General features: G+C 69.4%; 54 protein-coding genes and 1 pseudogene (1 of these 55 cut by a window edge). 21 read left to right on the top strand and 34 right to left on the bottom strand.

The genetic code is table 11. From position 1 onward, the window contains the following. The 16 genes and pseudogenes from NIE79_RS32030 to NIE79_RS31955 form a co-directional block, all read right to left on the bottom strand. Positions 1-552: the 5' portion of a Gfo/Idh/MocA family protein gene (locus NIE79_RS32030; protein WP_238682119.1), read on the bottom strand. The gene continues 456 nt to the left of window position 1, outside the view; the window shows 552 of its 1,008 coding nt (coding positions 1-552); its start codon is at positions 550-552; its stop codon lies off the left edge, out of view. A 40-nt stretch (positions 553-592) separates the two neighbouring features. After that, positions 593-1,207, bottom strand: a complete 615-nt coding sequence (locus NIE79_RS32025; RefSeq protein WP_238682118.1) for a 2OG-Fe(II) oxygenase — start codon at positions 1,205-1,207, stop codon at positions 593-595. Between the two features lie 110 nt (positions 1,208-1,317). Further along, complete coding sequence (locus tag NIE79_RS32020; RefSeq protein ID WP_238682117.1) at positions 1,318-2,151, bottom strand: hypothetical protein; 834 nt, start codon at positions 2,149-2,151, stop codon at positions 1,318-1,320. Between the two features lie 7 nt (positions 2,152-2,158). Then, entirely contained in the window at positions 2,159-3,220 is a 1,062-nt protein-coding gene (locus tag NIE79_RS32015) for an LLM class flavin-dependent oxidoreductase (protein ID WP_238682116.1), read from the bottom strand. Between the two features lie 57 nt (positions 3,221-3,277). Next, the gene (locus NIE79_RS32010) at positions 3,278-4,903 is read right to left on the bottom strand and encodes a class I SAM-dependent methyltransferase (RefSeq protein WP_238682115.1); all 1,626 of its coding nucleotides are present in this window, start codon (positions 4,901-4,903) and stop codon (positions 3,278-3,280) included. A gap of 46 nt (positions 4,904-4,949) precedes the next feature. Then, a complete protein-coding gene (locus NIE79_RS32005) occupies positions 4,950-6,173 on the bottom strand; it encodes an aspartate aminotransferase family protein (RefSeq protein WP_238682114.1) in 1,224 nt (407 codons plus the stop codon). A gap of 6 nt (positions 6,174-6,179) precedes the next feature. After that, positions 6,180-7,052 carry a sugar phosphate isomerase/epimerase family protein gene (locus tag NIE79_RS32000; protein ID WP_238682113.1) on the bottom strand — a complete coding sequence of 291 codons (873 nt, stop codon included), beginning with the start codon at positions 7,050-7,052 and terminating at the stop codon, positions 6,180-6,182. Between the two features lie 3 nt (positions 7,053-7,055). Beyond that, positions 7,056-8,060 carry a glycosyltransferase family 2 protein gene (locus NIE79_RS31995; protein WP_238682112.1) on the bottom strand — a complete coding sequence of 335 codons (1,005 nt, stop codon included), beginning with the start codon at positions 8,058-8,060 and terminating at the stop codon, positions 7,056-7,058. Positions 8,061-8,096: 36 nt separating this feature from the next. Continuing rightward, positions 8,097-9,152, bottom strand: coding sequence for a glycosyltransferase (locus NIE79_RS31990; protein ID WP_238682111.1), 1,056 nt, complete (start codon positions 9,150-9,152; stop codon positions 8,097-8,099). Positions 9,153-9,175: 23 nt separating this feature from the next. Continuing rightward, on the bottom strand, positions 9,176-10,402 hold the full coding sequence (locus NIE79_RS31985) for a sedoheptulose 7-phosphate cyclase (protein WP_238682110.1): 1,227 nt from the start codon (positions 10,400-10,402) through the stop codon (positions 9,176-9,178). Between the two features lie 7 nt (positions 10,403-10,409). Beyond that, on the bottom strand, positions 10,410-11,522 hold the full coding sequence (locus tag NIE79_RS31980) for a dehydroquinate synthase/iron-containing alcohol dehydrogenase family protein (RefSeq protein WP_238682109.1): 1,113 nt from the start codon (positions 11,520-11,522) through the stop codon (positions 10,410-10,412). An 84-nt stretch (positions 11,523-11,606) separates the two neighbouring features. After that, positions 11,607-13,076 (bottom strand): aldehyde dehydrogenase family protein, encoded by a 1,470-nt coding sequence (locus NIE79_RS31975; RefSeq protein WP_238682108.1) that lies wholly within the window; start codon positions 13,074-13,076, stop codon positions 11,607-11,609. After that, entirely contained in the window at positions 13,073-13,993 is a 921-nt protein-coding gene (locus NIE79_RS31970) for an alpha/beta hydrolase family protein (RefSeq protein WP_238682107.1), read from the bottom strand. The genes NIE79_RS31975 and NIE79_RS31970 overlap by 4 nt, the downstream gene beginning before the upstream one ends. Positions 13,994-14,116: 123 nt before the next feature. Then, positions 14,117-15,253 carry a LuxE/PaaK family acyltransferase gene (locus tag NIE79_RS31965; protein WP_238682106.1) on the bottom strand — a complete coding sequence of 379 codons (1,137 nt, stop codon included), beginning with the start codon at positions 15,251-15,253 and terminating at the stop codon, positions 14,117-14,119. A 606-nt stretch (positions 15,254-15,859) separates the two neighbouring features. Next, positions 15,860-16,630, bottom strand: a pseudogene (gene erm, locus NIE79_RS31960) (ErmE/ErmH/ErmO/ErmR family 23S rRNA (adenine(2058)-N(6))-methyltransferase); the annotation flags it as partial. A 232-nt stretch (positions 16,631-16,862) separates the two neighbouring features. Continuing rightward, a complete protein-coding gene (locus tag NIE79_RS31955) occupies positions 16,863-17,597 on the bottom strand; it encodes a class I SAM-dependent methyltransferase (RefSeq protein WP_238682105.1) in 735 nt (244 codons plus the stop codon). Positions 17,598-17,937: 340 nt separating this feature from the next. Here NIE79_RS31955 and NIE79_RS31950 point away from each other — a divergent pair, with 340 nt between their 5' ends. Further along, positions 17,938-18,384 (top strand): flavin reductase family protein, encoded by a 447-nt coding sequence (locus NIE79_RS31950; RefSeq protein ID WP_238682104.1) that lies wholly within the window; start codon positions 17,938-17,940, stop codon positions 18,382-18,384. A 42-nt stretch (positions 18,385-18,426) separates the two neighbouring features. Here the strand turns inward: NIE79_RS31950 and NIE79_RS31945 are convergent, their stop codons facing one another. Next, positions 18,427-19,356 carry a thioesterase II family protein gene (locus NIE79_RS31945; protein WP_238682103.1) on the bottom strand — a complete coding sequence of 310 codons (930 nt, stop codon included), beginning with the start codon at positions 19,354-19,356 and terminating at the stop codon, positions 18,427-18,429. A 91-nt stretch (positions 19,357-19,447) separates the two neighbouring features. Further along, positions 19,448-20,404: a DMT family transporter gene (locus NIE79_RS31940; RefSeq protein WP_238682102.1), complete on the bottom strand. Its 957-nt coding sequence runs from the start codon at positions 20,402-20,404 to the stop codon at positions 19,448-19,450. A gap of 107 nt (positions 20,405-20,511) precedes the next feature. On the opposite strand from NIE79_RS31940, the gene NIE79_RS31935 reads away from it, so the two are divergent. Continuing rightward, positions 20,512-21,231 (top strand): HAD family hydrolase, encoded by a 720-nt coding sequence (locus NIE79_RS31935; protein ID WP_238682101.1) that lies wholly within the window; start codon positions 20,512-20,514, stop codon positions 21,229-21,231. An 8-nt stretch (positions 21,232-21,239) separates the two neighbouring features. On the opposite strand, the gene NIE79_RS31930 is transcribed toward NIE79_RS31935, so the two are convergent. Together NIE79_RS31930 and NIE79_RS31925 are read right to left on the bottom strand one after the other, a co-directional pair. Further along, positions 21,240-21,770: a hypothetical protein gene (locus tag NIE79_RS31930; RefSeq protein ID WP_238682100.1), complete on the bottom strand. Its 531-nt coding sequence runs from the start codon at positions 21,768-21,770 to the stop codon at positions 21,240-21,242. A 12-nt stretch (positions 21,771-21,782) separates the two neighbouring features. Then, positions 21,783-22,652 carry a PhzF family phenazine biosynthesis protein gene (locus NIE79_RS31925; RefSeq protein WP_238682099.1) on the bottom strand — a complete coding sequence of 290 codons (870 nt, stop codon included), beginning with the start codon at positions 22,650-22,652 and terminating at the stop codon, positions 21,783-21,785. Positions 22,653-22,685: 33 nt separating this feature from the next. On the opposite strand from NIE79_RS31925, the gene NIE79_RS31920 reads away from it, so the two are divergent. The 3 genes from NIE79_RS31920 to NIE79_RS31910 all read left to right on the top strand — a co-directional run bounded on the left by NIE79_RS31920 (position 22,686) and on the right by NIE79_RS31910 (position 25,840). Next, positions 22,686-23,972, top strand: a complete 1,287-nt coding sequence (locus NIE79_RS31920; RefSeq protein WP_238671210.1) for a magnesium transporter MgtE N-terminal domain-containing protein — start codon at positions 22,686-22,688, stop codon at positions 23,970-23,972. Beyond that, positions 23,965-24,615: a DUF1003 domain-containing protein gene (locus tag NIE79_RS31915; RefSeq protein ID WP_238682098.1), complete on the top strand. Its 651-nt coding sequence runs from the start codon at positions 23,965-23,967 to the stop codon at positions 24,613-24,615. Before NIE79_RS31920 ends, NIE79_RS31915 begins: the two co-directional genes overlap by 8 nt. Positions 24,616-24,691: 76 nt before the next feature. Further along, positions 24,692-25,840 carry an Mrp/NBP35 family ATP-binding protein gene (locus NIE79_RS31910; RefSeq protein WP_238682097.1) on the top strand — a complete coding sequence of 383 codons (1,149 nt, stop codon included), beginning with the start codon at positions 24,692-24,694 and terminating at the stop codon, positions 25,838-25,840. A 326-nt stretch (positions 25,841-26,166) separates the two neighbouring features. On the opposite strand, the gene NIE79_RS31905 is transcribed toward NIE79_RS31910, so the two are convergent. Both NIE79_RS31905 and NIE79_RS31900 read right to left on the bottom strand, forming a co-directional pair. Beyond that, positions 26,167-26,589: a twin-arginine translocase TatA/TatE family subunit gene (locus tag NIE79_RS31905; protein ID WP_238682096.1), complete on the bottom strand. Its 423-nt coding sequence runs from the start codon at positions 26,587-26,589 to the stop codon at positions 26,167-26,169. A gap of 76 nt (positions 26,590-26,665) precedes the next feature. Then, entirely contained in the window at positions 26,666-28,135 is a 1,470-nt protein-coding gene (locus NIE79_RS31900) for a S1C family serine protease (protein ID WP_372471932.1), read from the bottom strand. Between the two features lie 299 nt (positions 28,136-28,434). On the opposite strand from NIE79_RS31900, the gene NIE79_RS31895 reads away from it, so the two are divergent. Then, complete coding sequence (locus NIE79_RS31895) at positions 28,435-29,004, top strand: O-methyltransferase (RefSeq protein ID WP_145786483.1); 570 nt, start codon at positions 28,435-28,437, stop codon at positions 29,002-29,004. Between the two features lie 54 nt (positions 29,005-29,058). Here NIE79_RS31895 and NIE79_RS31890 read toward each other — a convergent pair whose 3' ends face one another. Together NIE79_RS31890 and NIE79_RS31885 are read right to left on the bottom strand one after the other, a co-directional pair. Further along, positions 29,059-30,534 carry a leucyl aminopeptidase family protein gene (locus NIE79_RS31890; protein WP_238682130.1) on the bottom strand — a complete coding sequence of 492 codons (1,476 nt, stop codon included), beginning with the start codon at positions 30,532-30,534 and terminating at the stop codon, positions 29,059-29,061. Between the two features lie 147 nt (positions 30,535-30,681). Continuing rightward, entirely contained in the window at positions 30,682-30,849 is a 168-nt protein-coding gene (locus NIE79_RS31885; RefSeq protein WP_007455245.1) for a DUF3117 domain-containing protein, read from the bottom strand. Between the two features lie 190 nt (positions 30,850-31,039). Here NIE79_RS31885 and NIE79_RS31880 point away from each other — a divergent pair, with 190 nt between their 5' ends. Genes NIE79_RS31880 through NIE79_RS31865 form a run of 4 tightly spaced genes read left to right on the top strand, consistent with a single transcriptional unit; the run spans position 31,040 to position 35,268 of the window. After that, positions 31,040-31,858: a PaaX family transcriptional regulator gene (locus tag NIE79_RS31880; protein ID WP_091394799.1), complete on the top strand. Its 819-nt coding sequence runs from the start codon at positions 31,040-31,042 to the stop codon at positions 31,856-31,858. 4 nt (positions 31,859-31,862) lie between these two features. Next, positions 31,863-32,654 (top strand): enoyl-CoA hydratase-related protein, encoded by a 792-nt coding sequence (locus tag NIE79_RS31875; RefSeq protein WP_238682094.1) that lies wholly within the window; start codon positions 31,863-31,865, stop codon positions 32,652-32,654. A gap of 59 nt (positions 32,655-32,713) precedes the next feature. Beyond that, positions 32,714-34,012 carry a DUF1800 domain-containing protein gene (locus NIE79_RS31870; protein ID WP_238682093.1) on the top strand — a complete coding sequence of 433 codons (1,299 nt, stop codon included), beginning with the start codon at positions 32,714-32,716 and terminating at the stop codon, positions 34,010-34,012. Between the two features lie 14 nt (positions 34,013-34,026). After that, entirely contained in the window at positions 34,027-35,268 is a 1,242-nt protein-coding gene (locus tag NIE79_RS31865; protein ID WP_238682092.1) for a DUF1501 domain-containing protein, read from the top strand. On the opposite strand, the gene NIE79_RS31860 is transcribed toward NIE79_RS31865, so the two are convergent. Both NIE79_RS31860 and NIE79_RS31855 read right to left on the bottom strand, forming a co-directional pair. Next, complete coding sequence (locus NIE79_RS31860; protein ID WP_238682091.1) at positions 35,265-35,888, bottom strand: hypothetical protein; 624 nt, start codon at positions 35,886-35,888, stop codon at positions 35,265-35,267. The genes NIE79_RS31865 and NIE79_RS31860 overlap by 4 nt on opposite strands. 13 nt (positions 35,889-35,901) lie before the next feature. Continuing rightward, on the bottom strand, positions 35,902-36,483 hold the full coding sequence (locus NIE79_RS31855; protein ID WP_308193256.1) for a DNA-3-methyladenine glycosylase I: 582 nt from the start codon (positions 36,481-36,483) through the stop codon (positions 35,902-35,904). Between the two features lie 138 nt (positions 36,484-36,621). Between NIE79_RS31855 and NIE79_RS31850 the strand changes: the two genes are divergently transcribed. After that, positions 36,622-37,518: a sterol desaturase family protein gene (locus tag NIE79_RS31850; RefSeq protein WP_238682090.1), complete on the top strand. Its 897-nt coding sequence runs from the start codon at positions 36,622-36,624 to the stop codon at positions 37,516-37,518. On the opposite strand, the gene NIE79_RS31845 is transcribed toward NIE79_RS31850, so the two are convergent. Together NIE79_RS31845 and NIE79_RS31840 are read right to left on the bottom strand one after the other, a co-directional pair. Next, entirely contained in the window at positions 37,463-37,960 is a 498-nt protein-coding gene (locus NIE79_RS31845; protein WP_238682089.1) for an SRPBCC family protein, read from the bottom strand. The two genes, NIE79_RS31850 and NIE79_RS31845, sit on opposite strands and share 56 nt — an antisense overlap. Then, positions 37,957-38,604 (bottom strand): DivIVA domain-containing protein, encoded by a 648-nt coding sequence (locus NIE79_RS31840; RefSeq protein WP_238682088.1) that lies wholly within the window; start codon positions 38,602-38,604, stop codon positions 37,957-37,959. Before NIE79_RS31840 ends, NIE79_RS31845 begins: the two co-directional genes overlap by 4 nt. 156 nt (positions 38,605-38,760) lie before the next feature. Between NIE79_RS31840 and folP the strand changes: the two genes are divergently transcribed. Then, positions 38,761-39,630 carry a dihydropteroate synthase gene (gene folP / locus NIE79_RS31835; protein WP_238682087.1) on the top strand — a complete coding sequence of 290 codons (870 nt, stop codon included), beginning with the start codon at positions 38,761-38,763 and terminating at the stop codon, positions 39,628-39,630. A gap of 67 nt (positions 39,631-39,697) precedes the next feature. On the opposite strand, the gene ndhC is transcribed toward folP, so the two are convergent. Next, entirely contained in the window at positions 39,698-40,075 is a 378-nt protein-coding gene (gene ndhC, locus NIE79_RS31830; protein WP_088986508.1) for an NADH-quinone oxidoreductase subunit A, read from the bottom strand. Between the two features lie 129 nt (positions 40,076-40,204). On the opposite strand from ndhC, the gene NIE79_RS31825 reads away from it, so the two are divergent. From NIE79_RS31825 to NIE79_RS31815, 3 genes are all read left to right on the top strand, one after another. Then, positions 40,205-41,683: a hypothetical protein gene (locus NIE79_RS31825; RefSeq protein ID WP_238682086.1), complete on the top strand. Its 1,479-nt coding sequence runs from the start codon at positions 40,205-40,207 to the stop codon at positions 41,681-41,683. A gap of 279 nt (positions 41,684-41,962) precedes the next feature. Next, positions 41,963-43,810 carry a 2-oxoacid:acceptor oxidoreductase subunit alpha gene (locus tag NIE79_RS31820; protein WP_238682085.1) on the top strand — a complete coding sequence of 616 codons (1,848 nt, stop codon included), beginning with the start codon at positions 41,963-41,965 and terminating at the stop codon, positions 43,808-43,810. After that, complete coding sequence (locus NIE79_RS31815) at positions 43,803-44,837, top strand: 2-oxoacid:ferredoxin oxidoreductase subunit beta (RefSeq protein WP_238682084.1); 1,035 nt, start codon at positions 43,803-43,805, stop codon at positions 44,835-44,837. The genes NIE79_RS31820 and NIE79_RS31815 overlap by 8 nt, the downstream gene beginning before the upstream one ends. A gap of 72 nt (positions 44,838-44,909) precedes the next feature. Here NIE79_RS31815 and NIE79_RS31810 read toward each other — a convergent pair whose 3' ends face one another. Further along, entirely contained in the window at positions 44,910-46,664 is a 1,755-nt protein-coding gene (locus tag NIE79_RS31810; RefSeq protein WP_238682083.1) for a trypsin-like serine protease, read from the bottom strand. A gap of 469 nt (positions 46,665-47,133) precedes the next feature. Then, positions 47,134-47,778 carry an FMN-dependent NADH-azoreductase gene (locus NIE79_RS31805; protein WP_238682082.1) on the bottom strand — a complete coding sequence of 215 codons (645 nt, stop codon included), beginning with the start codon at positions 47,776-47,778 and terminating at the stop codon, positions 47,134-47,136. Positions 47,779-47,860: 82 nt separating this feature from the next. On the opposite strand from NIE79_RS31805, the gene NIE79_RS31800 reads away from it, so the two are divergent. Then, positions 47,861-48,340, top strand: coding sequence for a MarR family winged helix-turn-helix transcriptional regulator (locus tag NIE79_RS31800; protein ID WP_238682081.1), 480 nt, complete (start codon positions 47,861-47,863; stop codon positions 48,338-48,340). Positions 48,341-48,417: 77 nt separating this feature from the next. Here the strand turns inward: NIE79_RS31800 and NIE79_RS31795 are convergent, their stop codons facing one another. Beyond that, complete coding sequence (locus NIE79_RS31795) at positions 48,418-49,431, bottom strand: potassium channel family protein (protein WP_112603739.1); 1,014 nt, start codon at positions 49,429-49,431, stop codon at positions 48,418-48,420. A 259-nt stretch (positions 49,432-49,690) separates the two neighbouring features. On the opposite strand from NIE79_RS31795, the gene NIE79_RS34140 reads away from it, so the two are divergent. From NIE79_RS34140 to NIE79_RS31770, 5 genes are all read left to right on the top strand, one after another. After that, complete coding sequence (locus NIE79_RS34140) at positions 49,691-50,188, top strand: helix-turn-helix domain-containing protein (protein WP_308193255.1); 498 nt, start codon at positions 49,691-49,693, stop codon at positions 50,186-50,188. A 137-nt stretch (positions 50,189-50,325) separates the two neighbouring features. Beyond that, a complete protein-coding gene (locus NIE79_RS31785; protein ID WP_238682080.1) occupies positions 50,326-50,925 on the top strand; it encodes a ClpP family protease in 600 nt (199 codons plus the stop codon). 84 nt (positions 50,926-51,009) lie between these two features. Continuing rightward, positions 51,010-52,326, top strand: coding sequence for a M23 family metallopeptidase (locus NIE79_RS31780; protein WP_238682079.1), 1,317 nt, complete (start codon positions 51,010-51,012; stop codon positions 52,324-52,326). A 151-nt stretch (positions 52,327-52,477) separates the two neighbouring features. Then, positions 52,478-53,398 (top strand): ABC transporter ATP-binding protein, encoded by a 921-nt coding sequence (locus tag NIE79_RS31775; RefSeq protein ID WP_238682078.1) that lies wholly within the window; start codon positions 52,478-52,480, stop codon positions 53,396-53,398. Continuing rightward, positions 53,395-54,165 (top strand): ABC transporter permease, encoded by a 771-nt coding sequence (locus tag NIE79_RS31770; protein ID WP_238682077.1) that lies wholly within the window; start codon positions 53,395-53,397, stop codon positions 54,163-54,165. The genes NIE79_RS31775 and NIE79_RS31770 overlap by 4 nt, the downstream gene beginning before the upstream one ends. 46 nt (positions 54,166-54,211) lie before the next feature. On the opposite strand, the gene NIE79_RS31765 is transcribed toward NIE79_RS31770, so the two are convergent. Both NIE79_RS31765 and NIE79_RS31760 read right to left on the bottom strand, forming a co-directional pair. Next, positions 54,212-54,904 carry a response regulator gene (locus tag NIE79_RS31765; RefSeq protein WP_238682076.1) on the bottom strand — a complete coding sequence of 231 codons (693 nt, stop codon included), beginning with the start codon at positions 54,902-54,904 and terminating at the stop codon, positions 54,212-54,214. Further along, the gene (locus NIE79_RS31760) at positions 54,901-56,127 is read right to left on the bottom strand and encodes a sensor histidine kinase (RefSeq protein WP_238682128.1); all 1,227 of its coding nucleotides are present in this window, start codon (positions 56,125-56,127) and stop codon (positions 54,901-54,903) included. Before NIE79_RS31760 ends, NIE79_RS31765 begins: the two co-directional genes overlap by 4 nt. Positions 56,128-56,130 lie beyond the last annotated feature (3 nt).

Here is a 56,130-nt window from a genome sequence, read left to right as displayed (position 1 = left end):
CAGCTCACGCAGAGCCCCTCCGCCGAGTTCCGGCCGGAACCGGATGCCGCCGTCCGCCAGCCGGGGGATGAGGAACGACGCCTCGAACAGCCGCGGTTCGCCGATCGCTCCCTCCTCGACCAACCGGCGTACCGCGTTGTGCTGGCTGTGATGGACGAACATGACGTTCTCCATCAACGCCAGGCCGCCGGCCCGCGCGAGCGCGAGCAATTCCTCGGTCCGGCGTCGGCTCGTTGCCATCGGCTTCTCGGCCAGGACGTGTTTGCCTGCCCGCAGCGCGGCCTCGACCCATTCCTCGTGCAGGGCGATCGGCAGGGGAATGTAGACCGCGTCCACATCGTCGCGCTCCAGTAGCTGCCCGTACCCGGTCACCGCCGAACAACCGAAGTCATCGGCGACGGCGACCGCCTTGGCCGGGATGCGGCTGGCGACCGCGGTCAGCGCCACGTCCGCCAGCCGAGCCACGGCGGGCAGGACGCGACGCAGAGCGATGTCGGCGCAGCCCAGGACACCAAGCCGGATCGCCGTCCCGTTCATGGTCGCGATCCGCATGGCATGCGATCCCGGCACTGACCCACTTCGTCGACGACCGTCACTCGTACCAGACGGTGGTGTGGTCCTCCACATAATGCTCCGGCGCCTCGACGCTGAAGAAGTACGCGGCGAAGCTGCGCCGCGGACGCGGGCCCGGTAGCGGGGTCGGGTGCCCGTGGAACGATTTGTCCGACGTCTCGAACACCAACGTACGGTTGAACTGAGGCAGCACCTCGGCCACCGGACCGGAATCCCCGAACAGCTCGAGCTTTCCGCCGTCCTCTTCGGTCCAATCCGGATTCAGATAGCAGATGACGTTGAGCCGTCGGTACAGCCCTTCATCGCTGCGGTTGAAGTCGGCGTGCACGGCCAGCTTGCCACCCGGCTCGATGTAGTGGTAACCGCCGCCCTCGGTGCGCAGCGTCAGTTCCGGCATACCGAACGCCTGGGCGAACTCCGGCCCCCGAGCGGCAATCGCCTCGACGAACTTGAACGTGTTCGGACCCCAGAGGTGGTCCGGACCTTCGAGCTTCACCTCGTGCTGCGGGTCGCCGTAGCGGATCCACCCGTCGGCTTCCGGCTCCGGGAATTCCGCAAGAACCGACCGAAGAAGTTCGTCATCCCACATTCCATCGACAATGGCATGCGGAAACGGATGATCGGAAATGTTCATGTTGTCCCCCATATCGACTGTGGCGACAGTCCGCCGCCATCAAGGACGGCTCAGGCTACATCGCGAGCATAGTCATGCCCACCGATCGGCGCGAGACCTTTTTGCGCTGATCAGGACTCCAGTGGCAACTGCTGGTTGTTCTCACTGACGAAGGCGTTGTAGTGACGGTGTTCGAAGTCATGCAAGGTATAGATCTGGTGGTACCACTGCTGCGGAACATCGCGTGTAATCAGGTGGTAGGCCGGCGAGAACTTCTTGGTCTTGTTGCGCTCGTTGAACTCGGCGATCGCCAGCCGCTCACCGGTGAAGTCGTTGTAGAGCTCCACCTCGTCGCCGATGATGTCGTCGAAGTAGCAGTAGATCCGCGGCAGCCGGTACTTTTCGTCCACCTCGAGCATGGTCAGGGCGACCTCGGTCGACGAGTAGAAGTCGAAGTCGTGCATGACTGCTGCCAGCGGTGCCGGTTCGTACTGGTCGAAGAATGTCTCGGCCGTTTCCCGGATGTCGCCGATCACCAGCTTGGCGTTCTTCAGCCGCTCCCGCAGCCGGGCTTCGTCCATCGCGAAGAAACCCGGCTTCCAGTGGTACGGAAGGTCGCGGTAGTCCACCGGCGCGGGCAGCCCGGCACCGGTGTCGAAGCCGTACACCTGAATCCCGATACCGATTTCTTTCGACACTTCCTCGGCATACTGCTCAAGCAGCACGAGGCCGTTACCACCGGCTACGCCGTACTCGGCCATACTGATTTCCCGGTAACCGAGTTTCTTAGCCAGATCGGCCGAATGATAAACACAGTACGCGTAATACGGTCGCTCGAAAGCGCCGACTTCCAGCCGCTCCCGAAAAGTGCCCAGGCGAAGCTTCCCGGTGATCGCCGTGGCCAGCGGACGGGCCGGATTCCACTGCGCGAAGAGAGGGTTTCGGGAACTGAAGTTTCCAAGCATGCCCGGACTACGCCTTCACCAGGGGGAACACTTCGGTCGCAAACCGTTCCATGTTCTTCTTGGTGACCTCGACGTCACCGGAACCCTCCATCGCCAGCACGACATGCTTGGCACCGGACGCCTCGATGATCTCGTTCAGCCGCTCCGCGCACTGCTCGGCGGTGCCGACCGGGTTGTTGTCCAGCCAGTCCGAGATCCAGCTCTCCGCATCGTCGCGGCCCTCCAGCGCGGCCTGCTCGATGCGACGCAGGTGGTATCGGTAGTTCGGCAACTGGCGCAGATCCTCGATGCCGAAGCCGTCCCGCTGGCCCTCCTCGCCCCACCACTTGACGAGGCCAAAAATCTCCTTCTTGGCTTCCTCGCGGGTGGCGCCGACATGACCCACGCAGACCAGGACGTGCTCGACCGCATCCGGGTCGCGCCCGGCCAACTCGGCGTACTGGTTGTAGAGCTCGACCCGCGAGCGGGTCTCCTCATCCTGTTGGCCCAGCTGCAGGAGCAGCGGGAAACCATTCTGTGCAGCCCATTCCACGGTGGATGGTGACTCGCCCGCGACGTACACCGGCGGGTGCGGCCGGGTGTGCGGTTTCGGGTAGACCGGCACCGGCGCGAACGAGTACTCCTCGCCCTCCGCGCCCACGCGCTCCTCGGTCCAGGCCTTCATCATCAGGTCGACGCCTTGGCGCATCGAGTCCTGGGTACGGGTCGGATCGACCTTGAACACCTCGAAGTCGGCCGGGAAGCTACCTCGGCCTAGGCCGAGGTGGAAACGCCCGTCGCTCAGCTGGTCGAGCAGCGCGGTGCTCTCGGCCAGACGGATCGGGTGCATCAGCGGAGCGATGGTGACCGCGGTGCCGATGTTCAGGGTCTCCGTCTGGCCGAGCAGGTAGCCGGCGAGCGCGATGGTGTCCGGGCAGATGCCGTAGCGGGTGAAGTGGTGCTCCAGCACCCATCCGCTGCTGTAGCCAAGACGTTCGGCCACCTGCGCGTATTCGACGGTCGCCTTCAGCACCTCCCGTTCGGTCTGATGATCTGGCTTCGCCGTGGTGAGAAGGATTCCCCAGTTCATTGCTTAAGCCCTTGCTTTCTCTGATTGATCAACGCAATGGATCAGCGGATGATGGCGTCAGTCGTTGCGCTGGGCGGTGACCCAACCCTTCACGGTGGGGTCATCGCTCCAGACCACGCTGGTGGTGAAGCCGGCTTCGTCGAGGCGCTGGATGAGCGCGTCCGCGAGACCGTCCTCCTCTGGGTGCAGCTCGACGTGCATGTGGCGGATCACCCGCAGCACGTTGAGCGGTGCCTTGCCCAGGACGTCGTACTCAGCGCCCTCGATGTTCATTTTCATGTAGTCGATTTCGGCGATGCCGTGCTCCGTGAGCCACTCCTCGAGGGCCTGGCAGGCGACCTCTTCGTAGCCGTCCTCGGAGTGCGTCTCCATGTTGCGGGGCTCCACCGGCACGTCCGCCCAGAGCGGGTTCAGGAACAGGCTGTGCCCGACACTACCGGGACCGTGCCAGAGACGTACCGTCTCCGTTTTCGCACCGAGCGCAAGCTTGTGCGCGGTCACGTTGTCGGCCTCGTTTTCCGCAAGGTTTCGCTGCATGATCTCGAAGTTCTCGAAACCCGGTTCCAGGGCAAAGACCTTCCCCTTCGGAACCTGACGGGCAGCGAGCACAGCGAACGCTCCAATGTGGGCGCCGACGTCGACGATCGTGTCGTCCTCGCGCGGCGTGTACTCCGCCGCGAAGTACCGGGGCGAGCCGTAGTGGCTGTCCAGGACGATCTCGTCGGTGGTGCCGATCCGGTAGAAGAACCGGGCGTTGTCGAGCTCCCGGACGCCGATCGAACCAGGGGCTCCGGCGGTGTCGGCGGACGCGTCTGTCGTCATGGTGGGCTCCTCTGCTGTACCGGCTCGCTGAGCCGGATCCTTGATGGGGTGGGGAAGGTGTTCAGTGCTGGCCGGAATGGCGCCGAGCGCCCAGGCCCGCTGTTCCGATCCGCGCAGATGGGACATCGCCTTTGCCTCGGCGACGACCACCTGGCGTGCTTCGTCGTGCCCGGCGAAGGCGGTGAGCAGTCGGGACAGCGCCGCATCGGGCTCGCGTACCAGAATCCCGATGCCGGTGGTGGTCGCGTGCAGCAGCGCCGCATGCCAGCCGGATTCCTCGATGATCTGCTCGTAGCCGGCGGTCAGGTTCACGAATGCCACGTCGTGCAGGAGAACGACGGCATCCGGTGTCAAGAACGGGCGGACCGCACGCCAGTCCGCGACGATCTGCTCGGACGAGTGGAAGCCGTCGATGAAGACCAGGTCCACCTCACCGAGGTGTTCGGTGACCACCGCCGGGACGTCCTGCGGTGACACCGCCAGCACCGCGGTCACGTTCAGGCCGAGGTTCGCGGCGAGCCGGTTCGTGACCTCGATGCCGGCCACCGAGTTGATGTCGTACCCGGCGTCGATGGCGAGCACCTGGGCACCGGGGTTGGCCAGCGCGAGGGCGAGGGTGCTCCAGCCGTAGGCGTTCCCGATGACCAGGATCTTCTGCCCACGTCGAGCCTGTGCCAGGCACTCCAGGAAATAGATCTCCTGCACCGAGATGCCCAGCCCGTCGGTGACGCTGGCGCCGTCCTTGACGAGCCAGGTGAAGGGTGCGAGATAGAAGTCGTCGTGCAGGGTGGGGCTCAGCCCGGACGCCACCGCCACGTTTTCCGATGCGTAAGCCTCTACGAGGGATTCGAATACAGCCATAGCGACACCTCAATCCAGGTACTGGCGACGGCCGGGATGCTGCACCTCACCCATTGCTGATCAGGTCGAAGGCGCTGCGGCAGGCGTCGAGGGAAATCTGTACGTCTTCCTCGGTGTGTGCTGCGGAAAGGAACCACTGGTGGTTGGGGTGCAGGAGCACACCCCGCCGGACGACTTCGGTGAAGAACCGGACCTTCCGGTCACACCCGGCGGTGTCCGACTCGTCGAAGATCAGGAACGGCGAGACCGGCAAACCCACCACTTCAGCAGGGATTTCGTACGCGCGGACCAGCTCCGTGAGGCCGTCGACGAACGTCTCGCCGAGCCGTCGGATCCGCGCCAGCGCGTCGGTCTCCCGCAGGATGCCGATGGTGGTGATTGCCGCAGCCATCTCGGCCGGGTTTCCGTAGAACGTTGAGGACATGTGGGTACGGCCGAGGTGGGCCAGCACGTCCGCACGGCCGACCACAGCCGAGATCGGATACCCGTTCGCCATCGCCTTGCTGAACGTCGAGAGGTCGCCCACCACGCCGAAGTGCTCCTGGGCGCCGCCGAGCGCGATCCGGAACCCCGACCGCATCTCGTCCAGGATGAACAACGCACCGTGGGCGTTGGCGATCTCCTTGACCTGGTTGAGAAAGCCGGGTGCCGGAGCGTCGTATTCGTACGACATCATGATCACGCAGGCAATCTCGTCCGGGTGTGCCGCGAAGGCGCTCCGGACCGATTCGATGTCGTTGTAGGTGAACTTCAGCGTGTTCGACAGCGTGGGGTCAGGCACGCCCTCGGGACGCGGCGCGCACCAGTCGTGCCAACCGTTATAACCCCACCGCAGCACCTTGTCGCGCCCCGTGTGGATCCGGGCGAGGCGTACGGCCGCCGTCGTGGCGTCCGAGCCGGTCCGGAGTAGATACGCCTGTTCCGCACCCGGGATGACCTCAGTCATCAGTTCGGCCAGTTCCACCTGGCGCGGATGCCACAACGGGGACGCACACGTGCCCTGCGCCATCTGCCGGACGACCGCGTCGAGAACCCTCGGCTCCGCGTGGCCCAGGACAACCGGTCCGTACCCGAGATTGAAGTCGATGAACCTGTTTCCGTCCACGTCCCATACGTGAGCGCCGGAGGCCCGTTCGAAATACACCGGGTAGCCGAGGTTGGCAGCGTCAACCTCCAGGATCTGGTCCCGGGTGGCGGCCCAGGCGTCCACCGTGCGAGCCCGCCTGGACCACTTCTCCGACGAGGGGAACATGACTTCGGGACGAGACATCAGGGCTTACCTTTCCGTCCGGGTTTCGTAACCGTCGGCGATGCCGCGCGACGCCCGGTCCAGGCATGCGACCAGGTGCCGCTGGACGTCGCGGAAGAGTTCGGCGGGCTCACGTTCGGCATGGCGCCGACCGAAGAGCTCAGCGGACCAGTAACCCGCATATCCGGTACGGAGGATCGCGTCGATCCCCTCAGCCAGCGGCACCAGTCCACGGCCGGGCAGTTCGTCGCGGTCGTCGTCCGCCCAGGCGTCACCCTTGCGGGGCCCAGAGTCCGCGATCTGGACGGTGACGATGTCTCGCGCGTCGAGCGCGGCCACCTCCGGCCAGCTGGTCTCACCGACCCACAGGTGCCAGGTGTCCAGAACGATTCCGGCACGCTCGCGGCCGACCAGATCGATCACCTCCAGCGCCTGGTCGAGCGACGAGAACTGGCTGAAGCAGACCGGCTCGATGCCTAACCGCACGCCGTGCGGGAAAGTGCGGTCCGCCAGTCGTCGCAGCGACGCGACGATGATGTCGCGCTGCTCCCGCCACGTCGTCACGTCGAACTCGTTGAGCACGACGACCTGCAATGCGGGACAACCCACCCGCTGTGCGAGCCGAGCCCAGCGGTCGCCCGCGTCGAGCAGCTCGTGGTGGTGCCCGCGGGCGATCCGCTCCACCGGCATGAGCACGTCGACCATCGACACGGCGAGGTCACCCAGGCTGTCCGGCAGCCGGTCCGCAGCCTGCGGGTCCTGCTCGAAGTACCGCTCCAGTTTCGGAATGCTCAGCTCGGTGGCATCGAAGCCGGCCGCTCGTGCGTTGCGAATGTCGGTCTCTACATCGGCGGCGGGAGCGCATCCGACATGGATCGAGGTTTTCATCGCGCGACTCATCCGTTACGGCCGGATCGGATCGTCGGGCGTCACCCAGATGGTCTTCCACCAGGTCTTGTACATGACGTCCCAGTCCGACTTGGCCTGCTGCTGAGTGACCAGCTCCCAGACCTTCTGACCGGGATCGACCCCGACCTTGGTAGCCGCATGCATACCGGCGATCGCAGCGAGACGCCACAACGCGTTAGCCCCGACCATGGCGTTGACCGCCACCTGCTTCGGCTGCGAGTAGTGCTTCGTGTAATAGCGGCGCAGGCTCTGGTAGAGCAGGATGGTCCGCTTGCCGTCGGTGGAGCTGAACGAGCCGCCGAGCAGGTGGATGACCACCGCACTCGGGGTGAACCGCACGGTCCAACCGGCCTTCCAGATCCGGTAGCACCAGTCAAGTTCCTCGGCGTAGATGAAGAAATACTCATCCAGACCGCCGACCTGATCAATGACCTCCCGGCGCACCATCATGCAGGCGCCGTTCACCCATCCCACCTCGCGCTCCTCGGTGTGATCCGTGAAGGCGGGATAGGTGCGCTTCAGCCAGCCCTGCAGGAACGGCAACCGGTACAGGTCGGTGTACCGCAGCGTGTCGTTGACCAGCGACGGGAAGTCGTCCATCGACCACTGCAGCGAACCGTCGGCGTTCAGGTGCCGGGCACCGACACACCCGGCCTCCGGGTGCGCCTCCATGCACTCCACCAGGCCGCTCACAGTGGTGGGCAGCGAGATCGTATCCACGTTGAGCAGCAGGATGTACTCGCCCTTGCAGGACTTGAAGCCGATGTTGTTGGCGCCCGCGAAGCCATGGTTACGGTCGAGCGAGATCACCACCACGTCGGGCCAGTTCTCCTGCAGATAGCTCACCGAGTCGTCGTGAGAGCCGTTGTCGACCACGATGGTCTCGAACCGCACGTTCTTGGTGGTGTCATACAGGGTCGTCAAAGCCTGGGCGAGCAGCTCGCGGGAGTTCCAGTTGACTATCACAACCGAGACCTGCGGATTCTTCGGCGCGGTCATCACGCCTCCTTCGCTACGGTGGAAAGCGGCCGCGTGCTACGCAAGGACCGACCGATAGAACCTGATGTGCTCGTCCACCATGCGTTCGGTGGAGAAGTGCTCCTCGGCGACCGTCCGGCACGCCAGGCGGTCGTACGTGCGGTACTTACGGAGGCCCTCCACGACCTCCTCGAAGCTGTCGCACACCGCACCCGTGACGCCGTGCCGGACCACCTCGTCGACCGCACCGCTGCGCCGCGCGACGATCGGTGTACCGGTGGCCAGGGACTCGACCATCGCCAGACCGAACGGCTCGGGCCAGGCGATCGGGTTGACCATCGCCACCGCGTCCTTGAGCAGATGAAGGCCGGCGATCCGGTCCACCTCGCCGAGGAACTGGACGTCGTCTCCGTCGATCAGTGGTTCCACCTGGTCCTCGAAGTAGGCCCGCTCGTGATCTTCGGCGACTCGTGAGGCGAGTTTGAGCCGCAGACCGGCGGCCCGCGCGGCGAGAATCGCCTCCCGGACGCCCTTCTCCGGCGCCATCCGCCCGAAGAAGGCCACGTACGGACCCTTTTCGTCCCCCGCGCCGTCACCGAACGGCGTGTTCTTGACGTCGATCCCGAGGTGGATCATGTGCGGCGTGAACCCGGACGCACCCGCAGCCTGCGCGTGCGAGATGGCCAGCACCGGAACCCGGCGGGAGGCCGTCTGGTAGATGAGCCCCAGATCGGGTGAGCTGTGACCCGGAAGCGGAGGCGTGAACGGCAGGTAGTTGGTGGTGACGACCGGAACGTCGACCACACTCGGGCCGATGAGAGGACCGGCATACGTAATATCGTGAATGATGTCGACGCCCTGGTCGGACAACCACCGGTAACCGGACAGCACATGGAACAGTTCGGTGGGAGCGGTGTGCCAGCCCTTGGTGTGGTCCAGTTCTTCAATCACGCCCGACGTCGGAACCGGACAGGTGGACGACCGCGCCGCCCACAGCCGGACCTCATGTCCACGGCTGACCAGTCCTCTGCACAGCTCATCAGCGGCACGCTCCACGCCGCCGTACGCCCTGGGCGGGATCTGCCACGGCGGAGCCAGGAATCCAACGGTCATCTTCTCGGTCAAGGCGTTCCTATCTACTTTCGCGGCCGAGCTGCCAGGACGCGGTTCAGTGCGGCTTCGATCTCCGCGCTACTGAGATCGTCAACAAATTCGCAGTAGCCTATTTCCGTCGGGATCGGGGTCCGCTGGCGCTCACTGCGATGCTGCATACGCTCCAACAAGGACGCCCACATCGCCTCGAGGTCGATGATGGGTGGCGCCAACGGAAGCCCCAGGTCGGCGGTGAGGGCCACCAAGCGGTCGAACTCCCCGACGGGCATCATGCTGCGGCCGACCGAAATCGCCGAGGAGATCAGCAGGTCGACGACGACCGCGTGGCCGTGCCCTATCGCCGAGTCACCCATCTCGAACGCCTGGGAGAACGTGTGGCCGAGGTCCACCGTCCTGGTCAGGTCGCCCTCGTAGATGTTTCCGCTGAGCTCGCGCAGCATCACATCGATCGAGCGGTACAGGAGCGCCTGGCCCTCATCGTCGCTCATCCGGGTCCGCACAAACGACGGTGCACCCCGTTCGAGCATCTCAAAGATGGTCTTGTCGCAACCGAGTCCCAGCTTCAGGATCTCGCCGAACCCGCCCGTCCAGGAATAACCGGTCAGAGAGCTGAAGAATCCCCGATCCAACAGCACCGAGTGCGGCGGGGTGAACGTACCGAGCAGATTCTTTCCGCCGGTGAAGTTCACGCCGGTCTTGATACCGACGGAGGCGTCCACGTAGCCCAGCAGCGTGGTCGGAACCCGGACGACCGGGATCCCGCCCCGGAAGATGCTGCCGGCAAACCCCACCACGTCCAGCAGCGCACCGCCACCGATGGCGACGATCGACTCGCGGCCGGGGTCCAGTCCCCGCTGGTGGAACGCGGAGACCAACCTCGTCGAGGTCTCCAGTGTCTTGCAGGATTCTCCGCCCTCAATCGCGATGAAGTCGGCCGTCACGCCGTGGTGCGTGAAGTAGGCACGGACGGCGTCGTGCCAGGCGGGCGGCACGTTGGAGTCCCAGACGATCAACCGGCGATCGGAGGAGACGCCGCTGCGCAGCAACGCCAGATTGCCCGGGTCGCAGAACGGCTCGGCCACCTCGATCGTGTACGTGGCACCGTCATGGAAGGGCACCTGCCAGGTGAGGCCGGATCCCGGCAGATCAGCGATGCCGCTGCGGAAGATGTCGGCGCGACCGGGCACCGTACGGAGCCGGCCCCCTGCCTCGTTCACCGAATTCAACGGCGACATGCGCTGTCCGTCCAATCGTCGATCATCGTCGTCCCGCGCCCTCGGCGTCGGCCGTAGCTGAGTCGACAGTCCAACCAGCACCGCTGTGGTCCTGCCGCATGGCATCCAGTGCCAGGGCAACCTCGGCCATCGTGACGTCGCGGACAAACTGACCGGCACCAACGCAGCGCGGCAACAGCACACCTGACCGGCCCAGCGCGTCATGCAGCACCCGCGCCGAAATGTCGGGAACGATGGCAGGCAGCCCCAGTCGCCGGCCGAGCCTCTCAACGCGGATCAACTCGTCCGGGGGAAGCATCCCCCGGTGCGCCGAGATCGTCGCCGACAACCGCGCACTCAGCGCAGTGGCCTCACCGTGCCGGACGGTGGCGCCGTCGGCGAACCCAGCGAAGGCTGCGGCGAACGACGGATCGGTGCCCGCGTACGGCTGCCGCAGTTGCAGGTCGATCGCCCGGCCCAAGACCACCCGACCGGCGTCATCCTGCAGTTTCCGGGTCACGTGGGTCTCCGCGCCGGATTCCAGGGCGGTGAAAAGCTCGGCGTCGTGCAGCAGCCCGAGTTCCAGCAGTTTGCCCAGCCCACCGGCGATCTCTCGAGACGGCAGCGAGGACAGGAAACTCCGGTCGAGCAACACCAGCTTGGGGGCATAGCTCGATGCGATCAGATTCGCGGCCCCACCGGCGTTCACCCCGCACCGGACGGCAGCCGACAGCGCGACGTAGCCGAACAGGGTCGTCGGCACCCGCAACCACGGCACCCCGCGCCGATACACGCTTGCGGCGAAACCGCCCAGGTCGAGAACCGCCCCGCCGCCCACCACGATGATCGGTTCGGTCCGCCGGTCCAGGCCGAATCGGCGCAGCTCACCAAGAACCGCGCCGACCGTCTCCATGTTCTTCGCCTGCTCGCCACCCGGCACGACGAAGAAGCCAGCGTCGATACCACGAGCTGCCAGGTAATTCTGCAGCGGCGCCTGCCAGTGCTCGGCCACCCCGGCGTCGAGGATGAAGAAGCGCCGGCCGGACGTCCGGCCAGCACCAAGAAGGCCGTCGTTGCCGGGCTCCAGAAGAAAATCCGACACGCGAATCTCGTACGACCGGTCGCACACGGCAGGAATCCGCCACCGCATGGTCATCCCACGGTCTCCCGTCCACTGGTGTCGTGAGTCGCGTCATCGCCGCAGCCCGCACGGCGCGCTGTCGTCCTCGAGCAACTGCCGTCAGAAGACGACATCTTGGAAGCTCTTGTTCTCGAGAATCTTCGTCTGGTCCAGCGGCAGGACCATTCCCTTGGGGAACTCGCGCGCAGGCGCCTCGTGCGAGACGTACCGGACGAGACGCTGGAGCGGCCGCATCCCGTCATGCGTTCCACCGATCCGGAACACGTTGTTGAGACCCAGCTCAACGATCCGGGAGACGCGGCGCTTCGCCAGTTCGTCACGGTGCTCCGCGATCACGTCCCACGGGGCCACTGCGACGGTCTGTACCCCTTCATCCACATGTGCAAGCGCCTCGACCAGGTCTTTGACTGGGCGAACGATCACCGTGCGCTGCAACGGCGCCTCCAACGGTGGGTCGAGCTGCGCATCGGCCGGGGCGACGAAGATGGCCGCACGGGAGGCGGTGGCGTAAAGCTTGCCGCCGGCGAACTCCTGGTCGAGACGCCGCCCATTGAGGTAGGCGAGTTCGTCCGTGCTCAGCTTGCGCGGGGGCAGCAGGGACTCGTAGCGGCGCAGGCCGGCGTCCAACTCGGTCAGGAACGGCTCCAGGTCGCCTTCGACGAAGACCTCCTGCACGGAGAAGCAGGCGGCTTGGTCGTAGAGACTGGCGTCATGCGCGACGCCGAGGGCCGCCTTGTGCGGGTCGGCGCCACGGCCGACAAGGGCAAGACTCCGTTTCGGCCCGAACGGTGTGAAGGACGCCTCGGCACCGCAACGCTCCTTCGCACGCTGGACCGCAATGGCCGAGCCCCAGGCGACGACCCCGTCCGACGACCGGATCAACTCGGCGCCCAGTTCGTTGTCCTCCGGCCAGTAAGCCACTGTCACGGCCCTGGTCACGGGGTGGCTGGCATCCAGCTCGATCAGGCTGAGCGCGAGCGAGAGGGCGGTCACCGGGTCGCCGGAGGCCACCTTCAGCACCGAGATGTTCTTGGTCAGCAGGGCACGCAGAAGCGAGATGACCGTGGACGATGGCACGTTGCCCGGCAGCACGTGCGTGACACGGCCGACCGGGTACGCATGCACCATGGCCTCGTCGGACCGCACCCACTCATCCAGGATGAACCGGCTGCCCAGCTCGATGTCCAGCAGATCGAGCATGCGCGCGTGCGAAGTGAACAGGACGCCGATCCAGTCCGCCTCGTGCTCGGCCGCCTCCTCCGAGTACCCGAGGACCATCTGCAGCTGCGCGATGAAAAGCCGGCGACGGCTGTACTCGCTGCTGCGCCAGTTCCGGCCAACCCGGTTGAGGAAAGCGATGATGTCCTGGATCGGCACGTCCCGCAGCAGGTTGCGGTCCAGGCCGTCGATCTTCGACTTCACGTCGGCAGTGAATGCCGGCAGGATCACCTCGCACCGATCTTCGGTACGCAGGACCTGCTGCTCACCCGGTGCGACGTAGCGCTTACCCCCGACGATGAACGGCAGTTTCAGGCGAGGAGCAGGTTTTCCCTCTTCAGACTGGTTCATACCGCCGGGCTCCCCTCGGTCTTCGCTGCCCGCTGCTCGCTGAAGTCCTGCTGCCGCTCGGCGATCCGCGCCTCGAGGACCGCGTCGAAGGTCGGCATCAACACGGCCTGCGGGTCTGCGTCGTGCATCGGCCCATTGCCGATGGCGAGGCTCGCCATCCGCTCCAGGATGGTCATCACGGCGACCGGATTCCGGCCCAGATCGTGTCCGGAGTATGGCAACTTGATGACCAGCCGCTCGCCGCCGTCGCCATCGGTGTAGGCGGTCGTGCACTCACCTACATCGACCCAAGGATCGCCTTCGGCAACGCAGTTCGCCACCGGAGCGGAGATCGCCTTGAGGGATCTGATGGTGCGCTCGTACGACAGGCAGCGCGTTTCGCGCGAGTCGGTCCACAACGGCACCGGGTCCACGTCGTGCCCCATGACCGGAAGGATCGCCGGGAGTTCCTCCCGGGCCATCGACAGGTAGTCGCGACCGGTGACCTCAGTGATGGTCCGGTGACCGTCGACGACGCCGGAGAGCGCCATGATCCGCTCGATGTCCTTGTCTTCGGCGGCGACCTGGTAGGCGGCAAGATTGGCGAGACTCATGGCCACCAGCCGGACTCCGCGTCGGTTCTCGGTCGCGCGCGCCAGCTCGATAGCCGCGATCATGCTCTGCCGCATACCCGTGAGTGTGAAGTTCCTGATGTCGCCATCGCTCAGGCCGATGTGGTCGATGGAGTCGAACCGGTAGACGATCGCACCGTTGCCGACGAGGCACAGCGCGATACTTCCGACGTCGCGCATCCTCCGGGCGAACCCAGGGCTCATCACGACGATAGGGGCATCCGGAGCGAAATCCTCCGGGGCACTGCGCCAGACCGCGACGCGTCGCCCCTCAGACGTCCAGGCGTCGAGGCGTTCCGTTTTCATGGCTGCAGGGCACCTTGCTCTCGCTGGTACAGGAAGAATGGTGGAAGACCGCCAGCCATCCGTTCCTAAGCGGCGGCGGTAGCCCGGCGCGTATCCGCGCCCCAGGGCTGATTCGGCATCTCGTCAGTCGGCTTGCACTGTGGATCTGATGGTTTCGGCACAACCTGCATGCGAAGACCCCCGAAGGCGGCGCACTAGTTCCATCGTGACGCCCGGCCGACCACAGTCACAGACGCCGGACAGCACGCGGGCGACGTCGTCGCCCACCAGGAAGCAGGGATAGCTCTTAGCTGTGGCGTCGGAGAAACACAGGACGCCGGCCTCCCCGTCGGGCAGCGGCTCGAATGTCACCGGGTCGCGGGTGAACGCATGCACCCACGGCGGCACGTGCTTCCGGTGATGCTCACACTCGACGAGCAGTGTGTTGAGCTCGACCTGGTTGAACACATCGCGGATCTGCAGGGGGTCAGCCAGGCTCAGCGCCTCGCCGACCACCTTGTTGAACTCGTGCCGGTCCATCCGCTCCGACTCGCGGTTCTTCCATCCACCGCCGGTGAACACGAACAGGGAGTCGCCACCCTCAAGTGGTGCGCCCGCGCCGATGACCTCTTGGCAGAAGTCGGACACCAGGAACGGTGGACCGACCACGAACACCTTGTCCATCTCGACAAGTGACCGGCGGACGTCGTCCACGGCTTCTTTGAGAAGTAGGTCGGAACCCACGACATAGCTCTGCATCGGCGCCATCTGCTCCAGCAGACTCATCACATAGCTGAACCAGACGTTCCCAGAATCGCTACGGGACGGGCCGAGGTTGATGATCGTGCTGTTCGTCTCGTCCATGCCGTCGAGATAATTGCCGAATAGCGGACTGTCCGACCGCATCATGCCGCAGAGTCGGTGCAGCGTGACTCCGTCACGATGAATGACACTTTTGGTCCCTGAGGTCCCACTGCTCGTGAAGTTCATCACGATTTCATCGGGCGGGACACTTAGTACACGCTGCCTTTTGAAAACCGAAGTCGGCAACTGCGGAATGCGGACCAGATCGTCGACGGTCTGAATGTGCTCGGCCGTCACGCCTTTACGGTCGGCGAAAGACGCGTATTGGGGACAGGACGCCAAGTGGTGCGCGAACGCCTCACGGACGAGCTCCAACCGCAGGTCAGCCTGCCACTCGACGCTGTTCTCGAGCCAGTCATGGTCACCGAAAACGACGGAATCAATCAGCGAAACAGGCGCGAGATTCTGGGTGAACACGGACCCGGATCCAGCTGCCCCGGCGGTAGCAACAGCACGGCCCGCTTGCTCCAAAGCAGACAGACCGTCATCAGCCGGAACTTTAAGTACCACATTGACCCCCGCGGTCGTCCAAACTCGACTCGGTCAGGACCGTACACGACGGTACACGCCACACGGAAGTGCTACGACTATCGACGACGATGCACAGTGTCTCACCTGTGGACGGTTGACGGACCGTATCTTGTTAGGTATCCGGTTGACCGAGGTGCGGTTACGCGGTACCGGGCATCCATGGGGTCGCCCTCGGCGAGCATGGCGAGGGCTTCGAAGAGGTGGATGCCGTGGTTCGCGGCGGTGGATAGATATCTGTTGATCGTGCAGAACTGGTTCGGCGCCGGTGGGGGCGCAGCGGCACCCGGATTTCTGCCGGATTTCCGACCACAGGGATTCCGGACCGCGCCGCGCCCGCTGCCGATCAGCGCGAGCGAGACCGAACGTCAGCAGATCGTGCCGACGCGGCGTTCGCGCTACCTAGGACCGCCGACGCCGCGTGGACCCCGATCGGCCACCCTGCTGACGGCGCGAGCTCCCATCGCGATGATCCCGTCGCGAGCCTCGGCCGCGGCTCTCCAGCGCGTTGTGCAGATCGATCCATTGGTCCGGGTGCACGAACGCCACCACGACGGAGCGGTCGATCCGCGCCGCGGAGAACGCAGCATCCAGCACGGGCGTGGAGTACAGACGCCGCAACGAAGCATGCACCGAACCACCGACCCCGCCGAAGGCCAGCTCGACCATGCGCAGGTAGCGGGGATAGCTACCCGGCGAGATGAGCAGCTCGGGCCGGCGTTCGATGTGCAGGACCCCGGCGTCGACCCGGGGAACCGGCCGGAACTGGGTCCGCGAGATCACACCGCGCAGTTCCCATCGGAAGGTTGGCCAGCTGCTGACGGTGACCAGACTCCACCGCCCGTAGGCGCCGGTCCGCTTCTTCGCGTACTCAAGCTGGGTGATGATGGTCGTCGCCATCATCTGCTCCGCGTTCAGACCCCAATCGACGATGGCGCTGGTGATCGAGAACGGCACATTGCCGACCAGTTGGAACGGTACGGTCGGCGGCCACGCGTCGAGGAAGTCGCCGACCAGGATGTGCACGTTGGGAGCGTTGCGCAGCCGATCCTTCAGCCGCTCGGCCAGACGATCATCCAGCTCATAGGCAACCACCTCGCCACACATCCGGGCGAGCGGTTCGGTGATCACTCCGTCGCCGGCGCCCACCTCGACGCAGAGATCGTCCGGCCCGAGGTCCACCCGGTCCAGGAACTCCTCGGCGGCCGCGCGGCCCCGCAGAAGGTTCTGCGAGAGCTCACGCTGCCGGACGTCACGTTCACTCAGCTCGTGGTAGCGGTCAGGAGCGCCGGGGCCGGGCCTCATCCCGCCACCCCGCCTCATCCCGCCACCCCGTGGATCAGCCACGTGGCCAGTATAAACGGAGTGCCCGCCGGGCCGCCCGGTCGCGTGCGGCAGCGGCCGGCGAGACCCGCCCACACCGCCCAGAAGGGCATCAACGACCGAGCGCTCTCGGCGATCATCCGGCTGGCCTCGATCCCGGCCACTCCGGCGAGCGCTACAGCGCGATGGTGAAACCGCGCGTACGCATGTGGTCGGCCAGCCGGAAGGAGCCATCCGTCGGAAGTGAATGATCTCCACGCCAGACCACGGCGAAGTTCCGGTCGACCTCGATGCTGCGGATGACGTCAGTCATGTGGGCGACAATCAGCATCAGCTCGCTCAGCAGCGGCGACATCAGCGGCAGCTCGGCCATCAGCTCTTCCGGCCAGTCGTGGGTGTGACCCCACGCCCAGTCCTCGATGATGTACGCACCGCCGGGCCGGAGAAATGGGAACACCGACTCGAACGTCGCGCGCGTCTCGCCGTAGAAATGCGACGCGTCGTCGATAACCGCATCGATCGGCTCGCCGTCGAAGTCCTCGGCGATGATGGCGGAGAGCGCCGCGTGGTCGTCCTGGGAAACACCGCTATGCAGACGAATCCGGTCTTCCAGGGAATTCCGCTTGATGTAGTCCGCCAGTGACGGCGTCTTCTCGATGTCGATCGCACAGAGACGTTCGAGCTGGTGACGCTCGGTCCAGTAGATCGCGTCGCCGCCGTGCAGCAGGCCGATCTCGACCATCCGTCGCGTGTGCGCCCGGTCGAGCACCGCGTTTTCGCGCTCGATGAAGTCCGCATCCTTGTGGATGTAGATGACGCCGTCTTCCAGGTTCTCCGGGGTAGACAGCCCACCGTGCGCACGCACTTCGATGTCGTTGATGCGGATCGCACCATCAAGGAGGGAATCCATGGGGCCGTACAGTACACGCTGGACTGATCTTGCGCGGGTCGTCGGCGGCTGCCCTCATCGGCCGACAGCGACGCCCATGAACGCTTGAAGCGCGTGTCGACAGCGGCGAGTCCCGATGCCATCGAGGGCGTAAGCGCCCGTAAATCACGCTCGCCGGAGGCGAGACGATACGGATCCACGGCTCGACACGATGGCTGTCGCATGTGGACCTACGGCTTCGTCGGGGCCCTCGAGAGCATGCTGCCGTGAGCTACGATCTGCCTCTATGAAAACGACCCCGATGACATCGGATCCGTCGTCCGGGACAGCGGTCGACCTCGGCCAACGATTCCGTGAAGCCATGGCGAGATATCCGAGCGGCGTCACGATCGTCACGACCCGGGACCACTCGGGCGAGTGGTGGGGCTTCACCGCCACGTCCTTCTGCTCGGCCTCGGCCACCCCGCCGCTCGTCCTGGTGTGCCTGGCGAAAACGGCCGAATGCCACCCCGCCTTCCTCACGGCGGAATCTTGGACCATCCACGTGCTGCACGCCGAGCAGGAGGAACTCGCCAGGCGGTTCGGCACCCGCGGCGCCGACAAGTTCGCCGGTGGGCACTTCGTGCCCAACGCTGACGGCTCCCCCGCGCTGTCCGACTCCTGCACCACGATCGACTGCGACGCGTCGGTGCGGTACGACGCAGGCGACCACACCATCCTGGTCGGCGAGGTGACCGACGCACGGATGAACGAGAGTCTTCCCGCCGTCTACTTCCAGCGTCGCTTCCGCAGCCTGCAGATTCCCTGACAGCGGCCGCTGCCCGTCCACCCCCGGCTGGTGACGCCCCTCTTACGTGCGGGCCACCGCACGCAAGGCCTCGCGCATCCGGCGGGTCATGTCGACCTGGTGGCTCGACAGGAAGAAGTGTCCGCCCCGGTACAGGTGCAGAGCGAACTCGCCGCTCGTGTGCCGGTTCCAGTCGGCCACCTCGGACACCAGCACGCGTGGGTCCTGCTCGCCGGCGAAAGCAGTCACCGGGGCCTGCACCCGGGCGTCCGGGTCGGGCCGGTGCGTCTCCAAGGCGCGATAGTCGTTGCGGATCACCGGCAGGAACATCCGGGCGACCTCGGCGTCGCTCATCAACGCCGCGCCGGGACCGTCGAGTGTCTGCAGTTCGGTGAGGATGGCCGCGTCGGACCGGAGGTGCACACCGTCGGAACGGTGGCGCGACGGTGCACGCTGGCCGGAGACGAACAGCACGGACACGTCTCGACCGGCTGCTTCCAGGCGGGTCGTCACCTCGAAGGCGATACTCGCGCCCATGCTGTGCCCGAAGATGGCCAGGTCCCGGCCGTCCGGCTCGACGAGCAGCGCAGCGATCCGGTCTGCGAGGGCCGGGATGCCCGACATGAACGGTTCCCGCCACCGGTCCTGCCGGCCGGGGTACTGCACCGCCAGCACTTCCACATCCGGCCCGATGGACCGGGCCAGGGGAAGGAAGAAACTCGCCGATCCGCCGGCGTACGGCAGGCACAGCAGTGTGGTGCGGGCCTCGCTGGTCGGGTGGAACCGCTTGAACCAGCTTTCGCGTCCGTCATCGACCATGCCGGTGATGTTAGTACGGCAGCCACCGACCGTGAGCTGACCTCGGACGACAGACCGACCTCGACACCACCGAGCCCGATCGCCACTCAGCAGGTATGCGAACCGGGTCAGCCCAGCGGTTTCGGCCCGGACGAAGTCGGCAAAGCCGTCCCGGGTGCGGTCCTCAGTCGTCAACGGATCGCCCTCCTCACCCGAACAGACACCGGGCGGACCCGCTGCGGAGGGAACCAGCGTCCACTTCCTCACGTCGGGCCACGGCCTGCGATCAGTCGTTCAGCGGCGTCGGGTCGGCCGGCAGCGCGACGGGTGCGGGCCGGCGAGCGGCCCGGCCGCCGCCGAGCACCACCACCGCCACCCCGACCAGCAGCAGCGCCATCCCGAGCAGCGCGTACGGGCGGGGCACCTGACCCAGCCAGGCCCAACCGAGCAGAGCCGCGCCCGGCGCCTCCAGCAGGATCAGCACGCTCACGGTGGTCGCCGGGATCTTCTGCAGGGCGTAGTTGAACATCGAGTGCCCGAGCAGCTGGGCACCCGCCACCAGGGCCAGGATGGCCAGCCAGGTACGCCCGTCGAAGCCGGTCAGCCGTACGCCGCCGACCAGGCACAGGGCCAGCAGGATCAGCGCGCAGATCCCGTAGCAGATGGTGGTGTAGGTGGTGGTGCTGATGCTGACCCGGGCCCGTTCCCCGAAGGCGGTGTAGACGGCGGCGAACATGGCGCCGATCAGCGCCAGGACGTCACCGAGGACGGCGCGGCCGGAGACTCCCACGTCGACCCCGGTGGCGACCGCCGCGCCGCCGACCGCCACCGCGATGCCGATCCACACCACCCGGGGCAGCGGACGCCCCTGGGCGCGGGCGATCAGCCCCTGCCAGACCGGTTGGGTGGCGACCAGGGCGGTGGACGTGGCGACCGAGGTGAGTTGGGCACTCGGCACCCAGGTCGCGAAGTGCCCGGCCAGGGCGACCCCGGACAGGACGCAGAACAGCCCCTCCCGCCGACCCACGCCCACTGTCAGCCGGCGGAACTCTGCGCGGCGTCGGGCCAGCGCGAAAGGGCTCAGCACTGCCACCGCGAGCAGGTTGCGCCAGAACGCGATGGCCAGGGCGGGGGCGGCGGCGTACGCGATCAGCGGCGCGGACGACGACACGGCGACCACCGCCAACCCGACCGCACCGGTGGTCAGCGGGTCCAGAGACGGCCGGGGCGAAGGTGGGGGCACGGGACGTAATCCTCACACGTATGACGGTCAGCACGGAGGGTCATCACTCCGTTACGATCACGCGGGTTCGCGCCGGCGACCCTCGACCGCCCGGAGGCGCTCCCCTCATGCCCAGCTACCAGGCGGTGCTGTTCGACTTCTTCGGCACCCTGACCCGGTCGGTACAACGCGGTGTCGCGCACGTCGGCACCGCCGAACTGCTCGGGTGTCCCACCGAGATCTTGACCGAGGTGCTGAACCGCACCTACTACGAGCGGGCCAGCGGCCGGCTCGGCGACGCGGAGGCGACCCTGCGCTGGGTCTGCGCCCAGGTCGGCGTACACCCGAGTGACCATGCGGTGCGGGCGGCGGTGGCGTCCCGGCACCGGGCGGTCCGCGCCGACACGTGGCTACGGGCCGACGCGGTGCCGGTGCTGGCGGCCCTGCGCCAGCGCGGCCTGCGCACCGGCGTGATCAGCGACTGTACGCACGAACTGCCGGCCTTCCTGCCGCAGCTCGCGGTCGCCCCCCTGCTCGACGTACGGGTCTTCTCGGTGCAGGTCGGGCGGTGCAAACCGGATCCGACGCTCTACCTGACGGCCTGCCACCGGCTCGGGCTCGCGCCGGGCGACTGCCTGTACGTCGGCGACGGCGGCAGCCAGGAGTTGACCGGCGCCGAGCGGGCCGGGATGACCGCCGTCCGGCTCGCCGCACCGGATCTGGTCACGCACATGGTGTTCAACGCCGACCGGGACTGGCGCGGCCCCACGCTCGGCACACTGGTCGAGGTGCTCGCCCTCGTCGACGCCGACGCCGCGGTGGCAGGCGTCGGCGGGCGAGCCGGCTGATCAACCGATCAGCGTCGGCGGACCCGGTGCAGCCGGAACGGCTTGCGGGTGGCCCGGACCGCGGGAGTCGCCCGGGGCGGCTCGGCCTGCGCATCGGCCGGCAACTCCGCCCCGGCCAGCGGCGTACCGGCCGGGGCGAGCCGGTTCACAGCGCATCCGTCAGCCGCCCACCGGGCCACCAGGTCGGCGGTCGGACCGGGCGCGTTGAGCCGTTTCGCCGCCACCAGCGGCGCTGTGACGTCCCACGCCTCGGTGCCCGGCTGCAACCGGCTCACCCGGGCCGGCCAGGTGACGATCCGACCGCCGTGGTCGCCGCGCAGGGTGACCTGGGCTTCGGTCGCGTCGGCCAGACCCGGTGCTGCCTGCTCGCCCGGCCCGCTGACCACCAGCAGCGCGCCCTCCAGCGGGGCGCACCAGAGCGCGAGCGCCGGCCCTCCGGCAACGCTGACCCAGGCCACGGCGGCCTTCTTCATCGCCTCGTCGACCAGTGGGGTGCCCTCGGGGGCGTCCTCGTCCGTCACACCCGCATCCTCCCGCATCCGCGCCTCCGCTCAGCCCACGAACGGCGGCACGGCGATCTCGCCGCGGGCCACCGGCACCACCTGGCCGGCGACCGTCGCGCCGACCGCCACCCCGTTCGCCGCGGTGACCGTGCAGGCCAACGCGGACGGGCGGTTCATCTCCACGCCCTGACGGACCGCGTACTCCGACCGCCCCTCGCCGGGCAGCAGACCACTCGCCACCAGCCAGACACCAAGGCCGAGCGCCGCCGAACCGGTCGCCGGGTCCTCCGGAACGCCGATCCCCGGCACGAAGACCCGGGCGTGCGCGGTTTGCGCGGCCTCGTCCCAGGAGAAGACGCTGACGTGCGACACCCCGTACCGCTGCGCCGCCGCCGGGTCCACCCGGGCGCGGGCCACCGACTCCGGCCGCACCGGCAGGTACGGGAACTCCAGCCCGCAGCCGGCGACCCGTGGCGCGGGCCCGACGTGGTCGTCGGCGACCAACCCGGCGATCTCCAGCAACGGCTCCGGGTCCAGCTCCGGCCCGAGGGTCGGGGCGCCACCCGTCAGCGTCGCCCCGGACGCGGTCACCTCGATCGGCAGCACACCGGCCCGGCACTCCTGGGTGACCTGCCCCACACCGAACATCCCCCGCCGGCAGGCGGTGACCGCCGCGCCGACGCTGGGGTGCCCGGCGAACGGCAACTCCTCCACCGGAGTGAAGATCCTGGCCCGGTAGGTGACGCCGGCCTGGGTTGGAGGCAGCACGAACACCGTCTCGGACAGGTTGAACTCCAACGCGAGCGCCTGCATCTGCTCGGTGGCCAGCGCCTCCGCGCCGAACACCACTGCCAGCGGGTTGCCGGCGAAGGGGCGATCGGTGAAGACGTCCACGATCTCGTAGGCCAAGGTCGACATGTTGATAAACACTAGGCGCTTAGGCTGGTGCCCGTGAGTACGCCGACCCGGGTCTACATCGCCCGTCTCGCCGGAGTCGCCGTCTTCGACCCGAACGGCGATCAGGTGGGGCGGGTTCGTGACGCCGTGGCACGGCTGCGGGCGACGAAGCGTCCGCCGGAGGTGGTGGGCCTCGTCGCCGAGATGCCGATGCGTCGTCGGATCTTCCTGTCCATCAACCGGATCACCTCCATCGACGCGGACGCCGTCGTGCTCGGCTCCGGCACCCTCAACCTGCGCAGGTTCGAGAAGCGCCCGAACGAGCTGCTGGTGCTCCAGGAACTGCTCGACCGACGGGTGCAACTCGACCCGGGCGGCCAGCCCGGCGCTGTCGTTGACGTCGCGATGGAGTGCACCCGGGGTGGCGAGTGGTCGCTGACCCGTGTCGCCGTACGCGAGCAGACCGGTCGGCTCAGCCGCCGCGGCCACCTGCACCAGGTCGAGTGGGACCGGGTGCGCGGGCTCAGCGGCATCGCCGACAACCGGGGTACGGCGAACCTGCTCGCCGTCCTGGAGGACATGCGCCCCGCCGACCTGGCCAACGCGTTGCAGGATCTGCCCGACGCGCGGCGCAACGAGGTAGCGGCCGCGCTGGACGACGAGCGACTGGCCGACGTGCTCAGCGAGTTGCCGGAGCACGACCAGGTGGAGATCCTCGCCGCCCTCGACCGGGAGCGGGCGGCCGACGTCCTGGAGGAGATGGACCCGGACGACGCCGCGGACCTGCTCAACGAACTGCCCCCACCCGAGCAGGACGTGCTGCTGGACCTGATGGAGCCGGACGAGGCCGACCCGGTACGCCAGCTGCTGAAGTACACCCCCGGCACGGCGGGCAGTGTGATGACCTCGGAGCCGGTCATCCTGCCGCCGGACGCCACAGTCGCCGAGGCGCTGGCCCGGATCCGGGAGCCGCAGCTGTCCCCCGCCGTCGCCGCGCAGGTCTTCGTGACCCGGGCACCGCAGAACACGCCGACCGGCCGCTACCTGGGCATGGTGCACTTCCAGGCGCTGCTGCGCGAACCCCCTGCCGACCTGCTGGGCAAGGTGGTGGTCAACGACATCGACCCGCTGCGCCCCACCACGCCACTGCCGGAGATCACCCGCCGGATGGCCACCTACGACCTGGTCGCCATGCCGGTGATCGACCGCAACAACCGGCTGGTCGGCGCCGTGACGGTGGACGACGTGCTGGACCACTCGCTGCCCCGGGACTGGCGGGACCGCGACGCCCTGGCCGCCCCGGGCACCACCGACCCTGCGCTGGACGGCGCAGATGGCTGACCAGCGTCGGACGGAGCGTCTCGACCAGCCACGCGAGCCCCGGGGCGTCAAGCTGCCCCGGTTCGACGCGGAGGCGTTCGGTAGGTGGTCCGAGGGCATCGCCCGGGGCATGGGCACCGCGAACTTCATCGTCGTCATGACTGTGGTGATCGCGATCTGGTTCGTCTGGAACACCCTGGCCCCGACGGACCTGCGCTTCGACCCGTACACCTTTACGTTCCTGACCCTGGTGCTGTCGTTGCAGGCCAGCTACGCGGCCCCGCTGATCCTGCTGGCCCAGAACCGGCAGGCCGACCGGGACCGGGTGGCCCTGGAGGAGGACCGGCGGCGGGCCACCGCGCAGAAGGCGGACACCGAGTACCTGGCCCGGGAGATCGCCGCCCTGCGGATCGCGCTGGGTGAGGTCGCCACCCGCGACTTCCTCCGCTCCGAGCTGGCCCGGCTGGCCGAGGAGCTGGACGAGGTGGGGCAACGCCGGCAGCGGCTGGAGCGCCGCCAGCAGGAGAAGGACAGCCGGCAGGAGCGGCGTGGCCAGCGGCCGACCGACGGAGTCGGCCTGGAAGAACCCCGCGACGACTTGGACGGCGACTTCACCCGGGACGCCCGGCCGGACGGCACCGGCCCGCGCCGGTCAGAGAGCTGACCGACGGGTCATCGATTGGCTCACACCGCCCCGGGCAGCGGCGGCAACGGATGCCCCGCGACGTAGCATTGCGGGCATGTCAGCACCCGTGAGCACCGTCGAGGACGCGATCCAGGCCGCCCTGGCCACCGTCAACGACCCGGAGATCCGCCGGCCCATCACCGAGCTGGGCATGGTCCGCTCCGCCACGATCGGTGCCAGCGGTGTCGTCCGCGTCGAGCTGCTGCTCACCGTCGCCGGCTGCCCACTGAAGGACAAGCTGCGTAACGACATCACCGCTGCGGTCGCCGCAGTGCCCGGCGTCACCGGCGTGGAGATCGACTTCGGTGTGATGACCCCCGAGCAGCGGCAGGGGTTGCAGTCGCAGCTGCGCGGCGGCGGCGCGACCGAGGAGCCCGTCATCCCGTTCGCCCAGCCCGGCTCGCGCACCCGCGTGTACGCGGTGGCCAGCGGCAAGGGTGGCGTCGGCAAGTCCAGCGTCACTGTCAACCTGGCGGCGGCGCTCGCCGCCCGTGGGCTCTCCGTCGGGGTGGTCGACGCGGACATCTACGGCCACTCGGTGCCCCGGATGCTCGGCACCGAGGCCCGGCCCACCCGGGTCGAAGACATGATCATGCCGCCGCAGTCGCACGGCGTGAAGGTGATCTCCATCGGCATGTTCACGTCCGGCAACGCCGCAGTCGTGTGGCGTGGCCCGATGCTGCACCGGGCGTTGCAGCAGTTCCTGGCCGACGTCTACTGGGGCGACCTGGACGTGCTCCTGCTCGACTTGCCGCCGGGCACTGGTGACGTGGCCATCTCGCTGGCCCAGTTGCTGCCCAACTCGGAGATCCTGATCGTCACCACCCCGCAGACCGCCGCCGCCGAGGTCGCGGAGCGGGCCGGGTCGATCGCCCTGCAGACCCACCAGCGGGTGGTCGGCGTCATCGAGAACATGTCCTGGCTGGAACTGCCGGACGGCTCCCGGATGGAAATCTTCGGCGCCGGCGGTGGTGAGGCCGTTGCCGCGTCGCTGAGCCGGACCATCGGCGCGCAGGTGCCGCTGCTCGGTCAGATCCCACTGGACACCCGGATCCGCGAGGCCGGCGACGCCGGCAACCCGATCGTGCTGGCCGAGCCGGACTCCCCGGCCGCGCAGGCGCTCGGCACGATCGCCGACCGACTCGCCCTGCGCCGTGAGTCGCTGCTCGGCAAGCCACTCGGTCTCAAGCCCGCTGGCCGCTGACCACAGCGAACACCGTCAGCCCGTCGGCCACTGTTGGCCGGCGGGCTGAGTCGCGTCGGTGGGCGGTCCAGCCGGGCCGCCGGGACGTGGGCTGGCGGCCGGTGTGGACTGGCAGGCCTGGCGGGCCTGGCGGGCCTGGTCGGCCTGGTCGGCCTGGTCAACTCGGGTTTCAGGAAATCGGCCGCTCAAACGGCGTGGGATACCGCGACTTCCGGGAACCCGAGTCGATCAAGCCCGCGCCGGGCCCAGGCGGACACGATCCGGCCGAGTCCGGGCAGGGCCGGACTAGCCCTGTCGAGGGCACTAGCCGGTCGGGGCGCGGTCGGTCAGGTGGCGTCGTCGTAGCTGGCGCGGGGCGCCGGCGCCGAGGGGCTGCTGGTGGCAGTGCCGGGCCGGGCCTCCTTCGACCGCAGGTCGGCGGCGTTTGCCACGTCCTTCAGGTCGTTGTGCACGCCGCTGACGTCCGCGCGCAGGTTGTCGTAGACACCCTGCAACGGCTTGCGGATCGCCGCCTCGTCCTCCTCGCTGAGGAGGTGCTTGCGGATGAACGCCTTCGGGTGCAGGTCTTCCAGCTGGATGTCGGTGCCCAGCTCGCGGCTCAGGTCGCCGGTGGCGTTGCGGGCCATGTTGCGCAGGTTGCGCACCAACCGCAGGCCGTCGGTGATCACGGCGGGGAGCCGGTCGCCGAAGATCAGCAGCGCCAGGAGCAGCAGCGCACCGATCTCCCACCAGTTCAGGTTGTCGAGCATCCCGCGGGCCTCCTCTCGGCGTCAGCAGCAAGACTACGCACGCCGGACGGCTTTCGGGCAAGGGGTGCGCCGCTGTTCACTTCGCGTCCGCGGCGAGAGTTACCGAGGTGTTCTGCCGGGTGGAGCCCCGCCGATACTCGACTGTCACCACCGAGCCCGGCGCGTACTTGCGGACCAACGCGGTCAGGTCCGTCGGCTCGGTCATCGGCCGACCGTTGATCTTGAGGATCACGTCGCCGACCTTCAGCCCGGCGCCGTCCGCGGGGCCGGACGGTTCCACCTCGGCCAGCCGCAGGCCACCCCCGACGACGCCGGTCGGGCCGTCCGCCCGGGCGCCGATCACCGTACGCCGGGCCTTGCCGGTGCCGATGATGTCCTGGGTCACCCGCTTGGCCTGGTTGATCGGGATGGCGAAGGCGAGCCCGATGTTGCCCGCCTCCTGCCCCTCGGTGACAAGCGACTTGATGGTGGAGTTCACTCCGACCACCCGGCCGGCGCCGTCGACAAGTGGGCCGCCCGAGTTGCCGTGATTGACCGCGGCGTCGGTCTGGATGGCGGCGTAGTAACGCACCGGGCCGCCCGGCTCGCCGGCCTGCATCGTCCGGTCCAGCGCACTCACGATGCCGGCGGTGACCGTGTTGGCCAGCGACAACGGCGAGCCGATGGCGAGCACCGGGTCGCCGACCGCCAGCGCGTCGGAGTCGCCGAACTCCACAGGTCGCAGCCCGGGGCGACTCACCTTGATCACCGCGATGTCCGACTCCGCGTCCTGACCGACGATGGTCGCCGGCGCGGTGCTGCCGTCGTTGAAGACCACCGATGCCTTGCCGGTGCCGCCGGCCACCACATGGTCGTTGGTGATCACATGACCGTCGGCGGTGGCGATGAACCCGGAGCCCTCACTGGTCCCGCCGAGGCTGCTCACCCGGACGGTGACCACGCTGGGCAGGACCCGTTCGGCGACCCCGGCCAGCGACTCCGGTTTGCGCTGCGCCAGCGCCGGCACCTCCGCGGGCGCACCACCGAGGACCGCCGCACCAGCGCCGCCGCGCACCGCGAACGCGTAGCCCAGCGCACCGCCGAGGGTGCCGGCCAGCAGCGCGGTGATCACGGGAATGAGCAACAGGTGGCGCAGTGTCGGCCGGCCTGGCGCATCGGGGTCGGTGACCGGCTCGGGCTCGGTGCCGGGGGCCACCACCCCGGGCACCACCACCGCGGTCGGGGCCGCCGGGTCGCGCCAGGGGTCGGCGAGCGCGTCCGACCACCAGGCCGACGCGTCGGCCGAGTTGGGCCCGCCCGCAGCCGGCGCCGGCCAACTCGGTGTGGGTCCGCCAGAAGACGCCGGCCAACTCGGTGCCGGCCCGCCGGAAGGCGCCGGCCAGCCCGGTGTCGGTCCACTGCGAGGCGAGGCGAGGGGCGCGGGGTCGGACCCCGGCATGGTCGGCGGCCCCACCGACGGGGCTCCTGCCCCGGGCGGTCGCGCCGGAGCCGGAGTCTCACCGCCCCGGCGCCAGTCCCAGCCGTCGGTCACGTCGGTGCCTCCCAGTCCGTCCCCGGATCCCGCGCCGCGTCGCCCGGCCACTGGCCGGTCTGGTCGCGGCTGACGGGATACCGCCTCCAGGATTGCACGGATGGACGCGGTGCAGTCAGCGGTTGCCCCGGTGATCGCTTCCAGCGGAGGCGCGGCTGCGCCCCACGACGGTCGCCTCTACGCTCACAGTGCCAACCCGCCCCCGCACCACGCACCGCCCCCGGAGGTGCCCCATCGCCACGGTCGCCGGTTCCGGCAGTTCGACGACACAGGCCCAGCATTTCGCCGAGTCGTACGTCACCGAGGATCTCGTTCTGCGTACCGCCCGCAGCCTGGCCCGCGAGGTGGGCCTCGACGCGGTCACCCCCGGCGCGGGGGCGGCGCTGCGGCTGCTGGCCGCCGCCGGCAATGCCCGTGCGGTGGTGGAGATCGGCACGGGCACCGGGGTCAGCGGCGTCTGGTTGCTGCGCGGCATGCGCGCCGACGGCGTGCTCACCACCATCGACGTGGAGGTCGAGCACCAGCGGATCGCCCGACGAATCTTCGCTGAGGCGGGTTTCGCGGCCGGGCGCACCCGGATCATCACCGGTCGGGCGCTCGACGTGCTGCCCCGGCTCGCCGACGGTGCGTACGACCTGGTCTTCGTGGACGCGGAGGCGACCGGCTTCCATGCCTGTGTGGAGGCGGCACTGCGGCTGTTGCGCCCGGGGGGTGTGCTGGCGCTCAACGGCGTGCTGGCCAGCGGCCGGATCGGCGACCCGGCCGCCCGGGACGCGGAGACGGTGACGGTTCGCGAGACGATCAAGGCGGTCCGGGAGTCGGAGCACTGGATTCCCGCGCTGCTTCCGGTCGGGCACGGGCTGCTCGCCGCGGTGAAGTGCTGATCCGAGCCCAGGACGGGTCAGAGCCTCGGTCGCCCCGAGGCTCTGACCCGCGCCCTAGTTGACGTCGGCGAGCCAGCGCAGCAACGAACGGACGCCCCACCCGGTGGCCCCGCGGCTGACCTCGGCCTGGTCGCCGTCGGCCCAGGACGGGGCGGACATGTCCAGGTGCAGCCAGCGGTCCCGTAGGTCGCCGGTGAACTCGCGCAGGTAGAGCGCCGCCAGCACCGAGCCGGCACCCTGCGTCGGTGCGCTGTAGAGGTCGGCGATCTCGCTGCCGAGGTACTCGACGTAGTCGGTGTGCAGCGGCATCCGCCACGCCGACTCGCCGGCCGCCTCGGCCGCCGCCAGCACGCCGGCGGCCAGTTCGTCGTTCTCGCTGTACAGGGCGGCGGTGCGCTTGCCCAGCGCCACCGAGTTGGCGCCGGTGAGCGTGGCCAGGTCGAGCAGCAGGTCCGGCTTGAGCTGCTGCACCGCGTACGCCAGCGCGTCGGCGAGGACCAGCCGACCCTCGGCGTCGGAGTTGGTCGTCTCGCTGGTCGTACCGCCGTAGTGCCGGATGACGTCGCCGGGGCGGAACGCCGAGCCGCTGACCATGTTCTCGGCCAGCGGGGCCAACGTGGTGATCCGGACCGGCAGCCGCAGCGCGGCGGCGCCCAGTGTGGCGGCGACGACGGCGGCCGCGCCGGCCATGTCCTTGCGCATCAGCTTCATCGACGCCACCGGCTTGATCGAGATGCCGCCGGTGTCGAAGGTGATGCCCTTGCCGATCAGCACCACGTGGGTGCGCGCGTTGGAGGGGTGCCAGTCGAGTTCGACGAGCCGGGGTCCGCTGGCGGAGCCACCGCCCACGGCGAGGATCCCGCCGAAGCCCTCGGTGGCGAGTTCGGCCGGGCCACGGACCCGCAACCGCAGGTCCGGAAGGTCGGCTGCGGCGGAGGCTACCTGATCGGCGAACCACTGCGGGGTCTTCACCGAGGAGGGGGTGTTGGTCAGGTCCCGGGCGAGGTGGGTCATCGCGGCAGTGGTCCGGGCCGTGGCGACGATGTCCTCGTACCCGGTCGGGTCGTCGAGCAGCAGGTCGACGTCGGTGAGCGACGGTCGGTCGCCGGCCTCGGTGAGTCGGAACCGGTACGGGGCGAGCAGCAGCCCCTCGGTCAGTCCGCGAACGGCGGCCGGGGTGACCTCGGCCGGCAGCGCGATGGTGATATGCGTCTCAGCCGAAGCTGAGCGGGCCAGGGCCGCGCCGGCCGTCCGCCAGGCCGCCTCGCCGCCGTCGCCGATGCCGAGCAGCAGCAACCGGCCAGGGGTACGCCCGGGGCGCACCTGGGTGTGGATCTCGCCGGCTCGGCCCGTCAGTCGGGCCGCTGACGCCAGCGCTGCCGCATCGTCGGCCGTGCCGTCCGGGCCCGCCACCGCGGTCGACACGGGCTCGGCCGAGGTGTCACCTTCCGCCGTCGAATCGGCGGGGCGGACGGGCAGGACGAGGACGTCGAGCCGGTCGGGCTCGGCGATCAGACGGATGGCGAGCACGCGGAACCGCACCTCCAGGAAAGTGTCGCGGGCCGGCGGCGAAGCCACCTGCCCACAGCGTTGAAGACCCTGAGCCACCGGTGATTCCGGTGGCTCAGGGCCTGAAGAACGTTCCGGGCGGCGTGAGCCGCCCGGAGCACTCCTTACTCAGCCGGCCGCTGCCTTCAGTGCGTCACCGAGCGCGTTGGCCTCGTCGGGAGTCATCTCGACGACGAGCCGGCCACCGCCCTCCAGCGGGACCCGCATGACGATGCCCCGCCCCTCCTTGGTGACTTCCAGCGGACCGTCGCCCGTCCGCGGCTTCATCGCCGCCATGTTGTCTCCCCTCAGACCTACACCAGGGTCGGTGGGTTGCCCCACAGCCACTTCGTCACGACCACCCGCAACGGTCACGGGGGTGTCGACCAACGATTTTCCCTGATGAACACCGCCGGACCCAAACCGGAGCAGCATTGATGTAACAGCATCTAGCTTATCTTGAGAAGGCCTGTCACAATGTGCGGTCATGCAGGCACGGTCGGCACTCTTCGACCTGTACGGCGACCACCTCCGTCCGAGGGGTGGCCGGGCACCGGTTGCTGCCCTGGTCAAGCTACTGGCGCCGCTGGGAATCGCACCGCCGGCAGTTCGCACCGCCGTCTCCCGGATGGTGCGTCAGGGCTGGCTCGAACCCCTCCGGTTGGTCTCCGGACCGGGATATTCGATCACACCGAAAGCTGCCCGCCGACTCGACGAGGCAGCGGCTCGGATCTACCGGACCGGCCGGGTCACCTGGGACGGTCGGTTCGATCTGCTGGTGTTGGAGGCTCCGGGCTCCCGACGGGACCGCCAGCGGCTCGCCGCCAACCTGAGCTTCCTCGGCTACGGGACGCTCGACGAGCAGACCTGGGTCGCCACCCGCCCCGCCGAGGACGTCGACCTGCTCCTCGCCGAGACCGGCATCCGGTTCGAGCGGTTCACCGCCTCGCACTTCTCCGGCACCCCCGGCGCAATGGGCGTGGTCCGACGCGCCTGGAACCTGGCCGAGATCGGCCGCGCCTACGAGCGGTTCGTCGCGGACCAGCGTCCGCTGCTCGCCGCGGTCACCGTGCGCAGCAGCGACGAGGAGGCGTACGCGACGCGGTTCCGCCTCGTGCACGCGTGGCGTACGTTCCTCTTCCAAGATCCGCAGCTGCCCCCGGCACTGCTGCCCGAGCGGTGGCCCGGCACCGCCGCGGCCAGCTTCTTCGACCGGCACGCAGCCCGCCTGCGTCCGGCCGCCGACCGGTACGTCGAACAGTGCCTCGACGCCGGCAACCGCATCGTCCGACAGAAGGGTCGTTAGACACGTGACCGAGCCGCTGCTGGTCGACCGGACCGATGCCGTCGTCACCCTCACGCTGAACCGGCCGAACGCGATGAACGCGCTCGACGTGGCGCTCAAGGAGGCGCTGCGGGACGCCCTCGCGGAGCTGGAGACCGACCGGTCCTGCCGCGCTGTCGTCCTGGCCGGAGCCGGCGGGTCGTTCAGCGCCGGGCAGGACCTACGCGAGCACGTGGCCACCCTGGAAAACTCCGCCAGTGACCCGCTGGGCACCGTGCGGGCGCACTACAACCCGATCGCCGCCCGGCTCGCCAACCTGCCCAAGCCGGTGATCGCCGCGGTCCGCGGGATGGCCGCCGGGGCGGGCGCGTCGCTGGCGTTCCTGGCCGACATCCGCATCGGCGGCCCGACCACCAGTTTCCTGATGGCCTTCGCCAAGGTCGGTCTCGCCGCCGACACCGGCGCCTCCTGGACGCTGCCCCGACTGGTCGGCCACGCCAAGGCGGTGGAGCTGCTGCTGCTGGCCGAGCCGGTCCGCGCCGAGGAGGCCTGCCGGCTGGGGCTGCTCAACCGGATGACGGACGACGACGAGCAGGTGTTGCCCGTCGCCCAGGAGTTGGCCGCCCGGCTCGCCGCCGGCCCGACCGTCGCGTACGGGGCGATCAAGCGACAGCTCTCCATCGCCGACGCCGGCACCCTCGCCGACGCCCTCGCCGCCGAGGCGCAGGCCCAGTCGATCTGCGGCGCCACCGCCGACCACCGGGCGGCCACCCTCGCCTTCGTCGGCAAGCAGAAACCGGTCTTCGAGGGACGCTGAACGCGATCCGGACGCCGCCCTTACCGTCCTCGAACACGGGCCGCCTAGCGTCGCCCGGTATGAGCGATCGTGAAGCGGTGGCACACCTGCTGCGCCGGGCCACCTTCGGGCCCACCGCCGACGAGGTGGACGCGGCCGAGCGGGCCGGGCCGGCGGCAACAGTGGACCGGCTGCTCAAGCCGCCGGCCACGGACCGGGGTGCGGCGGCCACACCCGTCCCGACGCTGCCCCCAGACCCGTACGCAGGGCTGACCAAGGACTCCACCCGCGAGCAACGGCAGCAGGCCAACGCCGAGCGCCGCAAGCAACTCCAGCAGGTCACCGAATGGTGGCTGGACCGGATGGTGGCCGCCGAGGACGGGCTGACCGAGAAGTTGCTCTTCTTCTGGCACGGGCACTGGGCCACCAGCGCGCAGAAGGTCAAGTCGGCGCGGCTGATGGTGGGCCAGCTGGAGACCCTGCGCCGGCACGGCCGTGGGCCGCTGGGCCCCCTGGTCGCCTCGATGGTGCGCGACCCCGCCCTGATCGTCTGGCTGGACGGGCAGAAGAACACCCGCAAGGCGCCGAACGAAAATCTGGCCCGCGAGCTGATGGAGTTGTTCACCCTCGGCATCGGCGCCTACAGCGAGGCCGACGTGAAGGCCGGCGCGCGGGCCCTGACCGGCTGGGTGGTCGACCGGCGTACCGGTGCGGTCCGCTTCGAGACCAAGCGGCACGACCCTGGCGAGAAGAGCATCCTCGGGCAGAGCGGCCGGTTCGACGCCGAGGCGTACGCCGGTCTGCTCGCGGCCCAACCGGCGGCGGCGACCTTCGTGGCCGGCCGGCTCTGGTTCCGCTACGCCGGCACCGAGATCCCGGCGCCGGACGGCCTGGCCGGGGCGGACACCACAGCGACACTGCGCGCGCTCTTCTCCGCACCGGCCTTCGCGCAGACCCGGGGCACGCTGGTGAAGCAGCCGGTGGAGTGGCTCGTCGGTGCGCTGCGGCAGCTCGGCATCCGACCGTCCGCGCTGCCCGAGCAGCAACGCAGACAACTGCTGGCCGGTCTGAACGCGCTCGACCAGGTGCCGTTGCGCCCACCGAGTGTGGGCGGTTGGCCAGCCGGGGCCGCCTGGCTGACCACCTCGTCGTTGCAGGCCCGGCTGCGGACGGCCGGGGTGCTCGCCGCCGCCACGGCACCGGCGGTGCTGGCCCGGCTGACCGCCGCGCCCACCGCCGGCCGACCAGACGCGCTGGCCCGACTGCTGGTGGTCGACGGCTGGGGCGCACGCACCCGGGCGGCTCTCACCCCGCTGGCCGGTGAGCCCCGCAAGCTGCTGGCCGCCGGCCTGGTCAGCCCCGAATACACAGTCAGCTGAGCGGAGGAGTCGACATGGACACAGTGACCCGACGCAGGTTCCTGCTCACCAGTGGGGTGGTCGGCGCTGGCGCGCTGGCCGCCGGGGCCGGCGCGTACAGCCTGCGGGACCTGTTGGACACCGGCGGAGACCGCGACCCGCAGTCGCGCACGTTGGTGCTGGTGACGCTCTACGGCGGTAATGACGGGCTCAACACGGTCATCCCGTACGGCGACCCGGCCTACCGGGCGGCGCGCCCGGAGCTGGCGTACCCGGACGGGGAGGTGCTGCGGCTGGACGACGACTTCGGCCTCAACCCGGCGCTGGCCGGCCTGCACCAGCGCTGGTCCGGCGGTGGGCTGGCGATCGTGCGCGGGGTCGGCTACCCGAAGCCGGACCGCAGCCACTTCCGGTCGATGGACATCTGGCACACCGCACAACCGGACCGGCCCGGCAACACCGGCTGGCTCGGACGGTGGCTGGACCGCGCCGGTGGCGACCCCCGGCTGGCGGTCTCCTTCGAGCCTGCCCTGCCGCCGCTGCTGGCCGGGGCGCAGAGCGCCGGCGCTGCAGTCCCGGTGACCGACCGGAAGGCCGCCAAGGGCCTGCCAGCGGCGACGCTCACCGCGTTCGCCGCCGCCGAGGCGGGCGAGTCGTCGGCCCGGGGTCGCGCCGCCGCCTGCTTCGCCGACCTACGGTCGGTGGACGAGATGATCCGCCAGGTACGCGACTCCGCCGACCCGGACACGGCGGACCCGGACGGCGAGCAGGCCCCCGCGACGGCCACCGGCGGGGCCCGCACCCCGCTGGACGCGCAGCTCGACCTCGTCGCGCAGTGCGTCGAGGCGGGAGTGTCCACCCGGGTCTTCTCGGTGTCGCTGGGCGGCTTCGACACGCATGCCGACGAGAAGCAGTTGCAGGCAGTGCTCCTGGGTCAGCTGGACCGGGCGTTGACCGGGTTCGCCGACCGGATGAGTCGCACCGAGGCGGGCCGGAAGGTGGTGGTGGCGGTCTACTCCGAGTTCGGCCGTCGGGTGCGGGCCAACGCCTCGGACGGCACCGACCACGGCACCGCCTCGGACGTGCTGCTGCTCGGCGCGGGCGTGCGGGGCGGCTGGCACGGGGCACCACCGAGCCTCACCGACCTCGACGACGGCGACCTGAAATACACCACCGACTTCCGGGACGTCTACGCCACGCTGCTGGAGCGGGTGCTGGACACCGACCCGGGCCCGGTCCTCGCCGACTGGCGGGGACGAGTGGACAAGCTCTTCTAGTCGTCCTCTTCCGGGTCCTGGTTGGCCTGCTCGCCCAGCACGAACGCCTGCATGGCCAGCTCGTCGCCGGCCGGCGAGACGAAGGCGGGCAGCTCACGCGGGCCCAACTCCTGCACGTAGGACCAGAACAGCCGAACCGCCTCGGCCGGCGTGGCGGCCTCGATGGGCAGGTCGAGGCTGACCAGCCAGGTGCGCCGCGCCGGGGGTGGGCCGAGCTGGTCGGCCAGCGCCCGGAAGGCCGCCGGCTCCACCGCGGTGACCGGCCCGTCGAGTGTCAGCAGGTCGGCCGGCACCGGCTCGTCGAACGCCCGCCGGGTGTACGCGACGACGAGCGTGCCCGGCTCGACCGGGGACTGGGGGTCGTCCGGGTCTTCGCGGTGGCGTCGACCCGGCGCGGTGACCCGGCCGAGGGCCACCAGCCGTGGCGGCGCGTCGGCCAGCACGGCCACCTGGTCGCCCGGCCCTGGCCGGGAGACGTCGGTCAGCCCAGTCAGCTCCAGCGTGTCGTGGTGCACGAGCCGCTCGGCTTCGTACCGTTCGGCGGGCAGTAGCACCGCCCAGGTGCCCACCCCGTCGGCGTTGCCGGCCGCACCGGCCCGGTGCGCGGTCTCGGTCGTCATGCCTGACATCTCATCACGCCGCCGGGGGGAGGGTGACGTGACAGCCGACGATGTGATCGTCGACCATCCCGGTGGCCTGCATCAACGCGTACGCGGTGGTCGGGCCGACGAACCGGAAGCCGCGCTTCTTGAGTGCCTTGGCCATCGCCGTCGACTCCGGTGTGATCGGCGCCAGCTCGGCGAACGAGGCGGGGCGAGTTGGCCGGGGCTCCGGCGCGAAGGACCAGAGCAGCGTGGACAGGCCCTCCGGCAGCTCCAGTGCGGCGCGGGCGTTGGCGATCGCCGCATCGATCTTGGCCCGGTTGCGGACGATGCCGGCGTCGGCGAGCAGCCGGGTCACGTCGGCGTCGTCGTAGCGGGCGACGGTCGGGATGTGGAACTCGTCGAAGGCCAGCCGGAACGCCGGACGCTTGCGCAGGATGGTCAGCCAGGACAACCCGGACTGGAACGCCTCCAGCGTCATCCGCTCGTAGAGCGCGTCGTCGCCGCGCAGCGGCCGCCCCCACTCGGTGTCGTGGTAGATGGCGTAGTCGGGGGTGCTCGACCCCCAGGCGCAGCGGGCCAGCCCATCCGTGCCGATCACCAGGTCAGTCACCTCGTACACGCTAGGGCATCCGTCCGACACCCCATTGCCACCGGCCGCCCGGCTGCCTATGGTGCTTGTTACCGACCGGTAGGCCGAGGTCACCCCAACGGTGTGCCGCGACTAATGACGGCGAGCGGAGGCCGCGCGGTGAAGGAATTCCCGGACGTCATCGCCTGGTCGATCCCGGCCTTCGTGCTGCTCATCGTGCTGGAGCGGGTCTCCTACCTGCTGCACCGCGACGACGACGAGGTCGGCTACGGCGGCGCCGACACCGCGACCAGCATGACGATGGGGCTGGGGAGCATCTTCGCCGACCTGCTCTGGAAGGTGCCGATCGCCGCCGCGTACGCGCTGCTCTACGCGCTCACCCCGCTGCGGGTCGCCGAGCTGTGGTGGACCTGGCCGCTGATTCTGCTCGCGCAGGACTTCTGCTACTACTGGTCACACCGGGGCCACCACGTGATCCGCATCCTCTGGGCCTCGCACGTGGTGCACCACTCGTCGCAGCGGTTCAACCTCTCCACAGCGCTGCGTCAGCCGTGGACCGGCCTGACCAGTTGGGTGTTCTACATCCCGCTGATCCTGGCCGGCGTCCACCCGGCCGTTGTCGCGTTCTGCGGCTCGGTCAACCTGCTCTACCAGTTCTGGATCCACACCGAGCGGATCGGCAAGATGCCGCGCTGGTACGAGGCGGTGTTCAACACCCCGTCGCACCACCGGGTGCACCACGCGTCGCAGGGCAGCTACCTGGACCGCAACTTCGGCGGCATCCTGATCGTCTGGGACCGGCTCTTCAGGTCGTTCGCGCCGGAACGGGAGCGTTGCGTGTACGGCCTGACCACTAACGTCGGCAGCTACAACCCGGTCCGGGTGGCCTTCCACGAGTACGCCTCGATCGCCCGGGACCTGCGCGCCGCGGTGACCTGGCGGCACCGGGTCGGGCATCTCTTCCGTGCGCCCGGCTGGCAGCCTGCACCCGGCTCCCCGGTCAGGGCAGTCGGCCCTGCTCGACCAGACGGGCAAAGCTCTTCAGCGCCTGGGTGAGGCCGAGCTTGGAGCCGGGCCAGAGCACCGGCCACGCCAGTCGACCGGCCCGACCGCCCGGCAGGTGGAACCACTCGTGCCAGACGACCTGGGTGCGGTCCCGGCCCAGCTGGGTGCAGCGCAGCACCCCCGGGCCGCGCAGCAGTTGGCCGTGGTGCACGACGCCGATCTCGTACGGCTCGTCGACCCGGACCACCAGCATCTCGTCGCGCAGCGTCGCCCGACCGAGCGCGGTCACCGCCTCGATCCGGCTGCCCTCGCGCCCGTCGCCCTCGACCACCCGCACGCGGGTGAACGGGATCCAGTCGGACTGACGTTCCCAGGCGAGCAACGCGGCGAACACCCGCTCCGCCGGGGCGTTGACGATCACCGTGGCGGTCACCTCACCGGCACCGGGTCGGGCCGCCTCCCGAAGATCGTCAGCGCCCTCCGGCTCGGTCACGCCGACTCCGACCGAACCACCGCGTCGCGCTGCTCGGTGCCGTCGGCGGAAGCGCCACCGGTCTGCTCACGATCGGCCGACTCGTCGTCGACGGGTGCGGCGGCAGGCGCCACCCCATCGGAGTCGGCCGGGGACGAGGTCGCGGTGGGCACCGGGCCGAGGGTCGTCGAGCCGACCGGGGCCGAGCCCGCCTCGCCGGTCAGCGGCACGTCTTTGCCCGGCTCCACTGCCTTGCCCGGCTCCACTGCCTCGGCCGGCTCCGCCGCGTCGGCGGTGGTCACCTTGCTGGCAGACTGCTCGCGGGCCTGCCGCAGCACGTCCGCATCGTCGGTGCGCCCCTCACGCAAGGCGATGACCTCCGACTCCAGTACGCCGATCAGCTCGGACTTGTAACCGATGTCGTAGGCGGCACGGCGCAACGCCTGATCGACCTGGTCCATCCGGTACCCGCGCAACGCGGTGTCGAAACGGACCGCCCCCACGTCGGATTCGCGCAACGGGCGGGTGCCCGGCAACGCCACGGCCTGCGAATCCGGCTCGGCCGGCACCAGGCCGGGATCACGGCCGCTGACCAGCACCGTCACGCCGAATATCACCGCCGCGACGGTCAACGCCACGACCAGGAGGAGCAGAAGCTGACCCATGTACTGATCGTGGCATGGCGGCCGGCCGGGAGCGACCCCGCCACCCGCCTCGATCACATTCGGTGCCGACGCCCGCCCGGAATGGTGGACGGGCGACCGACTAGCGTCGGGACCGGCCGACGCGGCGGCGACGGCGCGAACTTCCAGGAGGCGGGCATGGCCGGGGCGCTTCGGCTGGGTGGGCACACGTTCGCCCCCGGCGAGCTGGTGGTGATGGCGATCGTCAACCGCACGCCGGACTCGTTCTTCGACCGGGGGGCCACCTACGCCGCCGACAGCGCTCTGCGCGCCGTGGAACGGGCGGTGGACGAGGGCGCGGCCATCATCGACATCGGCGGGGTCAAGGCCGGGCCCGGTGCGGAGGTGGACGTCGCCGAGGAGATCCGGCGCACGGTGGACACGATCGCCGCCGTCCGAGCCGCGTTTCCGGAGGTGGTGATCTCCATCGACACCTGGCGTGCCGAGGTGGCGACGGAGGCCGTGGCGGCCGGCGCCGACCTCCTCAACGACACCTGGTCGGGCGCCGACCCGGCGTTGGTCCGGGTGGCCGCGCGGACCGGCGCCGGCCTGGTCTGTTCGCACGCCGGCGGGCTGACACCGCGGACCAGGCCCCACCGGGCCGCCTTCACCGACGTGGTCGCCGACGTGGTCGCGACGGTGACCGGGCTCGCCGAACGCGCGGTGACGGCAGGGGTACGCCCCGACGGCATCCTCATCGACCCGGCCCACGACTTCGGCAAGAACACCCGGCACTCGCTGGAGATCACCCGCCGACTGGACGAGCTGACCGGAACCGGCTGGCCGGTGCTGGTGGCGCTCTCCAACAAGGACTTCATCGGTGAGACGTTGGGCCTGCCGGTGGCCGAACGGCTGGAGGGGACGCTCGCCGCGACGGCCGTCTCGGCCTGGTTGGGCGCCCGGGTCTTCCGGGCCCACCAGGTCGGCCCGACCCGCCGGGTGCTGGACATGGTGGCCTCGATCCGAGGCGACCGCCCGCCGACGGCGACCCGTCGGGGACTCGCCTGACCAGTCGTCGCCATAAACGACCGCGAACGGCCGGACGGACCGACACGATTGCCGGAGGCCGTGGCCCTCAGGTCCAGCGGAGGATGTTCCTACGCCAGGCGTAGAGGATGCCGAGCGCGAGCACCGCCACGAACACCGCCATCTCCACCACCGTCACCAGGCCGAAGCCCGGCCGGTCGAAGACCACCGCCCAGGGGAAGAGGAACACCGCCTCGACCGCGAACAGCACGTACAGGTAGGCGTACACGTAGTAGCGGATCTGCATCTGTGCCCAGTCGGCACCGACCGGGTCGAGCCCGCACTCGTAGCTGGCCCGCTTGCCCGGCGGGTCGGCCGGGCGCGCCGGGCGTAACACCCGGTTGGCCGAGAACGCCGTAACGAAGAAGAGAACGCTGGCGAGCAGCAGGAGCCCGAGCGTCGCGTACGAGCCCAGGTATCCGGTCACAGTCGGCAGCCTACCGTCCGCCCGGACGGGCCGCCCCAAACACGTTACGGATTTGTTTCCAGATGGGACTAGTGCTCCGGGGCAACTGTTACCGAATATTGGACACCCACCCATGTCACCGGAGGACAGATGGCCCGCGTGAAGGCATCGCCCGGTAACCGGGCGGAGGGGCGGCGTTCCACGCCCCTGCTGGCGACCGCGCTCGCGCTCGGCCTGCTCACGGCGCTCGCCGTGGGGCCGGCCTGGGCCAGCGCGGCCGCACCGGACGCGGACCCGGTCGCGACCTCGGCCGAGCCGATCAACGAGCCGGGAGGCGAGGAGCCCCCGACCACACCGGCGGAGGAGCCCACCCCGACCGAAGACCCGGGCGGTGAACCGGAGCCGACCGACCCGGCACCGGAGACCAGCGCGCCACCACCGGAGACAACGCCACCGGCGCCGGTGACCACCGCTCCGGAGGTCCCGCCGGCGCCGACCACCAGCGCGCCCGCGCCGGGCGGCACCACCCGACCGCCCACGCCGGCTGCCCCGGTGCCACCGACGGCACCCCCGGCCCCGCCGACACCCCCGGCGCCGACGGTCCGCCCGCCCGCGCCGGGTTCGGCGCCGCCGCCGCAGAGCCCGCTGGGCGTGCAGGTCACCACCGGCGACGTCACGCTCACCGAGGCGTACTGGAACACGCCGAGCACGGCCGCCACCCTCCAGGTCACTGTGCACAACACCGGTACCACAACGGAACAGATCCGACTCTCGTACACGCTGCCCGCCGGGCTGACCGACGCCGGCACGAAGGGCTGCGCCGCCGCCGGTGGTGGGACGTACCGCTGTGGGGCCTGGACGGCCGGAGCGGGCGTCCGGTTCAGCACCGCGCTGCGGCTACGGGTGGCCGGCACGGCGTGGGAGCAGATGCCGCTCAGCGGCTCCGTCCAGGTCATCGCGGACGCCCCGGGCGTAACCGGGGAGGCGACCGACGACCAGGGCTTCGCGGTGCTCTTCCCGCCCGGCCCACCGGTGCCCGGGATCGCGCTGGCCGCCGACGAGGTGGCCTTCGACATCAGCGGCGGCCCCAGCACCCTCACGCTGCGGCTGGGCAACACCGGCGCGGTGGACGCCGCCGGCCGGGTCGAGGTCGTCCTGCCGGCCGGGGTGGCCGTGCCGACCCCACCGCTGGGCTGCGTGGCGGTCGACCCGACGCGTACCCGCTGCGACGCCGGCCTGGTGCTGGCGGGTACGACCGCCGAGGTGCAGCTGCCGGTGGAGGCGACGCCGCAGGCGCAGCGGGAGGCGCCGCTGTCCGGGGCCGTGATCGGTCAACTCGATCCACGCAGCGGCCCTACCCGTCGGGTGCAGATGAGCTTCCGGATCACCGCGGCGGCCGCCCTGGCCACTCCGGTGGTCTCTCCGCCCGCGCCGACCGGCTCGCAGGGCGTACTGCCCGCCGGTGCCGCGACCGACGACAGCGGGTTGACCTCGGCGCAGCGCACAGCGGTCATCCTGATCGCGGTCTCCACGCTGCTGGTGGTGCTGGCTCTCACGCTGGCGACGACCTCGCTGCGTCGCCGGTTCGGCGGTCCGCCGCCCGAGCCCACGCCCAACCCGGCCGACTGATCGACGGACGACCCCGGCAGCGCGCGGCCGGGGTCGTCGGCGCAACCGGTGGTGATCTGAATTACGGCGGGCGGGGCGTAACACCGCAAATGCGGGCGTTTCGCGCCCACATCGGGTCCCAGTCGGCGGACCTCCGGGGATGGTTAGGGCTCCCTTAGACGTAGGCTCTCAGGTGAGGAACGACAGCGGCCGGACCAGCCTGGGGCGGTGCGGTGAAGCGTTGCGTCAAGGAGGTTCCGTGGCCGGGCAAGCCCCGCAGTCGCGAACGAAGGTGGCACAGTGACCAAGCAGATCCGTCAACTCGACCGGGTCGTCATCCGGTTCGCCGGTGATTCCGGCGACGGCATGCAGCTGACCGGCGACCGGTTCACCTCGGAGACGGCGCAGCTCGGCAACGACATCTCCACGCTGCCAAACTTTCCCGCCGAGATCCGGGCTCCCGCCGGCACCCTGCCCGGCGTGTCGAGCTTCCAGGTGCACTTCGCCGACTACGACATCCTCACGCCGGGCGACGCGCCCAACGTGCTGGTGGCGATGAACCCGGCGGCACTCAAGGCCAACCTGGCCGACCTGCCGCGCGGCGCGGACATCATCGTCAACACCGACGAGTTCACCAAGCGCAACCTCGCCAAGGTCGGTTACCAGACCAGCCCACTGGACGACGACTCGCTGGCCGGCTACGTCGTGCACCCGGTGGCGCTGACGTCGATGACGGTCGGCGCGCTCGCCACCCACCAGGTGTCCAAGAAGGACGCCGAGCGGTCGAAGAACATGTTCGCCCTCGGCCTGCTCTCCTGGATGTACTCCCGGCCCTACGAGTCGACACTGCGCTTCCTGGAGCGCAAGTTCGCGGCCCGTCCGGAGCTGGTCGCCGCGAACGTCGCCGCCTTCAAGGCCGGTTGGAACTTCGGCGAGACCACCGAGGACTTCGCGGTCCGCTACGAGGTCAAGCCGGCCAAGATGAAGCCGGGCACGTACCGCAACATCACCGGCAACGCGGCGCTCTCGCTGGGGCTGGTCGCCGCCGGGGTCCGCTCCGGGCTGCCGGTCTTCCTCGGCGCGTACCCGATCACGCCCGCGTCGGACATCCTGCACGAGCTGAGCAAGCACAAGCGCTTCGGCGTTCTCACAGTGCAGGCCGAGGACGAGATCGCCGCCGTCGGCGCCGCGCTCGGTGCCTCCTACGGCGGGTCGCTCGGCGTGACCACCACCAGCGGCCCCGGCGTGGCACTCAAGAGCGAGACCATCTCGCTCGCGGTGGCGCTGGAGCTGCCGCTGGTGATCGTGGACGTGCAGCGCGCCGGCCCGTCGACCGGCATGCCGACCAAGACCGAGCAGGCCGACCTCAACATGGCGCTGTACGGTCGGCACGGTGAGGCGCCGGTCGCGGTGATCGCGCCCCGGTCACCGTCGGACTGCTTCTTCGCGGCGCTGGAGGCGGCCCGGATCGCGCTGACCTACCGCACCCCGGTGATCCTGCTGTCCGACAACTACGTCGCCAACGGCTCCGAGCCGTGGCTGCTGCCGGACGTGGAGTCGCTGCCCGACCTGCGGGTCGAGTTCGCCACCAAGCCCAACGGCGAGGACGGCACCACCTTCCTGCCCTACCTGCGCGACCCGGAGACCCTGGCCCGGCCGTGGGCGATCCCCGGCACCGCGGGTCTGGAGCACCGGATCGGCGGTCTGGAGAAGGCCGACAAGACCGGAGACATCTCCTACGACCCGGCCAACCACGACTTCATGGTGCGCACCCGGGCCGCCCGCATCGAGACCATCCCGGTGCCGGACATCGAGGTGGAGGACCCGGACGGCGACGCCCGGGTGCTGGTCCTCGGCTGGGGCTCGACGTACGGGCCGATCGGCGCGGCGTGCCGCGGGGTCCGCCAGCGCGGCCTCTCCATCGCCCAGGCGCACCTGCGGCACCTGGCACCGATGCCGGCCAACCTCGGTGAGGTGCTCCGCTCGTACGACAAGGTGGTCATCCCGGAGATGAACCTGGGCCAGCTGGCCCACGTCATCCGGGCCCGCTACCTGGTCGACGCGATCAGCTACAACCAGGTCCGCGGCCTTCCGTTCACGGCCGCCGAGCTGGAGACGACGCTGGAAGAGGTGCTGAAGAATGTCTGAGCCCGTCGCCGTCAAGCTCACCGCGAAGGACTTCAAGTCCGACCAGGAGGTGCGCTGGTGCCCCGGCTGCGGTGACTACGCGATCCTGGCGGCCATCCAGCAGTTCATGCCGGAGCTGAACATCCCCCGGGAACGCACCGTCTTCGTCTCCGGGATCGGCTGCTCGTCCCGCTTCCCGTACTACATGAACACGTACGGGATGCACTCGATCCACGGTCGGGCCCCGGCGATCGCGACCGGCCTGTCGGTGTCCCGGCCGGACCTGTCGGTCTGGGTGGTCACCGGCGACGGCGACGCGCTCTCCATCGGTGGCAACCACCTGATCCACGCGCTGCGGCGCAACGTCAACCTCAAGATCCTGCTGTTCAACAACCGGATCTACGGTCTGACCAAGGGTCAGTATTCTCCGACGTCCGAGGTCGGCAAGATCACCAAGTCGACACCGTCCGGCTCGGCGGACGCCCCGTTCAACCCGCTCTCGCTCGCCCTCGGCGCGGAGGCCAGCTTCGTCGGCCGCACCATCGACTCCGACCGCAAGCACCTCCAGTCGGTGCTGCGGGCCGCCGCGGAGCACGAGGGCTCGGCCTTCGTGGAGATCTACCAGAACTGCAACATCTTCAACGATGGGGCGTTCGAGCAGCTCAAGGACCCGTCCACCAGGGACGACTACCTGATCCGTCTGGAGCACGGCCAGCCGATCACCTTCGGGGCCGACGGGCAGTTCTGCGTGGTGCACCCGCCGGGCGGCTTCGGCCTGGAGGTCCGGGAGACCAGCGCGGTGCGCCCGGAGGAGATCGTCGTGCACGACGCGACGGTGGCCGACCCGGCGTACGCCTTCGCGCTGTCCCGGCTGCCCGGCCTGGACCTGCGCAACACTCCGATCGGGGTGTTCCGCTCGGTGGACCGGCCGTCCTACGACAGCGTGGTGCAGGCTCAGCTCGCGGCCGCCAAGGCGACTGTCACCGAGACCCCCGAGCAGCAGCTCGCTGGCCTGCTGGGCAGCGGCGACACCTGGACGATCGTCTGACGCTCGACAATGGGACAGGGCCCGCAACCGTTCGGTTGCGGGCCCTTCCCGTTACTGCTGCGGACAGCCTGATCAGAAGACCAGGTTGAAGACTCCCCAGCCGGTGCCGATGACCCCGCCGCTCGAGTCGATCCACTGGCCGTAGCCGTTGGTCGTGTAGAGCCGCATCCGGCCATTGCCGTCGACGCCGAGCATGTCCATCATGTTGTCGCCGCTCCAGTCGCCCGGAACCATGATGTTCTTGAAGCCGCCCCAGCCGCTACCGATCTTGGTGCCGAGCGGGTTGGTCCAGCCGCCCTTGCTGTCGGACTGGTACATCTTCAGGTCGCCGGTCGAGGTACGACCGATCAGCACCTCACGCCCGTCGCCCTTCCAGGCACCCGGAGTGAGGAACAGGTTGAACCCGTTCCAGCCGTTGCCGATCTTGGTGCCCAGCGGGTTCTCCCAGCCACCATTACCGTTGCTGGTGTAGCGGATCAGGTCGCCGTTGGACTTGCGCACCAGAAGGCTCGGCCGGTTGTTGCCCAGCCAGTTGTTCGTCACCATGAGCGCGGTGAAGCCCTGCCACCCGGTGCCGATCTTCTTCGCGCCACCGACGAAGTTGCCCTTGCCATCGGTGTTGTAGATGAACAGCTCACCGTTGGGCTTCATCGCCATGATGGACGGCTTCTTGTCGCCGTTCCAGTTGTAGACGCGGAAGACCCGGCTGTAGATCCCCCAGCCAGCGCCGATCTGCTGAACCCCGTAGAAGCCGCCCCACCCGTCGTTGGAGAAGCCACTGCCGTACCACAACGCCAGGTTGCCGGCGGCGTCGCGGGCGAGCAGGTCGGTGTGACCGTCGCCCGTCCAGTCCGCGTTGACCAGCGACGGACGGGTCAGGTCCGCCTTGATGGAGTTGTTGTAGTAGCTCAACCGCTCGTAGTAGCCGGCCGACGAACCACACGGCTGGAAGCCCCAGTCGGTGATGCCGACCTGGACGCCGTTGACGAGCAGCGGACCGCCGGAGTCGCCCCCGCAGGTGTCGCTGCTCGGCGTGGCGTCGGTGCCGGCGCCAGCGCAGATCATCCGGTCGGCGAGGTAGAGCCCGGGGACGTCGCAGTCCGCGTTGGACCGCATCGGAACAGTCGCCTTGCGCAGCCGGCTGTCCGGGTCCTGGTCGTCGGACGCGGTGACGCCGTAGCCCGCGATCTGGGCCTGCGTGCCAGCCACGTACGGAGTCTGGTCGCCCTGGGCGCTCAACGACACCGGCTTGTACACGCTGGGCAGGTTCTGCTTCAGCGTGAGGACCGAGACGTCGTCCACGATCGGCGCGGTGTCAGGGTGCTCGTACTGCTCGGCGATGTTCCAGCCCGGGTGGGTCCAGGTCGAGCTGACCTCGGCGACGAACCCGCTGCCACCGATGATCTGGCCGTTGCTGTCGACCAGCCGGTCGTTGCCGGCGATGACCCGAGTGCTGCCGGGCCCGTCGGCGGTGCAGTGCGCGGCCGTCAGCACCTTGTTGGGGGCGATGATCGTGCCGGTGCACCAGTAGTACTGGTCGCTGTCCTGGAGAGCGGTGACGATACCCACGATGTACGGAAACTCGGAGGCGCTCGCCAGGGTCCCCTGGAAGACCTTGGGAGAGGCACCGGTGCCGGACTGGAAGGCCCGGCCCTGGGCACCCGGCTTGGGAAGCGTGAGCTTTCCCTTGTGCAGGTTCGGCAGCTTGCTCGACCGGTCCGGTCGCTCGCTGCTGGCCACGTCGTACGCGCCGCCGCCGTTGGGGGCGGCCTGAGCACTGGTCGTGGGTGCCACGGCCGCCACGCCCGTGAGAGCGAGGCCCGCCATGACGCCGGCGTACCACCGCCGTCGGGCTCCTGCGGATGTTGCCACTTCAGCCACTGATTGCTTCCCGTCGTTCGATTAACGAGGCACTCGGAACTGCCCGGGATGACCTGCGTGGGACGCGACGGTTGAACGACAAACCACACCAGGGCGGAGTCCGCCCGGCTCTAGAAGATTTCCCCGTCGTGCCTGCGCCAACGACGCTGCACCGGCAAGCCCCGGCAGCGACACCCATTGACAGCTCTAAGCCGGGACACCGTAGCAAGGGTTCGTTCGGGAAGCTGCCCGGTAACGAGGTTTTTCCATGATCCGCAACCAGACCGCGACGAACCGACGGGGCCAGCGCAGCCGCGACTCATCCGGACGGGTTGTGGCTCCCGCCGCCTGGTACGCAGAAACTGGATGTCCCGCCCCGGAGGGGTGGCCGTTCCGGTGTGGAGCGGCCGCCCTCCGGGCGACGAGGGACGACTGGTCAGCGGGCGGCGCCGGCCGGCAGCCAGAGGTTGTCGATCTCTTTCTCGGCCGCCGTGAGGCTCGCCTCGTGCAGCGGGATCAGCTCGGCCATCGCCGGCACCGACGGCGCCAGGGTCAGCTCGGCGCTGATGAAACGCGGCTCCATGCCGGTCAGCGACAGGCCGTGTGGGAGCCACGGTTCCGCGTGGTCCCAACCGTTGCGCGGGGTCCCCTCGCCGTAGCCGCCACCCCGGGTGGCCAGCACCACGAACTCGCGTCCACCGAGCAGGCCCTGCTGGGTCGTCGGGTCGAACGCGAGGCCGGGCACGATCAGGTGGTCGACCCAGGACTTGACGCTGCTGGGTGCGCCGTAGTTGTAGAGCGGCAGCCCGAGCAACACCACGTCGGCCTGCTTCACCTCGTCGACCAGCCGCTCGCTGAGCTCCCAGGACTCGCGCTGGGCCGGCGTGTGCTGGTCCGGAGGGGTCATCCGTGCCAGGCCACCCTCAGCGTCCAGGTGCGGCAGCGGCTCGGCGCCCAGGTCCCGGTAGGCCACGGTGCCGTCCGGGTGGGCCGCACGCCATGCGTCGACCGCGCGGGCGGTGAGCCGCCGGCTGACCGACCAGTCACCGCGGATGCTCGAGTCAATATGCAGCAGATGCATTATTCCTCCTCTAGGAATCGTCTGTGAAGCACCAACTATTTATAGCAGGCCGATGTTCCGTCAGGTCGGTAGACTGGGTCACATGTCCGCGCAGCCGCTCGACTCCTCCGAGCACCGCTCGGGCGCACTCCTGGACCATCTGGCCCGGCGGATGCGACTGCGGTCGGAGTCGGTGCTGGCGCCGCTGGGCCTACGCCCCCGGCATCTGGTCGCGCTCACAGTGCTGCGCGCCGGCGGCGGCACCGGGCAACAGGCGCTCGCCACCATCCTGGAAATGGACAGCACCAACATCGTCGGGCTGCTCAACGACCTGGAGACGAAGCAGCTGGTCGAGCGTCGGCGCTCACCCGAGGATCGCCGCAGACACGTCGTCGAACTCACCGAAGATGGTGCGAAACGCCTCAGCGAGGCCGAATGCGCTCTGGCCGGCGCCGAGGACGAGGTGCTGGGCGCGCTGGATCCCGCCGAGCGGGAGACGCTCTACAAGCTGCTCAGCCGGGCCTCCGCCGGCACCGCGGTGAACTGCACCGAGGCGATCTGCGCCGCCGACGAGACCTGCTGACGCCGCCTCACCACAACGGCGGCGGCGGCGGCGATATCAGGCCAGCGGTCACACACCTACCGACAGCGGCGAAACGATCAGGCGGTGGTGGCCGACTGGGGGCGGTCGTCGCGTACGTGCACCAGCATGTCGCCGGTCTCGATCACCGCGCCGGCCCGGTCGGCCAGGGTGACCACCTTGCCCCGCCGCACCAGGGCGATCACCAACGACTCCAGCTCCCGCGGCGAACGACCCACCTCGTCCCGCTCCGCGGAACGCATCGCCAGCGCCATGCCCTGGCCGGGAGTGAGCAGATCCTCCACCACGTCGATCAGCGGCGGCGCCGAGGTGGACAGGCCGAGCAGCCGGCCCGCCGTGGCCGAGGAGACGATCACATGGTGCGCCCCACTCTGCTTGAGCAGTGGGGCGTTCTCCGCCTCCCGGGCCGCCGCGATGATGCGGACCTGCCCGGCGGTGAGCTGCCGTACCGTCAGCGCGACCAGCACCGACGCGTCGTCACTGTCGGTCGCGATGATCACGGCCTTTGCGTTCTTGACGTGCGCCTCGTTCAGCACGGACGAGCGGGTCGCCGAGCCCTCGATCGCCACCAGCCCAGCGGAGGTGGCCTGCCGTAGGGCTGCGGCGCTGCGCTCCACCACCACGATCCGCGAGCGGTCCAGACCGTTTTCCATCAGGGCGGAGACAGCGCTGCGCCCCTTGGTGCCGTAGCCGCAGATGATGACGTGGTCCTTCACGGCTCTCCTCCACCGCGACAGGCGACGGCCGGTCCGGTACTGCTCGGTCAGAACTTCCAGGGTGGTGCCGACCAGGATGATAAGGAAGATCACTCGGGCCGGGGTGATGAAGAGGACGTTCACCAGCCGGGCCGACGGCGCGGCCGGGGTGATGTCCCCGTAGCCGGTGGTCGAGAGCGACACGACCGCGTAGTAGAAGCAGTCGAGGAGGGTGAGGCCGTCCTCGTTGACATCGCGGTAGCCGTCCCGGCCCAGGTAGACAGCGGCGACCACGGCGAAGACCAGGCCCAGGGCGGCGGCGAGCCGAAGGCTCAGCGCGCTCAGTGGGCCCCGGCGCTGCGCGGGAAAATGGATCACCGTCGAACCTGCTCCCCCGCCGTCGCCTGCACGCCCACAACATAGCGGGTACACCGTCGATCGCACGTCCGGGTCGCGCGGACAACCGGCGTCGCACCCGCACCCGGGCGGAGCCGAACCAACTGGCACGCCCACCTGCACCGACAAGGGCCCGGGGCCCGCGCCGTCGGAGCGGCGCGGGCCGGACGGGTCGGTCCGGACGGTCGAGGACGGGCATGATGAGGGTGTTCCCGACGACGACCGCGAAAGTGAGGCCGGCATGTCGTTGCTGCGACGAGTCATCGGCGGAGTGCTCCGCCGCCACCGCCAGCGTCAGGGCCGCACGCTGCGCGAGGTGGCCGCGTCAGCCGACGTCTCCGTTCCCTACCTTTCGGAGGTCGAGCGGGGTCGAAAGGAGGCCTCCTCGGAGGTGCTGGCCGCGATCTGCCGAGCGCTCGGCATCAGCCTCGCCGAACTGCTCGGCGAGGCCCGTGACGACATGCGCCGGGTCGAGCCCCGCCTCCCGGCCGCGCCGCGCGCCGCGCTCACCCACCTGGAGCGGGTCGATGCGACTCGCCGGGAGATCGGCAACGCCACCCTTCTGGTGGGTCCACGTGTCGGCGGGTTCGTTCTGCACCGCGGGCCGGTGGCCGGCGAGCCGATCCTCAGCGTCGACGAAAGAGCCTCCGCTGGTGGCTCGCGCCCCGGTCCGCGGACCGCCGCCCTGGCTGACTGCGCGCAGACCCGGCTGGGCCTGCGGCGGCTGACCGTCGCGTAGGCCGCGTGGGTTCTGCCGTCGGCGGATCTGCCGGCGGCAGAATCACTGGGCCAGCCGTCGCCGTCGCCCGCACGCTGAAGGGGCCGGTCCACCGGGTGGTCCCCACCGCCCGCCGGCGCGGTGGAAGGCGGCGGCACATGATCGGGTACGACGTACGAATGCTGGAGGGCGGGCAGCCGTCCTTCGGTGACCATGTGTTCGAGCGGCTGCTGCGGGAGCGGATCGTCTTCCTGGGCACCGAGGTGACCGAGCAGTCGGCCAACCAGATCTGCGCGCAGATCCTGCTGCTCGCCGCGGAGGACGACGACCGGGACATCTACCTCTACATCAACTCGCCGGGCGGTTCGGTGAGCGCAGGGATGGCGGTCTACGACACGATGCGGTATGTCCGCAACGACGTGGCGACGCTGGCGCTCGGGTTCGCCGGCTCGATGGGGCAGTTCCTGCTCTGCGCGGGGGCGGCCGGCAAGCGGTACGCACTGCCACATTCACGGGTCATGATGCACCAGCCGTCCGGTGGGATGGGCGGGACCGCCGCCGACATCACCATCCAGGCGGAGAACATGCTGCACGTGAAGCGGACGATGCAGGAGCTGATCTCCCGGCACAGTGGACGAACCCTCGACGAGATCCAGCGGGACTGGGACCGGGACCGTTGGTTCACCGCCGAGCAGGCCCGGGAGTACGGCCTCATCGACCAGGTCATCACCCGAGCCGAACAGCTGCCAACGCTCTGATCAACGTCTGGTGGCACCGATACCGCCAGACCAACCCACCCATTAGCCTCCGTAGATATCTTGGCGGGCGCAGAAGGAGTGGGAATGACTGACGGCTACGAAGGCAGCTGCTGCGGCGACGACACGACCACCTCCGCCGTGAGTCGCCGCACGATGTTGCGCGCGGCGGTGCTGGGTGTGGGGGCCATCAGCACCGGTGGTCTGCTGGTCCCCGGGGCGGCACAGGCCGCGCCGGCGATCTACAACCCGTTCAGCGCCTACCCGATCACCGACACCTGGGAGGGTCACCTCAGCCGCGGATCACTCGGTGGCATCGACTTCGGGATGGGGGTGGGCACGGCGTTGCCGGCCTGCGGCGCCGGCACCATTCAGAACATCCCGAACAACGGCACGGGCGGGCACACCGTCACGATCCAGCACGCGGACGGGTACCGCAGCCAGTACCTGCACCTGTCGCAGTTCCTGCTCGCCAACGGGACCAGCGTGGGCGCGGGCACGATCGTGGGCCGCTCCGGCGGCGCGGCCGGCGCACCCGGCTCGGGCAGTTCGACGGGCCCGCACCTGCACTGGCACATGATCGACCCGTCCGGCACCCGGATCAACCCGCTGGCCTTCATCCAGCAGAACCCCGCCGACCAGCCCCGTCAGGTGTTCGAGGCGGCCAGCAATGCCGGCTGGCGCGCCCTACCGGTCGCCGGCAGCGCGGGCGCGGTGACCGGCACGGCGGCGACAGCGATCACAGTGGGATCCACGAAGATCCTCTACACCCTCAACGGCGGCCGGATCCACGAGGCCGCCAGCAACGCCGGCTGGACCAACCTGTGGACCGGCATCCACGGAGCACAGGGCACCGCCCTGGCCGCGATCAACCTCGGCGGGGTGAAGCACATCTACAACGTCGTCGACGGGTACGTGCACGAGGCCGCCAGCAACAACAGTTGGCGCAACCTCAACACCGGCATCGGTGGTGCCAGTTCGTCCTCGATCTCGGTGATCGTGCTGAACGGCGTCAAGTACGTCTACAGCATCGTCGGCGGCTACGTACACGAGGCGCACAGCGCCAACGCCTGGCGGAACCTGAACACGGGCATCCCGGCCTCGGCGGTAGCGGCGATCACAGTGGGGACAACGAAGATCATCTACACGCTCAACGGCGGCCGGATCTACGAGGCCGCCAGCAACGCCGGCTGGGCCAACCTGTGGACCGGCATCTACGGCGCGCAGGGCACCTCGCTGGCCGCGCTCAATGTCAACGGGGTGAAGCACATCTACAACGTCGTCGACGGGTGGGTGCACGAAGCCGCCAGCAACAACAGCTGGCGCAACCTGAACAGCGGGGTCCGCGGCACGCGGGCAGCGGCCCTGGGACTGGACGGCGTCAAGCTCATCTACGCCGCCTGAGTCGCCCTCCGCACCGCGAGCCCTCCGGGGGAGATGAGGGGCTCGCGGCGCGGGGCACCGCGCCGAGAGGGAGCGCGCAGCCGCTCAGCCATGGGCATTGTCAAACCGTGGTTCGACGCGGCGGACAGGGCCCCGCCGGCAGGCTGAGGGCATGATCGAGGCGACTGAGCTGACCAAGCACTACGGTGCCAAAACCGCCGTCGACGGGCTCACGTTCACTGTGAGGCCAGGGCGGGTCACCGGCTTTCTCGGTCCCAACGGGGCCGGGAAGTCCACCACCATGCGGCTCATGCTGCAACTGGACCGGCCCACGTCGGGGCACGTCAGAATCAACGGCAAGGAGTACGGCGAACTGACCGAGCCCCTACGGCAGGTCGGTGCGCTGCTGGAGAGCCGCGCGGCGCACCCTGGGCGGTCCGCGTACAACCATCTGCTCAGCCTGGCGGCCAGCAACCGCATCTCGCGGCAGCGAGTGCGTCAGGTGATCGAGATGGTCGGGCTGGAGAGCGTCGCCGGCAAGCGGGTTCGAGGGTTCTCGCTGGGCATGACACAGCGGCTCGGGTTGGCCGCCGCGCTGCTCGGGGATCCGCCGGTGCTGCTCCTGGACGAGCCGATCAACGGGCTCGACCCGGAGGGGGTCCGGTGGATCCGGCAGCTGTTGACAGGGCTGGCGGCCGAGGGGCGCACGGTGCTGCTGTCCAGCCACCTGATGACCGAGATGGCGGCCACCGCCGATCATCTGATCATCATCGGCCGGGGGCGGATGCTCGCCGACATCCCGACAAGCGATTTTGTGGCCCAGCATGCGGGTTCGTACATCCGGCTGCGCTCACCCGAGGCCGCGCGCCTCCGCAGCGCCTTGACCGCCCGTGGGATCCAGGTGACCGAAGCGGGGGACGGGACACTGCACGCGCTGGGCGCCGAGCTGGAGCAGATCGGCGCGGTCGGTCGGGACGAAGGCCTGATAATCACCGAGCTCACACCCTGCACCGCCTCGCTGGAGGACGCGTTCATCAAGTTGACAGCCGATGCCGTCGAGTATCGCGGTGGGATCACGGAGGCAAGCCGGTGAGCAGCAACACGGTACCCGCAGTCCTGCACTCGGAATGGATCAAGGCGCGGTCAACGGTGGGCAGTCTGGTGACACTGCCGCTGGCGCTGGTCATCAGTCACGGTCTGGCACTGGCAGGCGGCTTGTCCACTCGAAACGCCATCGACAGCGGTAGCAACATGCTGGCGTCGGACTTCAACCCCATCAACTCGGGGTTCAACGCCCTTCTCTACGGCAATCTGGCCTTCGTCGTGTTCGCGGTGCTCGTGTTCAGTTCCGAGTACACGAGCGGGATGATCCGCGCCTCGCTGGCAGCGGTGCCCACCCGGGGCCTGTTCTACCTGGCCAAGCTGTTGGTCGTGGCGGCAGTCGCGCTGATCGTCGGCGGGACAGCCGTGATCGCGTCGTTTCTGATCACCCAGAGCGCGCTGGGACCACACGGGGCGAGCCTGTCCGACCCCGGTGCCGCGCGGGCCGTACTCGGCGGAGTCGCGTACGTCGTACTGATCAACGTCTTCCCCGCAGCAGTCGCGGCACTGCTACGCAGCACCGCGCTGACATTGGGCATCCTCATGCCGCTGTTCTTCGTGGTGGGGCCGGCGCTCGGCACGATCTCCGGTACCAAGCCGGTGGCGCAATTCCTACCGGACCAGGCCGGCATGCGCGCGATGCAGGTGACGGCCGACTCGGGCGAACTGACCGCCGGGCAGGGGATCCTCGTGCTTCTGCTCTGGACGCTCACGGCCGCAGCGGTCGGGTACTGGTTGATCCGTCGTCGTGATGCATGACAGATGCCCCCTTCGCACCGGGGCAGGACGGCGGATTCGACCTCGGTCAGCGCATCTCTCCGCGACGCCGGCTGACCTCGGCCTGCGCCCCGGCGCTGACCAGCCCGTTCTCGTAGGCGGCGATCACCAGTTGGGCGCGGTCGCGGAGACTGAGCTTGCCCAGGATCCGGTTGAGGTGAGTCTTCACGGTGGCCATGCTGATGTGCTCGCGGTCGCAGATCTGCGTGTTCGACAGCCCGTTGGCGACGAGCGTCAGGATCTCCCGCTCCCGGTTTGTCAGGACATCCAGGCGACCCGTGTCGGAAATGGCCTCGGCCGCACTGAATCGAGCGATCATCCGTCGGGTGACGCTGGGCGCGAACAACGCGTGCCCGCCGGCCACCACATGAACGGCTGCCAGCAGATCGGCGGGGGCGACGTCCTTGAGCAGGAACCCACTGGCACCCGCGCGCAGGGCCGAATAGACGTACGGATCCAGGTCGAACATGGTCAGAATCAGGATCCGGACGTCCGTGGTGGCCTGGTCGCCGGTGATCAGGCGAGTGGCCTCAAGGCCGTCGGTGTGCGGCATGCGCACGTCCATGAGCATGACGTCCGGCCGCCTGCTCTTCGCCAGCCGGACCGCGGCCGCGCCGTCGGCCGCCTCCCCGACGACCGTGCACTCCGGATCGGAGCTCACCAGCAGGCGGAAGCTCTCGCGCAACATGGGCTCGTCGTCGGCGATCGCGACCCTGATCACTGCCGACCACCCACTCGTGTGTACGGGATCTTCACGTGGACCTGGAAGCCGCCGGCCGCCAGCGGCCCTGCCGTCATGTCACCGTTGTGCATCTCCACCCGCTCCCGCATACCGGCCAGGCCGAACCCCTCCGCTGCGGAAGAGCGGATCGGCCGGCCGCTTACCGGCCCGTCGTCAGCGACCTCGACGAGGAGCTCATTCCCGGCGCTCCGGACCGTCAGGCTGCAGCGGGTCGGCCCAGCGTGCTTGATGACGTTGGTCAGTGCCTCTTGAACGATCCGGTAAGCGGTCAACGACACGCCCGGCGGGACGTCGTCCTGCTCGGGCAGCTCGCTCCGGACGGTCAGGCCCGCCTTCTCGGCACGGCGCACCAGTGTGGGGACGTCGGGCAGACCAGGGGCCGGTCCACGAGGTTCGTCGCTGTCCCGGAGAAGCCGGAGGGCTTGCCGCATTTCGGCGAGCGCCTCTCGGCTGACCTGCTCGATCACTGCGAGCGAGGCCAGCGTCTCGGCCGGCCGGTCCCGAGCCAGGTGTCGGGTCACCGCTGCCTTGACCGCGATCACCCCCAGGTTGTGCGTCACGATGTCATGCACCTCGCGGGCGATTCGCAGCCGTTCGTCGGAGACCGCTCGCTCAACCTGGTCGGCAGCCCGCCAGACCGCGTACGCCCGCCGCTGCGCAACCGCGATTCCGGCGGCCCAGGAGGCGCCCACCAAGGCGAGGCCGGGCAGCAGAGTTCCGAATCGACTCGACCACGGTTGCGGCGACCCGGTGGCGACGGCCAGAAACGTCAGAACCAGGCTGGACGACACGATCACCAGCCAACTGCGACGGCTTCGCTGACCATCGATGGCCGCAGCCGTATAAGCGGTGAGGGCCGCCGCGAGGAGCGGGTCCGGCAGGACCCCCAATGACAGGCTGACGATCGATGCGAAGGCGACGCTCACGAAGACTGGCATTGGCCAGACCCTGCGGACTGCGACGGGGAGCGCGATCAGGGAGATCAGCACGCCATGCAGCCAGTCGGGAAGCGTGCTCGACCGGGGCAGGGCGGTCAGGTAGACCGTGGCGAGCAGCCCGGCGACGACGATGTCGACGGCGACCAGCTCGCTGCGGGTCAGCCGCCGAACCGGCAGCCGGGCACCTTCTACCGCTCCCTTCGGGCGCACGAACGACCCTTCTAGGCGAGGTTCCCGGAGAGACTCAGCTGCGGCCGTGGCCACCAA

Origin of the sequence: Micromonospora trifolii, from assembly GCF_022229005.1 — a bacterium.
Taxonomy (GTDB): domain Bacteria; phylum Actinomycetota; class Actinomycetes; order Mycobacteriales; family Micromonosporaceae; genus Micromonospora; species Micromonospora trifolii.
The sequence above is the reverse complement of the archived record's forward strand: the minus strand, read 5'-3'. Positions and strand labels throughout refer to the sequence as shown.

Excerpts from the sequence above, each read along its gene's own strand:
- NIE79_RS32025 (WP_238682118.1), bottom strand. The coding sequence starts at position 1,207 with ATGAACATTTCCGATCATCCGTTTCCGCATGCCATTGTCGATGGAATG.
- NIE79_RS32020 (WP_238682117.1), bottom strand. The coding sequence starts at position 2,151 with ATGCTTGGAAACTTCAGTTCCCGAAACCCTCTCTTCGCGCAGTGGAAT.
- NIE79_RS32015 (WP_238682116.1), bottom strand. The coding sequence starts at position 3,220 with ATGAACTGGGGAATCCTTCTCACCACGGCGAAGCCAGATCATCAGACC.
- NIE79_RS32010 (WP_238682115.1), bottom strand. The coding sequence starts at position 4,903 with ATGGCTGTATTCGAATCCCTCGTAGAGGCTTACGCATCGGAAAACGTG.
- NIE79_RS32005 (WP_238682114.1), bottom strand. The coding sequence starts at position 6,173 with ATGTCTCGTCCCGAAGTCATGTTCCCCTCGTCGGAGAAGTGGTCCAGG.
- NIE79_RS32000 (WP_238682113.1), bottom strand. The coding sequence starts at position 7,052 with ATGAGTCGCGCGATGAAAACCTCGATCCATGTCGGATGCGCTCCCGCC.
- NIE79_RS31995 (WP_238682112.1), bottom strand. The coding sequence starts at position 8,060 with ATGACCGCGCCGAAGAATCCGCAGGTCTCGGTTGTGATAGTCAACTGG.
- NIE79_RS31990 (WP_238682111.1), bottom strand. The coding sequence starts at position 9,152 with ATGACCGTTGGATTCCTGGCTCCGCCGTGGCAGATCCCGCCCAGGGCG.
- NIE79_RS31980 (WP_238682109.1), bottom strand. The coding sequence starts at position 11,522 with ATGACCATGCGGTGGCGGATTCCTGCCGTGTGCGACCGGTCGTACGAG.
- NIE79_RS31975 (WP_238682108.1), bottom strand. The coding sequence starts at position 13,076 with ATGAACCAGTCTGAAGAGGGAAAACCTGCTCCTCGCCTGAAACTGCCG.
- NIE79_RS31970 (WP_238682107.1), bottom strand. The coding sequence starts at position 13,993 with ATGAAAACGGAACGCCTCGACGCCTGGACGTCTGAGGGGCGACGCGTC.
- NIE79_RS31955 (WP_238682105.1), bottom strand. The coding sequence starts at position 17,597 with ATGGATTCCCTCCTTGATGGTGCGATCCGCATCAACGACATCGAAGTG.
- NIE79_RS31950 (WP_238682104.1), top strand. The coding sequence starts at position 17,938 with ATGGCGAGATATCCGAGCGGCGTCACGATCGTCACGACCCGGGACCAC.
- NIE79_RS31935 (WP_238682101.1), top strand. The coding sequence starts at position 20,512 with ATGCCCAGCTACCAGGCGGTGCTGTTCGACTTCTTCGGCACCCTGACC.
- NIE79_RS31930 (WP_238682100.1), bottom strand. The coding sequence starts at position 21,770 with ATGCGGGAGGATGCGGGTGTGACGGACGAGGACGCCCCCGAGGGCACC.
- NIE79_RS31925 (WP_238682099.1), bottom strand. The coding sequence starts at position 22,652 with ATGTCGACCTTGGCCTACGAGATCGTGGACGTCTTCACCGATCGCCCC.
- NIE79_RS31915 (WP_238682098.1), top strand. The coding sequence starts at position 23,965 with ATGGCTGACCAGCGTCGGACGGAGCGTCTCGACCAGCCACGCGAGCCC.
- NIE79_RS31910 (WP_238682097.1), top strand. The coding sequence starts at position 24,692 with ATGTCAGCACCCGTGAGCACCGTCGAGGACGCGATCCAGGCCGCCCTG.
- NIE79_RS31905 (WP_238682096.1), bottom strand. The coding sequence starts at position 26,589 with ATGCTCGACAACCTGAACTGGTGGGAGATCGGTGCGCTGCTGCTCCTG.
- NIE79_RS31885 (WP_007455245.1), bottom strand. The coding sequence starts at position 30,849 with ATGGCGGCGATGAAGCCGCGGACGGGCGACGGTCCGCTGGAAGTCACC.
- NIE79_RS31880 (WP_091394799.1), top strand. The coding sequence starts at position 31,040 with ATGCAGGCACGGTCGGCACTCTTCGACCTGTACGGCGACCACCTCCGT.
- NIE79_RS31870 (WP_238682093.1), top strand. The coding sequence starts at position 32,714 with ATGAGCGATCGTGAAGCGGTGGCACACCTGCTGCGCCGGGCCACCTTC.
- NIE79_RS31865 (WP_238682092.1), top strand. The coding sequence starts at position 34,027 with ATGGACACAGTGACCCGACGCAGGTTCCTGCTCACCAGTGGGGTGGTC.
- NIE79_RS31860 (WP_238682091.1), bottom strand. The coding sequence starts at position 35,888 with ATGACGACCGAGACCGCGCACCGGGCCGGTGCGGCCGGCAACGCCGAC.
- NIE79_RS31840 (WP_238682088.1), bottom strand. The coding sequence starts at position 38,604 with ATGGGTCAGCTTCTGCTCCTCCTGGTCGTGGCGTTGACCGTCGCGGCG.
- folP (WP_238682087.1), top strand. The coding sequence starts at position 38,761 with ATGGCCGGGGCGCTTCGGCTGGGTGGGCACACGTTCGCCCCCGGCGAG.
- NIE79_RS31825 (WP_238682086.1), top strand. The coding sequence starts at position 40,205 with ATGGCCCGCGTGAAGGCATCGCCCGGTAACCGGGCGGAGGGGCGGCGT.
- NIE79_RS31815 (WP_238682084.1), top strand. The coding sequence starts at position 43,803 with ATGTCTGAGCCCGTCGCCGTCAAGCTCACCGCGAAGGACTTCAAGTCC.
- NIE79_RS31810 (WP_238682083.1), bottom strand. The coding sequence starts at position 46,664 with ATGGCGGGCCTCGCTCTCACGGGCGTGGCGGCCGTGGCACCCACGACC.
- NIE79_RS31805 (WP_238682082.1), bottom strand. The coding sequence starts at position 47,778 with ATGCATCTGCTGCATATTGACTCGAGCATCCGCGGTGACTGGTCGGTC.
- NIE79_RS31800 (WP_238682081.1), top strand. The coding sequence starts at position 47,861 with ATGTCCGCGCAGCCGCTCGACTCCTCCGAGCACCGCTCGGGCGCACTC.
- NIE79_RS34140 (WP_308193255.1), top strand. The coding sequence starts at position 49,691 with ATGTCGTTGCTGCGACGAGTCATCGGCGGAGTGCTCCGCCGCCACCGC.
- NIE79_RS31785 (WP_238682080.1), top strand. The coding sequence starts at position 50,326 with ATGATCGGGTACGACGTACGAATGCTGGAGGGCGGGCAGCCGTCCTTC.
- NIE79_RS31780 (WP_238682079.1), top strand. The coding sequence starts at position 51,010 with ATGACTGACGGCTACGAAGGCAGCTGCTGCGGCGACGACACGACCACC.
- NIE79_RS31775 (WP_238682078.1), top strand. The coding sequence starts at position 52,478 with ATGATCGAGGCGACTGAGCTGACCAAGCACTACGGTGCCAAAACCGCC.